At 54.3% G+C, this 57,671-nt stretch carries 54 protein-coding genes and 3 tRNA genes (1 of these 57 running past the window's edge); 23 read left to right on the top strand and 34 right to left on the bottom strand.

Going from position 1 to position 57,671, the window contains the following annotated elements:
* The 4 genes in view from FCN80_RS04420 to yceD are tightly spaced (at most 15 nt apart) and all read right to left on the bottom strand, a layout consistent with a single transcriptional unit that may run on beyond the window.
* Positions 1-634: the 5' portion of a beta-ketoacyl-ACP synthase III gene (locus FCN80_RS04420; RefSeq protein ID WP_136988692.1), read on the bottom strand. Its footprint begins 320 nt before the window's first position; only the first 634 of its 954 coding nucleotides appear in the window; it begins with the start codon at positions 632-634; its stop codon lies beyond the left edge, outside the window.
* Between the two features lie 6 nt (positions 635-640).
* Positions 641-1,675: a phosphate acyltransferase PlsX gene (gene plsX, locus FCN80_RS04415; RefSeq protein WP_136988691.1), complete on the bottom strand. Its 1,035-nt coding sequence runs from the start codon at positions 1,673-1,675 to the stop codon at positions 641-643.
* A gap of 15 nt (positions 1,676-1,690) precedes the next feature.
* Positions 1,691-1,861 (bottom strand): 50S ribosomal protein L32, encoded by a 171-nt coding sequence (gene rpmF / locus FCN80_RS04410; protein WP_136988690.1) that lies wholly within the window; start codon positions 1,859-1,861, stop codon positions 1,691-1,693.
* Positions 1,862-1,873: 12 nt separating this feature from the next.
* Complete coding sequence (yceD, locus tag FCN80_RS04405; RefSeq protein WP_136988689.1) at positions 1,874-2,398, bottom strand: 23S rRNA accumulation protein YceD; 525 nt, start codon at positions 2,396-2,398, stop codon at positions 1,874-1,876.
* 140 nt (positions 2,399-2,538) lie between these two features.
* Between yceD and FCN80_RS04400 the strand changes: the two genes are divergently transcribed.
* Complete coding sequence (locus FCN80_RS04400; protein ID WP_136988688.1) at positions 2,539-3,144, top strand: Maf family protein; 606 nt, start codon at positions 2,539-2,541, stop codon at positions 3,142-3,144.
* On the opposite strand, the gene rluC is transcribed toward FCN80_RS04400, so the two are convergent.
* Positions 3,104-4,087 (bottom strand): 23S rRNA pseudouridine(955/2504/2580) synthase RluC, encoded by a 984-nt coding sequence (gene rluC, locus FCN80_RS04395; RefSeq protein WP_136988687.1) that lies wholly within the window; start codon positions 4,085-4,087, stop codon positions 3,104-3,106. The two genes, FCN80_RS04400 and rluC, sit on opposite strands and share 41 nt — an antisense overlap.
* Positions 4,088-4,648: 561 nt before the next feature.
* Between rluC and rne the strand changes: the two genes are divergently transcribed.
* The 5 genes from rne to solA all read left to right on the top strand — a co-directional run bounded on the left by rne (position 4,649) and on the right by solA (position 11,655).
* Entirely contained in the window at positions 4,649-8,074 is a 3,426-nt protein-coding gene (rne, locus tag FCN80_RS04390; RefSeq protein ID WP_136988686.1) for a ribonuclease E, read from the top strand.
* Positions 8,075-8,378: 304 nt separating this feature from the next.
* Positions 8,379-9,425 carry a dihydroorotase gene (gene pyrC / locus FCN80_RS04385; RefSeq protein WP_136988685.1) on the top strand — a complete coding sequence of 349 codons (1,047 nt, stop codon included), beginning with the start codon at positions 8,379-8,381 and terminating at the stop codon, positions 9,423-9,425.
* A 207-nt stretch (positions 9,426-9,632) separates the two neighbouring features.
* Complete coding sequence (gene dinI / locus FCN80_RS04380; protein ID WP_136988684.1) at positions 9,633-9,872, top strand: DNA damage-inducible protein I; 240 nt, start codon at positions 9,633-9,635, stop codon at positions 9,870-9,872.
* Between the two features lie 262 nt (positions 9,873-10,134).
* Entirely contained in the window at positions 10,135-10,389 is a 255-nt protein-coding gene (gene bssS / locus FCN80_RS04375; protein ID WP_136988683.1) for a biofilm formation regulator BssS, read from the top strand.
* A 147-nt stretch (positions 10,390-10,536) separates the two neighbouring features.
* A complete protein-coding gene (gene solA / locus FCN80_RS04370) occupies positions 10,537-11,655 on the top strand; it encodes an N-methyl-L-tryptophan oxidase (RefSeq protein ID WP_136988682.1) in 1,119 nt (372 codons plus the stop codon).
* Between the two features lie 16 nt (positions 11,656-11,671).
* Here solA and trhO read toward each other — a convergent pair whose 3' ends face one another.
* Positions 11,672-12,736: an oxygen-dependent tRNA uridine(34) hydroxylase TrhO gene (trhO, locus tag FCN80_RS04365; RefSeq protein WP_136988681.1), complete on the bottom strand. Its 1,065-nt coding sequence runs from the start codon at positions 12,734-12,736 to the stop codon at positions 11,672-11,674.
* Between the two features lie 299 nt (positions 12,737-13,035).
* Between trhO and FCN80_RS04360 the strand changes: the two genes are divergently transcribed.
* The 3 genes from FCN80_RS04360 (at position 13,036) to mdtG (ending at position 16,609) form a co-directional block, all read left to right on the top strand.
* Positions 13,036-14,133, top strand: a complete 1,098-nt coding sequence (locus tag FCN80_RS04360) for an NADH:flavin oxidoreductase/NADH oxidase (RefSeq protein WP_136988680.1) — start codon at positions 13,036-13,038, stop codon at positions 14,131-14,133.
* A gap of 159 nt (positions 14,134-14,292) precedes the next feature.
* Complete coding sequence (locus FCN80_RS04355) at positions 14,293-15,213, top strand: Kdo(2)-lipid IV(A) acyltransferase (RefSeq protein ID WP_136988679.1); 921 nt, start codon at positions 14,293-14,295, stop codon at positions 15,211-15,213.
* Positions 15,214-15,382: 169 nt separating this feature from the next.
* A complete protein-coding gene (mdtG, locus tag FCN80_RS04350; RefSeq protein WP_136988678.1) occupies positions 15,383-16,609 on the top strand; it encodes a multidrug efflux MFS transporter MdtG in 1,227 nt (408 codons plus the stop codon).
* A 5-nt stretch (positions 16,610-16,614) separates the two neighbouring features.
* Here the strand turns inward: mdtG and FCN80_RS04345 are convergent, their stop codons facing one another.
* Positions 16,615-16,980 (bottom strand): hypothetical protein, encoded by a 366-nt coding sequence (locus FCN80_RS04345; protein ID WP_136988677.1) that lies wholly within the window; start codon positions 16,978-16,980, stop codon positions 16,615-16,617.
* A 277-nt stretch (positions 16,981-17,257) separates the two neighbouring features.
* Between FCN80_RS04345 and FCN80_RS04340 the strand changes: the two genes are divergently transcribed.
* Positions 17,258-17,638 (top strand): MysB family protein, encoded by a 381-nt coding sequence (locus FCN80_RS04340; RefSeq protein WP_136988676.1) that lies wholly within the window; start codon positions 17,258-17,260, stop codon positions 17,636-17,638.
* 50 nt (positions 17,639-17,688) lie between these two features.
* Here the strand turns inward: FCN80_RS04340 and FCN80_RS04335 are convergent, their stop codons facing one another.
* The 5 genes from FCN80_RS04335 to FCN80_RS04315 all read right to left on the bottom strand — a co-directional run bounded on the left by FCN80_RS04335 (position 17,689) and on the right by FCN80_RS04315 (position 23,974).
* Positions 17,689-17,928 (bottom strand): YceK/YidQ family lipoprotein, encoded by a 240-nt coding sequence (locus tag FCN80_RS04335; RefSeq protein ID WP_136988675.1) that lies wholly within the window; start codon positions 17,926-17,928, stop codon positions 17,689-17,691.
* Between the two features lie 34 nt (positions 17,929-17,962).
* A complete protein-coding gene (locus FCN80_RS04330) occupies positions 17,963-18,580 on the bottom strand; it encodes a hypothetical protein (RefSeq protein ID WP_136988674.1) in 618 nt (205 codons plus the stop codon).
* 244 nt (positions 18,581-18,824) lie between these two features.
* Positions 18,825-21,362 carry a glucans biosynthesis glucosyltransferase MdoH gene (gene mdoH / locus FCN80_RS04325; protein WP_136988673.1) on the bottom strand — a complete coding sequence of 846 codons (2,538 nt, stop codon included), beginning with the start codon at positions 21,360-21,362 and terminating at the stop codon, positions 18,825-18,827.
* The gene (locus tag FCN80_RS04320) at positions 21,355-22,896 is read right to left on the bottom strand and encodes a glucan biosynthesis protein G (protein ID WP_230492511.1); all 1,542 of its coding nucleotides are present in this window, start codon (positions 22,894-22,896) and stop codon (positions 21,355-21,357) included. The genes mdoH and FCN80_RS04320 overlap by 8 nt, the downstream gene beginning before the upstream one ends.
* A gap of 550 nt (positions 22,897-23,446) precedes the next feature.
* Positions 23,447-23,974: an O-acetyl-ADP-ribose deacetylase gene (locus FCN80_RS04315; RefSeq protein WP_136988671.1), complete on the bottom strand. Its 528-nt coding sequence runs from the start codon at positions 23,972-23,974 to the stop codon at positions 23,447-23,449.
* A gap of 215 nt (positions 23,975-24,189) precedes the next feature.
* On the opposite strand from FCN80_RS04315, the gene FCN80_RS04310 reads away from it, so the two are divergent.
* Positions 24,190-25,377, top strand: a complete 1,188-nt coding sequence (locus FCN80_RS04310; RefSeq protein WP_230492476.1) for a beta-glucosidase — start codon at positions 24,190-24,192, stop codon at positions 25,375-25,377.
* Positions 25,378-25,412: 35 nt separating this feature from the next.
* On the opposite strand, the gene FCN80_RS26380 is transcribed toward FCN80_RS04310, so the two are convergent.
* From FCN80_RS26380 to FCN80_RS04300, 3 genes are all read right to left on the bottom strand, one after another.
* Positions 25,413-25,580: a hypothetical protein gene (locus FCN80_RS26380; protein WP_170975316.1), complete on the bottom strand. Its 168-nt coding sequence runs from the start codon at positions 25,578-25,580 to the stop codon at positions 25,413-25,415.
* A 206-nt stretch (positions 25,581-25,786) separates the two neighbouring features.
* Positions 25,787-26,488, bottom strand: a complete 702-nt coding sequence (locus FCN80_RS04305; RefSeq protein ID WP_136988670.1) for a phosphohydrolase — start codon at positions 26,486-26,488, stop codon at positions 25,787-25,789.
* 45 nt (positions 26,489-26,533) lie between these two features.
* The gene (locus FCN80_RS04300; RefSeq protein WP_136988669.1) at positions 26,534-27,154 is read right to left on the bottom strand and encodes an alpha/beta hydrolase; all 621 of its coding nucleotides are present in this window, start codon (positions 27,152-27,154) and stop codon (positions 26,534-26,536) included.
* Positions 27,155-27,469: 315 nt separating this feature from the next.
* Between FCN80_RS04300 and FCN80_RS04295 the strand changes: the two genes are divergently transcribed.
* The 3 genes from FCN80_RS04295 to FCN80_RS04285 all read left to right on the top strand — a co-directional run bounded on the left by FCN80_RS04295 (position 27,470) and on the right by FCN80_RS04285 (position 31,308).
* Positions 27,470-28,504, top strand: a complete 1,035-nt coding sequence (locus tag FCN80_RS04295) for a L,D-transpeptidase family protein (RefSeq protein ID WP_230492475.1) — start codon at positions 27,470-27,472, stop codon at positions 28,502-28,504.
* Positions 28,505-28,873: 369 nt separating this feature from the next.
* Positions 28,874-29,839, top strand: coding sequence for a LysR substrate-binding domain-containing protein (locus FCN80_RS04290; protein ID WP_136988667.1), 966 nt, complete (start codon positions 28,874-28,876; stop codon positions 29,837-29,839).
* Between the two features lie 725 nt (positions 29,840-30,564).
* On the top strand, positions 30,565-31,308 hold the full coding sequence (locus FCN80_RS04285; RefSeq protein ID WP_136988666.1) for a carbonic anhydrase family protein: 744 nt from the start codon (positions 30,565-30,567) through the stop codon (positions 31,306-31,308).
* A gap of 283 nt (positions 31,309-31,591) precedes the next feature.
* On the opposite strand, the gene FCN80_RS04280 is transcribed toward FCN80_RS04285, so the two are convergent.
* A complete protein-coding gene (locus tag FCN80_RS04280) occupies positions 31,592-31,903 on the bottom strand; it encodes a hypothetical protein (protein WP_136988665.1) in 312 nt (103 codons plus the stop codon).
* A 569-nt stretch (positions 31,904-32,472) separates the two neighbouring features.
* On the opposite strand from FCN80_RS04280, the gene FCN80_RS04275 reads away from it, so the two are divergent.
* The gene (locus FCN80_RS04275) at positions 32,473-32,802 is read left to right on the top strand and encodes a FlxA-like family protein (protein WP_170975315.1); all 330 of its coding nucleotides are present in this window, start codon (positions 32,473-32,475) and stop codon (positions 32,800-32,802) included.
* A gap of 370 nt (positions 32,803-33,172) precedes the next feature.
* Here the strand turns inward: FCN80_RS04275 and FCN80_RS04270 are convergent, their stop codons facing one another.
* Positions 33,173-33,502, bottom strand: a complete 330-nt coding sequence (locus tag FCN80_RS04270; protein WP_136988663.1) for a hypothetical protein — start codon at positions 33,500-33,502, stop codon at positions 33,173-33,175.
* Positions 33,503-33,628: 126 nt separating this feature from the next.
* Here FCN80_RS04270 and gap point away from each other — a divergent pair, with 126 nt between their 5' ends.
* The 3 genes from gap (at position 33,629) to FCN80_RS04255 (ending at position 37,106) form a co-directional block, all read left to right on the top strand.
* Positions 33,629-34,630, top strand: coding sequence for a type I glyceraldehyde-3-phosphate dehydrogenase (gene gap / locus FCN80_RS04265; protein ID WP_136988662.1), 1,002 nt, complete (start codon positions 33,629-33,631; stop codon positions 34,628-34,630).
* 122 nt (positions 34,631-34,752) lie between these two features.
* A complete protein-coding gene (locus tag FCN80_RS04260; protein ID WP_136988661.1) occupies positions 34,753-35,349 on the top strand; it encodes a CGNR zinc finger domain-containing protein in 597 nt (198 codons plus the stop codon).
* A gap of 236 nt (positions 35,350-35,585) precedes the next feature.
* On the top strand, positions 35,586-37,106 hold the full coding sequence (locus tag FCN80_RS04255; RefSeq protein WP_136988660.1) for a glycoside hydrolase family 43 protein: 1,521 nt from the start codon (positions 35,586-35,588) through the stop codon (positions 37,104-37,106).
* A 217-nt stretch (positions 37,107-37,323) separates the two neighbouring features.
* On the opposite strand, the gene FCN80_RS04250 is transcribed toward FCN80_RS04255, so the two are convergent.
* The 9 genes from FCN80_RS04250 to FCN80_RS04210 all read right to left on the bottom strand — a co-directional run bounded on the left by FCN80_RS04250 (position 37,324) and on the right by FCN80_RS04210 (position 46,828).
* Positions 37,324-38,022 (bottom strand): oligogalacturonate-specific porin KdgM family protein, encoded by a 699-nt coding sequence (locus tag FCN80_RS04250; protein ID WP_136988659.1) that lies wholly within the window; start codon positions 38,020-38,022, stop codon positions 37,324-37,326.
* Between the two features lie 333 nt (positions 38,023-38,355).
* A complete protein-coding gene (locus FCN80_RS04245) occupies positions 38,356-39,222 on the bottom strand; it encodes a Cof-type HAD-IIB family hydrolase (protein WP_170975314.1) in 867 nt (288 codons plus the stop codon).
* Positions 39,198-40,160 carry an NAD(P)-dependent oxidoreductase gene (locus tag FCN80_RS04240; protein ID WP_136988657.1) on the bottom strand — a complete coding sequence of 321 codons (963 nt, stop codon included), beginning with the start codon at positions 40,158-40,160 and terminating at the stop codon, positions 39,198-39,200. The genes FCN80_RS04245 and FCN80_RS04240 overlap by 25 nt, the downstream gene beginning before the upstream one ends.
* Before the next feature lie 67 nt (positions 40,161-40,227).
* Positions 40,228-41,064, bottom strand: a complete 837-nt coding sequence (locus FCN80_RS04235; protein WP_136988656.1) for a PTS system mannose/fructose/sorbose family transporter subunit IID — start codon at positions 41,062-41,064, stop codon at positions 40,228-40,230.
* The gene (locus tag FCN80_RS04230) at positions 41,057-41,860 is read right to left on the bottom strand and encodes a PTS mannose/fructose/sorbose/N-acetylgalactosamine transporter subunit IIC (RefSeq protein ID WP_136988655.1); all 804 of its coding nucleotides are present in this window, start codon (positions 41,858-41,860) and stop codon (positions 41,057-41,059) included. The genes FCN80_RS04235 and FCN80_RS04230 overlap by 8 nt, the downstream gene beginning before the upstream one ends.
* Positions 41,861-41,871: 11 nt before the next feature.
* Positions 41,872-42,366, bottom strand: coding sequence for a PTS sugar transporter subunit IIB (locus FCN80_RS04225; RefSeq protein ID WP_136988654.1), 495 nt, complete (start codon positions 42,364-42,366; stop codon positions 41,872-41,874).
* Between the two features lie 21 nt (positions 42,367-42,387).
* A complete protein-coding gene (locus FCN80_RS04220) occupies positions 42,388-43,560 on the bottom strand; it encodes a glycoside hydrolase family 88 protein (RefSeq protein WP_136988653.1) in 1,173 nt (390 codons plus the stop codon).
* Positions 43,557-44,036, bottom strand: coding sequence for a PTS sugar transporter subunit IIA (locus FCN80_RS04215; protein WP_136988652.1), 480 nt, complete (start codon positions 44,034-44,036; stop codon positions 43,557-43,559). Before FCN80_RS04215 ends, FCN80_RS04220 begins: the two co-directional genes overlap by 4 nt.
* 185 nt (positions 44,037-44,221) lie before the next feature.
* On the bottom strand, positions 44,222-46,828 hold the full coding sequence (locus tag FCN80_RS04210; protein WP_136988651.1) for a sigma 54-interacting transcriptional regulator: 2,607 nt from the start codon (positions 46,826-46,828) through the stop codon (positions 44,222-44,224).
* A gap of 1,539 nt (positions 46,829-48,367) precedes the next feature.
* On the opposite strand from FCN80_RS04210, the gene FCN80_RS04205 reads away from it, so the two are divergent.
* From FCN80_RS04205 to FCN80_RS04195, 3 genes are all read left to right on the top strand, one after another.
* Complete coding sequence (locus FCN80_RS04205; protein WP_136988650.1) at positions 48,368-48,652, top strand: hypothetical protein; 285 nt, start codon at positions 48,368-48,370, stop codon at positions 48,650-48,652.
* 197 nt (positions 48,653-48,849) lie between these two features.
* Positions 48,850-49,131, top strand: a complete 282-nt coding sequence (locus tag FCN80_RS04200) for a type II toxin-antitoxin system RelE/ParE family toxin (protein WP_136988649.1) — start codon at positions 48,850-48,852, stop codon at positions 49,129-49,131.
* A 10-nt stretch (positions 49,132-49,141) separates the two neighbouring features.
* The gene (locus FCN80_RS04195) at positions 49,142-49,423 is read left to right on the top strand and encodes a HigA family addiction module antitoxin (protein ID WP_136988648.1); all 282 of its coding nucleotides are present in this window, start codon (positions 49,142-49,144) and stop codon (positions 49,421-49,423) included.
* A gap of 353 nt (positions 49,424-49,776) precedes the next feature.
* Here FCN80_RS04195 and FCN80_RS04190 read toward each other — a convergent pair.
* The 6 genes from FCN80_RS04190 to uvrY all read right to left on the bottom strand — a co-directional run bounded on the left by FCN80_RS04190 (position 49,777) and on the right by uvrY (position 53,358).
* Positions 49,777-49,862: transfer RNA gene (locus FCN80_RS04190), tRNA-Leu, on the bottom strand.
* Between the two features lie 17 nt (positions 49,863-49,879).
* A tRNA-Cys gene (locus FCN80_RS04185) sits at positions 49,880-49,953 on the bottom strand.
* Between the two features lie 34 nt (positions 49,954-49,987).
* Positions 49,988-50,062, bottom strand: a tRNA-Gly gene (locus tag FCN80_RS04180).
* Positions 50,063-50,268: 206 nt separating this feature from the next.
* On the bottom strand, positions 50,269-50,817 hold the full coding sequence (pgsA, locus tag FCN80_RS04175) for a CDP-diacylglycerol--glycerol-3-phosphate 3-phosphatidyltransferase (protein ID WP_136988647.1): 549 nt from the start codon (positions 50,815-50,817) through the stop codon (positions 50,269-50,271).
* Between the two features lie 59 nt (positions 50,818-50,876).
* Entirely contained in the window at positions 50,877-52,709 is a 1,833-nt protein-coding gene (gene uvrC / locus FCN80_RS04170) for an excinuclease ABC subunit UvrC (RefSeq protein WP_136988646.1), read from the bottom strand.
* Positions 52,702-53,358 (bottom strand): UvrY/SirA/GacA family response regulator transcription factor, encoded by a 657-nt coding sequence (gene uvrY / locus FCN80_RS04165; RefSeq protein WP_136988645.1) that lies wholly within the window; start codon positions 53,356-53,358, stop codon positions 52,702-52,704. The genes uvrC and uvrY overlap by 8 nt, the downstream gene beginning before the upstream one ends.
* Before the next feature lie 709 nt (positions 53,359-54,067).
* Between uvrY and FCN80_RS04160 the strand changes: the two genes are divergently transcribed.
* Entirely contained in the window at positions 54,068-54,292 is a 225-nt protein-coding gene (locus tag FCN80_RS04160) for a DUF2594 family protein (protein WP_136988644.1), read from the top strand.
* 123 nt (positions 54,293-54,415) lie between these two features.
* Complete coding sequence (locus tag FCN80_RS04155) at positions 54,416-54,760, top strand: GlpM family protein (RefSeq protein WP_136988643.1); 345 nt, start codon at positions 54,416-54,418, stop codon at positions 54,758-54,760.
* A 696-nt stretch (positions 54,761-55,456) separates the two neighbouring features.
* Here the strand turns inward: FCN80_RS04155 and FCN80_RS04150 are convergent.
* Positions 55,457-56,488: a helix-turn-helix domain-containing protein gene (locus tag FCN80_RS04150; RefSeq protein ID WP_136988642.1), complete on the bottom strand. Its 1,032-nt coding sequence runs from the start codon at positions 56,486-56,488 to the stop codon at positions 55,457-55,459.
* A gap of 307 nt (positions 56,489-56,795) precedes the next feature.
* Positions 56,796-57,137 carry a hypothetical protein gene (locus FCN80_RS04145; RefSeq protein WP_136988641.1) on the bottom strand — a complete coding sequence of 114 codons (342 nt, stop codon included), beginning with the start codon at positions 57,135-57,137 and terminating at the stop codon, positions 56,796-56,798.
* Positions 57,138-57,671: the final 534 nt, after the last annotated feature.

Genomic DNA, 57,671 nt, shown 5'->3' with positions numbered 1-57,671 from the left:
CCTCATTGCCAGACATGGTCAGATACGCCGGCTGGTTCAGGTCGAGGCGATTATGATAGGGCAATATCAATAACTGTCCGTAACGGCCATCGGCATGCAGATGAGTGGAGAGGATACCGGGTTGCTCGCTGCGCCCCAGCACAACGGCGCCGGCACCGTCGCCAAAGAGTATCAGGGTGCCGCGGTCATCGGGATTCAGCGTCCGGCTCAGCGTATCCGAGCCGACCACCAGCGCGTAATCCACCGCGCCGCCCTTGACATATTGGTCCGCCATGCCCAAAGCATAGGCGAAACCCGCGCAAGCCGCCGCCATATCAAAAGCGATGGTGTCGCGGATGCCCAACTCAAGCTGTATCTCACAGGCGGAACTGGGGAAAGCGTTGCTGGAGGATGTCGTGGCGACGATAATCAGGCCGACGCGATCAGCCGGAATATCGGCCATCGCCAGCGCCTGACGCGCGGCGGCGACGCCCATGGACGATACCGTTTCATCCGCAGCGGCGATACGGCGTTCACGTATACCGGTTCGCGTCACGATCCATTCGTCGGAAGTCTCCACCATTTTTTCCAGGTCCTGGTTAGACCTGACTTGCGCCGGAAGATAACTGCCGGTGCCGAGAATCTTAGTATACATGTACGCTTAGTGACTCTTGGGTAAAACCGCATCCAGGCGTGCGGCGATTCGCTCGGGAATTTGCCGCTCCACCGCAAGCATGGCCTGTTCGATCGCGACGGTAAACGCGCGCTGATTCGCCGCGCCGTGGCTTTTGATAACCGTACCGCGAAGACCTAATAGGCATGCGCCATTGTATTGATCAGGATTGAGATGGCCGAACTGGCGGGCGAGACGTTTTTTCATCCAGCTTTTCACCAACCGCATAAGCCAACTTTGTCCGCCGCCGTCTCCAGAAGATTTGAGCAAAGACAAAAAAAGTCTTATCACCCCTTCCATGGTCTTTAATGTGACATTACCGACAAACCCGTCACAAACCAGCACTTCGGTCTTGCCGGTGAGCAATTCGTTGGCTTCAAGGTATCCGATATAATTCATGGACGGAATACCGCGCAGGATCGCCGCCGCCTGATGGATGTAATCCAGCCCCTTGGTTTCTTCCTCGCCGATATTAAGCAAGGCCACCCGCGGGTTTTCCGCGCCGACGATATCCTCCGCCACCACCGCGCCCATCACCGCGAACTGCGCCAGCATCTCGCCGCTGCATTCCACATTGGCGCCCAGATCCAGCACGACGGTCTTGCCCCGCAGCCGATGCGGCAATACGGTCATCAACGCCGGCCGCTGGATGCCTTCTAGGGGCTTGATAAGCATTTTCGCCAGCCCCATCAACGCGCCGGTGTTGCCGGCGCTGACGCAGGCCTGGGCCCGTCCGGCCTTGATCAACTCCAGCATAACGCGCATGGAAGTACCGCGGCTGGCCCGGATGGCCGCTGACGGTTTGGCATCGCCGGCGATGACCAATTCTGCGCCGATGACAGTCGCGCGTCCGCGCAGAGCGGCATCGGTCCGGGTTAACAGTGGATTGATCGCGGCGGGGTCGCCGACCAGCAGCAATTCTAGCTGCGGATGAGAAGCCAGTGCCTGCAAAGCGGCAGGCACTGTGACGGCGGGACCGAAATCACCACCCATTGCATCTAACGCAAGGGTTAGACGTCTCAATCTATCGCCTGCGGATTACTTGGCGATAACTTTGCGACCGCGGTAATAACCGTCGGCAGTGACATGGTGACGTAGATGGGTTTCACCGGAAGCTTTGTCGACCGACAGGGTGGACGTGGTCAGCGCGTCGTGGGAACGGCGCATGCCACGGGTGGAACGGGACGGTTTGGTTTGTTGTACGGCCATGGACCTTACTCCTTATTGCTTACGCTTTAAACTGGCTAATACGGAAAACGGATTGGGTTTATCAGCCTCGGGCGGCAGTCTACCGAATACTTGTTCCGCTTCGGACACTTCACAGTGTTCAGGATCATGAGCCGGGGCGATTGGCAAGGAAAGAATAATTTCATCTTCAATCATCGCCAGCAAATCCACCTCGCCGAATTCATCGGGAAAGACCGCTTCATACGCTTCCGGCAAAGCCTCAGCCTGATCGTCGTCGACCACCGGGCTAAAGCTGAATGTCGTGCTCACCTGATACGCGAACGGCTGGTTGCAACGCTGGCATGTCAGCGTCACCGTCACGTCCGCATTGCCCCTGATAACCGTCAGGCGCTGATTATCCACATCGAAGGACAACGATGCCTGAACATCGCTATCCACGCTCACCACGGATTCAGCGACGCGACTGACCTGCTCAGGACCATAGACTCCGACGTAGTCCAGGCGCTTCTGAGCGGCGCGCGCCGCATCGATGGTCAGGGGTAATTTTACCTTTTGCATAGGGCGCGCATATTAACGTCGTAACGACCTAGAGTCAAAGGAAAAGGCGAATAAAGCATGCCTTTCGCCATTATTCGCTTACGAAGCGGCGAACAGTGTAAAATGCGTCGGGTCCATACGCCACCTTCGGATGCAAAATTATGTGCAAAATCGTATTAGCGTCGTCGTCGCCGTTTCGTCGCGCGCTGTTGGAGAAATTGCGTCTGCCCTTCGTCAGCGCCGCGCCGGAAATAAACGAAACGCCGCTGCCGGGCGAAACGGCGCCGGACATGGTGCGTCGACTGTCGGCCGCCAAAGCGCGGGCGCTTGATGCGGTTTTCGACCGGCACCTTATCATCGGCTCGGATCAGTGCTGCGTGCTGGAGGGGAAAATCACCGGCAAACCCCTTAATCGGGATGACGCCGTGGCGCAACTGCGCAGCGCCAGCGGCAGGAAAGTGATCTTTTATACCGGTCTGTCGCTGCTCAATAGCGCGACCGGACGACTGCAACAAACGGTCGAGCCGTATTCGGTAACGTTTCGCGTTTTGTCGGAACCGGAAATCGCGGCCTACATAGACGCGGAACAGCCCCTCGATTGCGCCGGCAGTTTCAAAAGCGAGGGGCTGGGAATAACGTTATTCGACGCGTTGGACGGCCGCGACCCCAACACGCTGATAGGCCTGCCGCTCATCGCGCTGGCGGCCATGCTGCGCAACGAAGGCGTCAATCCTCTGACCGGCGCGCGGCCGGTTGCTGCCGATTAGCCCGCAGGTAGCGGAGGCATCGGCGAAGCTCTTCATCCAGCGGCGCGTCGATCCGCAGGGTTTCGCCGGTGGCCGGATGTTCGAAACAAAGCGACGCCGCATGGAGAAACAGGCGGCGTAAGCCGGATCCGTTCAGCAGCCGATCAAATTCCCGATCGCCATAGCGGTCGTCAAACGCGATGGGATGCCCGGCATATTGCGCGTGTACGCGAATCTGGTGGGTACGGCCGGTGACCGGACTGGCCTTTACCAGCGAGGCCTGTGCGAAACGCTCTTCCACCTTGAAACGCGTTTCGGACGGTTTCCCTTCAACGCCAACCCGCACGATGCGCTCGCCGCTGGCCAGGATGTTCTTCACCAATGGCGCGGCCACCGTCTTATTATGGGAAGGCCATTCGCCCCGCACCAGCGCCAAGTAATCCTTTTGCATGCCCTTGGCGCGCAATTGCTCATGGAGCGCCCGCAGGGCCGAGCGTTTTTTAGCCACCAGCAGCACGCCTGACGTATCGCGATCAAGCCGATGCACCAGCTCGAGAAAACGCGCCTGCGGCCGCAATGCCCGCAATCCCTCAATCACCCCGAAACGCAATCCGCTGCCGCCATGCACCGCCGTGCCGGAAGGCTTATTCAGGACCAGCAGATGCTCATCCTCGTACAATATCGCCGCATCCAGCGCGGCGACTTTGTCCAGGTGCACCGAAACCGGCGCCTGTTCCTCCGAAGACTGGCGTACCGGCGGGATGCGCAGTTCATCGCCGCCCTCCAGTTTGTATTCCGGTTTGACGCGTTTTTTATTGACCCGCACTTCTCCTTTTCTCAAGATGCGATAAATCAGGCTTTTGGGCACGCCTTTTAAATGGGTACGCAAAAAATTGTCGATTCGCTGGCCGGCCTGCTCAGCGGAAATGGTGATAAATTGTACGCCGACGCTATTCTCATTCATGGTAGGCGATTCTAAATATAGCGCCGACATAGCGCCACTTCTTTTTCTGTGCTTAACTGTGCATTAATCGGCGAAAAGATGATGGGAGTTTCGGCCCGGCGCAACCGCCTGCCAGCGCAATATCTCCTTAAGTCCGAAACTTGTTGCCGAGAGGTAAAGTTGCCTTGCTATAAGTGTGTCAGCAGTGGAATAATGTCATAACTTTCCACGCGGATCCCTTAAAGGCGATGAAACGTGGAATTTTTTAAATTTGCCTGATAGGTCATACACGCGGCAATGGCGTAAGACGTATTGAACTATCAGTCAGTTAGCGGGCTGCGGATTGCAGCTTGGCCGGCAAAAGGAATTCGTTCTGGCGACAGATTTCAGACGCTATTCCCTCAGCAAAAGTGCTGTCTTTCTCTCTGAAAACAGGCTACCGAAATAATGCGCCCCTCTGCTAGCGACAACCGTGAGGTTGACGGTATTGCGACAAATCACGGGGCCGTCGGTGAAAATCCGGTCAGCGTCTTTTTTGCCCGCAGCTCTGATGCCAATGCATAAAAAATGAGTAAGTTGAAGATGAAGAGAATGTTAATAAACGCGACTCAACAGGAAGAGTTGCGTGTTGCCCTGGTAGACGGCCAGCGGCTCTACGATCTGGATATAGAAAGCCCCGGTCACGAGCAAAAAAAAGCCAATATTTACAAGGGTAAAATAACCCGTATTGAACCCAGTCTTGAAGCGGCGTTTGTGGATTATGGCGCCGAACGGCACGGATTCCTCCCTCTCAAAGAAATCGCCCGCGAATACTTCCCCCCGCAATATGCCGCGCACGGCCGTCCCAATATCAAGGATGTGCTGCGCGAAGGACAGGAGGTGATTGTTCAGGTCGATAAGGAGGAACGCGGCAACAAAGGCGCGGCGCTGACCACATTTATCAGCCTGGCCGGCAGTTATCTGGTCCTGATGCCGAATAATCCGCGGGCTGGCGGCATATCCCGCCGGATAGAAGGCGATGATCGCACCGAGCTGAAAGAAGCCCTGTCCTCGCTGGAATTGCCCGACGGTATGGGTCTTATCGTCCGCACCGCCGGCGTCGGCAAATCGGCCGATGCGCTGCAATGGGATTTGGCGTTTCGACTTAAGCACTGGGAAGCCATAAAAAAAGCGGCCGAAGGCCGTCCGGCGCCTTTTCTGATTCATCAGGAGAGCAACGTCATCGTGCGGGCTTTTCGCGATTATCTGCGTCCGGACATCGGAGAGATCCTTATCGATAATCCGACCGTGCTGGAGAAGGCCAAAGAGCATATCGCCTCCCTTGGCCGGCCGGATTTCACCAGCAAAATCAAGCTTTACAGCGGCGAAATCCCCCTTTTCAGCCATTACCAGATCGAATCGCAGATTGAATCGGCTTTTCAGCGCGAAGTCCGCCTCCCATCGGGCGGGTCCATTGTTATCGACACCACCGAAGCGTTGACGGCCATCGACATCAACTCCGCCCGTTCGACGCGCGGCGGCGATATCGAAGAAACCGCCTTTAATACCAATCTTGAGGCGGCCGACGAGATTGCCCGGCAACTGCGCCTGCGCGATCTCGGCGGGCTCATCGTGATCGATTTCATCGACATGACGCCGGTACGGCACCAGCGGGAAGTGGAAAATTGCCTGCGCGAGGCCGTTCGCCAGGATCGCGCCAGGATCCAGATCGGCCGTATCTCGCGGTTCGGCCTGCTGGAATTGTCCCGGCAACGGCTAAGTCCGTCCCTGGGAGAATCCAGTCATCATGTTTGCCCGCGCTGCGGCGGCACCGGCACGATCCGCGATAACGAATCGCTTTCTCTGTCCATTTTGCGGCTGATTGAAGAAGAAGCGCTGAAAGAAAACACCCATGAGGTGCATGCCATCGTGCCGGTGCCTATCGCGTCATATCTGCTCAACGAGAAGCGCGACGCGGTAAATGCCATCGAACGTCGCCAAGGCGGCGTGCGGGCCATTGTTGTTCCCAACGATCAGATGCAAACGCCCCATTACGCGGTATTGCGTGTGCGCAAGGGCGAAGAAGCCCCCACGCTGAGTTACCTGTTGCCGCAACTGCATGAAGCGGAAATGGCCCAGCCCTCCGAAGAGCCGGCCGCCGAGCGCCGATTGCCCGAACAACCCGCGCTGGCCGCCTTCGCGTTGCCGGATTCGCCGCCGCTTGTCACCAATGCGGGCAACCATGCCGCCGTTGCCGAACGGGAGACGGTAAAAGTCGACGCGCCAGCGGCGACCGCGCCGGTCGACGGCGGTTTGATGGGCCGGTTGTTCACCCGACTTAAAGGCTGGTTTGGCGCGTCGGCGCAAGAGGAATCCGCCGTCGTTCCGCCGGAGCGGGCCGTAGAGGAATCCGAAACGCCCCGCCGGCAAGACCGGCGCGCGCAGCGCCGCCAAAACGGCCGCCGCGATCGCAACGGCGATCGGGAGCCGCGCTCCACGCCGGAAAGCCGGCCTTCACGGGAACGGCGAGAGGATGTCCGTAAGGGCAAACGGCAGGCAGCGCCGGCCGAGATGGAAAATGCCGTCGACACGGCAACTGAAAAAACGCCAAATGATTCGCAACAGCCGGCGCAGCGCCGTGAACGCAATCGCCGCCGCCAGGAGGATAAGCGTCAGGCGTTGTCGGAAGAAAAAGCGTTGCCAACCGATATCGTCGCCGACGCTAGCGAGACAGTCAGCGATGAAGATCAGCCGACACCGATCGTACCTCGCCGCCAGCGCCGCCAGCTCACCCAGAAGGTCCGGATAACCGATAGCGCCGAAAGCGCGCAGCCGGACGCTGTGATTGAGTCGACGGCCGATACGCCGGCGCAACGGGAAAAACTGCTGCCGGCGCCGGTGGAAAACCAGGAAATCGCCGCCGCCGACATGGCCAACGACACGGCGCGCAATAATGGGGGCGAAACGGGCTTGCCGCGTCGTTCCCGCCGTTCTCCGCGCCATCTGCGGGTGAGCGGCCAGCGCCGTCGCCGCTATCGTGACGAACGCTATCTCGGCCAGTCGCCGGTTCCGTTGTCCGGCGCCGTAGCGTCGCCGGAAATGGCTTCGGGCAAGGTCTGGATCCGTTATCCGGTTGCCCCGGTGGAACAACCTGAAGCCGTCTTCCCGCACGAAACAGCCGGCGACGCGCTTCATGGAATCGCGCTGGGGCAGGAAAGCGATAATGCCTTTGATGAGGCGGCGGTGTCCGCCCCCCTATCGCCGGAGACACAGCCGGAAATAACGCCGGTACCCGAGCGGCCCACCCCGGCGCAGGAGGCTGGCGTCAATGACGTACCGTCGGTTATCGCGACCGAGGATCTGCCGACGTCATGGGCGATGCTGTCCGCTGCCAAGCCGGCGGAGATCGTTACCGATGAGCCTTACGGCAGCAAGAAAGCCGGCACATCATTCACGGCCGACGAGCCGGAAGATCGCCCCGCGGACGCCGCACCCGCGCATGACTCCGCCACGCGCGATGGGGGAGTTGACGGCCATGAGCCGGTCAGTGAGCCCGCCAGCGGGTCAGCCACGGCTGTCGCGCCGTCCGCCGTTGCGGCGCCGGCCGAATCCCCCGCCGCCGAAACGCCCTTGAGCCCCGTTGCCGAGCCTGTTGCGCCGAGCGAACAGGCCGAACCGCCCCGGCCAGTGGTCCACTACCTTTCCGATACGGTCATCGCCGCGCTGCACGTGTCGAGAAAGCCGGCATTTACCGAGGCGCCGCCGACCGCCGAGCCAAACGACAACGTCTCCCCCAGTGAGGCCGCCGCGCCGGCGGTCGTTGCCGACCCGCCATCGGCACGGCCCCATGTCAGCGCCCCCATGACCAAGGCGCCTGCGCCGGCTTATGTGGCCTCGGACGCCAAAGTCAGCCATTGGCAGCGCCCGGATTACGCCTTTAGCGGGCGCGGCGCGGCGGGCGGCCATGCCGCGGTCACCCACGCCGATGCCCCGGCGTCGAAACCCGCCCCGACGGAAAAAGACCAATAGGCGCCCGCATTTGCCCGCTCCTTTCAGACCCGCTCCGGCGGGTCTGACTTTATTTAAAGCAGGGGCCTAGGAAAATTTCAGCCGCCTCGCGGTAAAATATGCCGGAAAGACAGTCTGCATACGTCAAGTCACATCACGGCGGCTAATGCGCGATCGCCGCCAGCCAAGAGACGATGTGAAGTATGATGAGTATGGCGATAGTGTAAAAAACAGTACCACCGGTTGCGCGTGGGCTATCCCGGCGGCAGCGGACTTTGCATACTGTTTTTTACGATTTTCTTCACCGTTAGCCGGAGTAAACATCATGACCGCACCCCCTTCCATCCTGCGTATTCGCCGCCCCGACGACTGGCACTTGCACGTGCGCGATGACGATATGCTGCGCACCGTATTACCCTATTCCAGCCGAATCTTCGGCCGGGCCATCATTATGCCGAATTTAACCCCGCCCATTACCACGGTGGCGCAAGCCGTCGCCTATCGGGACCGCATCCTGGCGGCGCTGACCGCCGGCCATCGATTCCAGCCGCTGATGACCTGCTATCTCACCGATACCCTGGCGAAGGAAGAATTGATCGAAGGGTTTCGCCAACGGGTGTTTACCGCCGCCAAACTGTATCCGGCCAATGCGACCACCAATTCCAGTCGCGGCGTGACCGATATCGCTAACATCTATCCGCTGCTGGACGCCATGGAAGAACACGGAATGCCGCTCTTGGTGCATGGCGAGGTCACTGCGGCCGATGTGGATATTTTCGATCGCGAAGCGCGGTTTATCGAACAGGTACTTGAGCCCGTCCGCCGCCGCTACCCCCGGCTGAAAATCGTTATGGAGCACATTACCACGCGAGAGGCGGCCGAATACGTGCTTTCCGGCGATCGTTTCCTCGGCGCGACCCTGACCCCCCAGCATTTGATGTTCAACCGTAATCACATGCTGGCCGGCGGTATTCGCCCCCATTTGTATTGCCTGCCGATACTCAAGCGCAACATTCATCAGGAGGCATTGCGCCGATTGGTGGCCGGGGGGTGCGATCGGGTATTTCTGGGTACCGATTCCGCCCCGCACCCCCGTGATCATAAAGAAACGGATTGCGGTTGCGCCGGGGTTTTCAACGCGCCCTGCGCCCTGGGCGCCTATGCCGAAGTGTTCGAGGATATGGGCGCGCTGGCGCATTTCGAAGCTTTCTGTTCGCTGAATGGTCCCCGATTCTACGGTCTGCCGGCCAATGAGGATTTCATCGAACTTCATCGCCGCCTGGATACGCAGCCGGAGCGAATCGTTCAGGGAGATATCACCCTGGTGCCCTTTCTGGCCGGACGCGCGCTCAGGTGGTCGATGGCGATATGAGCCAGGCGGCTTACGCTTATCGCCGCCGCGCGCCCGCGATCTATGCGGCCGGGGACTTATCGGTCACTTCTCCGGCCGCTTGCCCCCGACGTCGCCGGCCATAAAGACGGAGGGCCGGGAATGTCTTATCCGGCATCCGCAATGCCCTTGCTTTTGTTTATTTAATACTGTATATATAAACAGGCACATTAACAATGAGCAAAAAAAATGCGTATTGAAATCACCCTCAATAAGGCCACACCGCTTCCCGCGGGGGCGCTGGAAGCCCTGACGCGGGAATTCACCACCCGTATCGATAAACATTTCGCCGATACCCAGGTTCAGGTCCGATACGCCGGCGCTAATGGTCTCAGTGTCCTGGGGGGCAGCAAGGAAGACAAGGCCCTGGTTACCGACATTTTGCAAGAAACCTGGGAAAGCGCTGATGACTGGTTCAATCCTCAATAAAAATGACTGTGTACTGTCGCTTCGCCGGGATACTGTCCCGGCTTTTTTTGCTAAATATTCTGTCCGCCCAGCCGTTGCGCCATGAATGTCGAGGAAATTCCGCATGTTGCCCGGCGGGTCCTTGTCCGCCAAAGAAATAAAAAAAGTCGCCTATTTAGCAAAAAAAGTGACAAAGACGGGTATACTTAAATTGCTCGCTAATAAGGAGCCGCATTGAACCTCGACGTTACTCATTACTAAACGAGTCATAAAAGGGGTATTTATGGACAGAAAAAACGAGATTATCCATACCCACCCGCTTGTAGGCTGGGACATCAGCACTGTCGATGCATATGATGCGATGATGATTCGCCTGCATTATATCAATTCAACCGACCAGGCCGAGGAAGACGCTGAAGTGGACAGAACATTGTGGCTGACCACCGACGTCGCCAAGCAACTTATTTCCATTCTGGAAGCCGGCATCGCCAAAATCGAGTCCAACGAGTATCAGGAACTGGACTATCGAAAGCATTAATCTCGACGCTACCCCTACGACATCCGTTGCAAGTCAACGGATGTTTTTTTATTTTTACCCCAAAATTCGGCTTAATCGCCATATCCCCTCTGTCATTCAAGAGACTATACTGGTCCCCCATAGCCCGTAAATTGGGGAATTGTCATTATGAATTATGACCTTATCATCGTTGGCAGCGGCTCGGTCGGTTCCGCGGCGGGATTTTATGCCACCGAAGCCGGATTAAATGTGCTCATGATCGACGCGGCTTTTCCTCCGCACCATAACGGCAGCCATCACGGCGGTCCCCGGATCATCCGCCATGCCTACGGCGAGGGAGAACAGTATGTGCCGCTGGTATTAAGAGCCCAGCAGCTTTGGGAGTCGCTGGCGGCCAGCAGCGGCTGTTCGGTGTTTCACCAGTGCGGCGTGCTCAATCTTGGCCCGCGGCACAGCACATTTATCCGTAACGCCATCGATAGCGCCCGACATTTTCATTTACCCTGTGAAATAGTGGAGACCGCGGCGATCGCCACCCGCTGGCCGGAATTCGATCTGCCGGAAGATTACCTGGGCGTTTATGAATCCCAGGCCGGCTATCTCAAAGCGGAGCAAGCGGTGGCCAGCTATATCCGGCTGGCTGAAAACGCCGGTTGCGCGCAATTATTCAATAGCGCCGTCACCGATATCCGTTCGCGATCCGGGGGATTCGAGGTCACCACCCGGGAAGGCAGTCGTTATCAGGGGGCAAAACTGCTGGTTTCAGCCGGCACCTGGGTCGGCAAACTGCTGCCTAACCTGCCGATAACGCCGGTTCGCAAAGTCTTTTCCTGGCACCAGGCCGACGGACGCTACAGCGAGGAGAACCACTTTCCGGCCTTTACGCTGGAATCCCTAGAGGGCGGGCAATTTTATGGCTTTCCGGCAATGAATAACGAGATGAAAATCGGCCGCCACGACGGCGGCCAAAACATGGATGAGCCCGAACAACGCACGCCGTTCGGTAGCCACGGCACCGATGGCAACGAAGTTTTCCGGTTTTTACGGCGTTTCCTGCCCGGCGTGGGCGTATGCCTGACCGGCGAAGCGTGCAGCTATGATTTGTCCCCCGACGAGGACTTTATCATTGATACGCCGCCGGACCACCAGGGTATGCTGGTGATTACCGGTTTGAGCGGTCATGGATTCAAGTTCGCCAGCGTGCTGGGCGAGATCGCCGCCGGTTTCGCCGCCGGCCGCAAGCCGGAATTCGATCTCTCGCCGTTTTCGCTGGCGCGATTCGGCTGACCGGCGCCGCTCGGGTTTATTTCTCCTCGGGGGCGTCGTTTATCACCGGCATGGTCTGATTAGCGACACACCGCCGGGATTTATTGAAAATATTTCCCACCCTTTCCCGACCGGCCCGACGGGCGCGCTGCGCTTTAAGCGGCAGATCTTTTTCCTCTTGGCAGGCGGGACTGCAACAACCCTGATACTTTTCGGCGCAGGCGCGGCACTGGATAAACAGTAAATGGCACCCCTGGTTGCGGCAATTGACATGGGTATCGCAGGGCTGTCCGCATTGGTGGCAACGGGCGATGATATCCGGCGTAACACGCTCGCCGAGACGCGCATCGAAGACGAAGTTTTTACCGGTGAACTTTAATGGCAACCCCTGTTCTTTGGCGCGTCGGACATACTCGATAATCCCGCCCTCGATATGATAAACACGTTTGAAGCCGTGATGGCGCAGATAAGCGCTGGCCTTTTCGCAGCGGATCCCGCCGGTACAATACATCACTATGGGTTTATCTTTGGCATCGGCCAGCATTTTTGCCGCCATCGGCAATTGCTCGCGAAAAGTATCGGAAGGGATTTCGATGGCGTTATCGAAATGCCCCACTTCATATTCGTAGTGGTTGCGCATATCCACAAACAGCGTATCGGGATCGCCGGCCATGGCGTTGACTTGCTCCGCATCCAGATAATCCCCGGTGGACGCGGGATCAAAAGTTGGATCGGAAATACCGTCGGCCACAAGGCGATCCCGGACTTTCATCCGCAATACCCAGAATGATTTGCCGTCATCGTCCAGCGCAATATTCAAACGCAACGGGTCCAGAGCCGGATGCGCAGCGTACAGTAAGCGGCGTAGCGCTTCCAACCGGCTTTGCGGTACGCTTGCCTGGCCATTGATTCCCTCGCCGGCGACATAAATCCGCCCAAAGACGTGCAGCGCGGCAAGTCCCTGGTAAAGTTGGTCGCGAAACGCCTGCGGATCGGCCAAATGAAAATATTTATAAAAGGACAACGTAACGCGCGGCTCGCTTTCGGCCAGCATCCGTCGTCTGAGTTCGTCATTTGCTACCCGGTTATGCAACACTGGCATGGTGTTCGTTCCTGTTGGCAGTTTTCTTGCGCATCGCCGCCGCATGGCGTCCACGCGGCGCGAAATCAGTGAGTACAAGCCGGATTAACGCCGGCCAACGAGAAAAGGCATGATAACCCAAACCCTGTTGACACGTCAGCCAGGTTCTTTTCGCCGGGTAAGGAAAAAAGGCATCAATAGCCGTAATCGCCCGCCAACAACTTGCTACCGTGCGTCATGATGAAACGGCGGCTTGTCGCGCGTATCATTTTATGAATAACTATTATACGGTTACCGGCGGCACCTAAAGAGGTTTTATTATGAGTCAACTGTTTTCGGCTTATTCCCTTGGAAGACTCTCTCTTCCCAATCGCATTGTCATTGCCCCCATGTGCCAGTATTCAGCCGAGGAAGGCCGCGCAACATCCTGGCATAGCATTCATTTGGGCCATTTGGCTTTGTCCGGCGCGGGCTTGCTGATTATCGAAGCCACGGCGGTCGCGCCGGAAGGCCGGATCTCGCCGCAGGATCTCGGCCTGTGGGACGACGATACCGAACAGGCCTTGGCGGCCGTGATAGACACGGTGAAAATGCACTCGCCCATCGCGCTGGGCATTCAACTTGGCCATGCGGGCCGTAAGGCGTCCACTCAACCCCCCTGGTCCGGCGGCGGATATATTCATCCCGAACAAGGGGGTTGGCAGACCCTGGCCCCCTCCAGTATCCCCTTCGCCGAAACGGACTTGTCCCCCCACGCCATGACGCTCGCGCAAATCGACAAACTCAAAAACGATTTCGCCGATGCCGCCCGGCGCGCGGCGCGGATCGGTGTTAATCTGATCGAAATACACGCGGCCCACGGCTATCTGCTGCATCAATTCCTCTCGCCTCTGTCCAATCAGCGGCAAGATCAATACGGCGGTAGCCTGGAAAATCGTATGCGGCTGACGTTGGAGATTTTTCGCGCGATACGCGACGCGGCGCCGGCGGACATGGCGATTGGCGTGAGAATCTCCGGCACGGATTGGGTGGCGGGCGGATGGGATGTTGAACAATCAGTCGTGTTGACTAAAGCGCTCAAAACACTGGGATGCGATTACATCCATGTTTCCAGCGGCGGCCTGTCTACTCGGCAAAAAATCCTGGTGGGTCCGGGTTATCAGGTGCCTTTCGCCCGACGTATTAAAGGGGAAACCGGCATGAGTACCATCGCGGTGGGGCTGATTACCGAAGCCGAACAAGCGGAAACCATTATCACCGCCGGCGATGCCGATATGGTGGCCTTGGCGCGCGCGGTGCTTTACGATCCCCGCTGGCCCTGGCATGCCGCGGCCAAACTGGGTGCGCAGGTCCATGGTCCCAAACAGTACTGGCGCAGCGAGCCGCGCCAGGTCAGAGATTTGTTCGTTAAAGAATAACGGCGTGATCGCCGCGATTATTACTTGATAATCGCGCTAATGCATGTCCAACTGGCGTTTTGCGCCCCCAAGGACTGTTTATTTCAGCAAAAAATGCCAAAATAACATAGGGCGCCGCGCCAGCGGTTTGCCATGACTGTTCTATGGTAATGAGATTTCATGACACAACTTCCCACATTCAACCACTCTTTGCTGCATCCACGCTATTGGCCCACCTGGATGGGTATCGGTCTGCTCTATCTTATCGTGCTTTTGCCTTACCCATTGCTTTATCGGCTGGGCACCGGCCTCGGCCGCCTGTCGATGCGCTTTTTACCCCGGCGGGTCAAAATCGCCCGGCGCAATCTGGAACTTTGCTTTCCCAAAAGCAGTCCAGCCGAACGAGAGGCCCTGCTTATCGCTAATTTTCATTCGGTGGGCATGGGTTTGCTGGAAACGGGCATCGCCTGGTTCTGGCCAGACTGGCGGGTAAAACGCTGGTTTCATGTATCAGGGTTGGAACATATCGCCCAAGCGCGGGAAAGCAAACGGGGTATTCTACTGATCGGCTTGCATTTTCTCACCCTTGAGCTGGGCGCCCGGGTATTTGGTATGTTCAACCCCGGTATCGGCGTCTACCGGCCCAACGATAATAAGCTCCTGGATTGGCTGCAAACCTGGGGGCGCATGCGTTCCAACAAATCCATGCTCAACCGTTCGGATATCAAAGGCATGATCCGCGCCTTGAAAAATGGCGAGATAATCTGGTATGCCCCTGATCATGACTACGGACCGAAAAGCAGTGTTTTCGCGCCCCTGTTTTCGGTGGCGCAGGCGGCCACCACCTCGGGGACTTACATGCTGGCCCGTATGGCGAAACCGGCGGTCATTCCCTTTGTGCCCCGGCGGCTGTCTGGCGGCAGGGGTTATGAATTGATCATATTGCCGGATGAGAAGGACCTGCCGCTGGATAACGAAATCGCCACTGCGACATATATGAACCAGGTCGTGGAACGCGCCATTCTGCTGGCGCCGGATCAATATATGTGGCTACACCGCCGCTTTAAAACCCGTCCGCCCGGCCAACCTTCGCTGTATTAATTCCGGCTTTTTTCCCGGCGGCGCCAGAACTTGTGGCATTTGATGCCGCGCAAATTGCCCGCCGCCGGGTTTAAGCGCATAATTATTGACTTAGTTATCATTCCGGCGAGAATCAACCCCGGTGCTTCGTCACTTTTTTTGACCGCCGTTGCCTATTTATTGAGATGTCATGACCTCGGTGTCAAAACCCATCAATTGGAAACGCAATCTGTACATCGCCTGGCTCGGTTGTTTCCTTACCGGTGCCGCTTTCAGCCTGGTCATGCCTTTTTTGCCACTGTATGTGGAATTGCTCGGCGTGACCGATCCACAGGCGCTGAATATGTGGTCGGGAGCGGTATTCAGCATTACCTTTCTGTTTTCGGCCACCGCCTCGCCTTTTTGGGGGGCGCTGGCAGACCGCCGTGGCCGGAAAATCATGCTGTTACGCTCCGCCCTTGGCATGGCCATCGTTATGGCGCTGATGGGCATGGCGCAAAACGTCGTCCAGTTCCTGATACTGCGCGCCCTGCTGGGCCTGCTCGGCGGTTTCGTCCCTAACGCCAACGCGTTGATAGCCACTCAGGTGCCGCGCAGCAAAAGCGGTTGGGCGCTGGGCACCCTGTCCACCGGCGCGGTGGGCGGCGCGCTGATAGGACCGCTGATCGGCGGGTTGCTGGCGGACCATTACGGCTTGCGGCTGGTGTTTTACATTACCGCCCTGGTATTGTTCGCGTGTTTTGTCACCACGGTGATTTTCGTCGAGGAACGCTTCGTGCCGGTACAGAAAAAAGACATGCTGTCCGCCCGCCAGGTGTTCGCCTCTCTCGCAAAACCCCGGCTGGTGTTGAGCCTGTTTATCACCACCATGATCATTCAGGTCGCCACCGGTTCCGTTGCGCCGATTCTCACGCTCTATGTCCGCGAGCTTTCCGGCGATATACAAAACCTGGCTTTTGTCAGCGGAGCGATCGCCGCCGTGCCTGGAATGGCGGCATTGCTCAGTGCGCCGCGTCTGGGGCGCCTGGGGGATAAAATCGGTCCGGAGCGGATTTTGATCACCATGCTGGGGGTATCGGTCATTCTGCTTATCCCCATGGCTTTCGTCCAGACCCCCTGGCAATTGGGCCTGTTGCGTTTCCTGTTGGGCGCCGCCGATGGCGCGTTGCTGCCCGCGGTCCAGACCTTGCTCATCTATAATTGCACCAATCAGGTGGCTGGGCGGATCTTCAGCTATAACCAATCTTTCCGCGATGTGGGGAATGTCAGCGGACCCTTAATTGGCGCCTTCGTTTCCGCTCAATATGGTTTTCGCGCGGTATTCGCCGTTACCGCGCTGGTGGTGCTGTTCAATATGGTTTATTCCTGGCGAAGCCTACAGCAGGGTCCATCCAGGATCCGTTTGTCCATGAAATAGCCGGCCTACCGTTCCGTCGCGACACCATGTTCCGATCCGGCGCCATGGGCGGGATGATCGGGTATCTTCACGACGGACACCACGACTTCATAATGCTCGCCGCTGACGGCGGGCGGCAATATACCGTTGAGTTTCTGTACGGTCTCGCCGGGGTTGTCGCTGCGTACCGCGGCGCAAAAGACTTCTTCACCCTGGCATGCGCCGGGATGATGCGGCATAAATATCGGTCCCGGATGCGGCGGCATAATCGGCCAGCCCCGTTGTTCCACAGGCGGATTGGACGGCGCCTGTGGCCCTTCAGCAGCGCTATAAAGACTGACGGTGCCGAGCGCCGCGGCCAGCAATAATAATGAATAACGTACTGCACGCATGATAACGTCCTCCAATGAATGTCACAAAGCAACTTTAGTCTTTCCGCCCGTTTCGGAAAGTCGATTTGCGAAACATTTACCCGCCGCTGACCCCGCCTTTGCAATGATGATCTTTTTGCAAAAGAGGGACTATGTCCGGATGGCGAACAGGTTATTGCCCATCCAGCCGTGAAGATCGCCCATGACTTGCAACTTTCCAGACACCGGCAACACTTACAGGTAAGCCCGCCATGGGCGCGATGATGACAAAACATCCCTAAGTAGCAGGAGAGCCCCAATGAGCATGTACGCAACTCTGGAAGAAGCCATAGACACCGCCCGCGAGGAATTTATCGAAACGTCCGATGACGGTGACAACGAGGATCAGGAGTGGATGGTCAATCAGTTCAGTTTGCAAAAATACGTCATGCAGGATGGCGAAATCCTATGGGAAGCGGAGTTTCTCGCCGATGAAAATGAAGCGGCCGATGCCCTGCCTTTCCGAACCGGCGAGGCGGCCCAGGCGATTTTTGACGGCGATTATGATGAATCCGAACTACGCCGGGAATGGCTGGAAGAAAATACCCTGCATGAATGGGACGAGGGCGATTTTCAATATGAACCACCGCTGGATACCGAGGAAGGACAGACCGCAGCGGACGAATGGCAAGAACGCTGACCGCTGGGCGCAAAATGACGGATCTTGTCCCGGCTGCCGTACCGCGGTGGTTAGCGATAAGGTCCGTGCCGCATATCCACCGGCAACAGGATGGTATCCACCACCAGTGATAACGGCAAATCCAATACGGTGAGGAAACGCCAGGGGGAATCACGCAGATCCCACTGTACGCCGGGATAATACTGTTTGCCATGCCCTTGGCCCGGAATGGTCCGGCTGATGATGCTGCCGCACCCGCAGAGCGCCAGAAGGGTCAATGCCAACAAAAAAACGCGCAGTGTTTTTACCATACCAAGACCTGAGGCACATAGCGGCGGGAACGATTCACTTGCGGCGATAATACCTGAGTTTACCGAACACATAAATTACCGTGCCCAGCAGGCAAAGTACATAACCGAATAACTCGCTGCCCTCTTCCACCGCATTTTTAACGGTACGCAAAAATGCCTCCTGCAGCAAGGTACGCCAAAGCACCCCCATCCCCATCAATCGGGAAAATATCAGGACATTGAGCAAGCCGGCGCAAATCAGGCCATAACTGGGATAGGTGAAAAATTCCCGCAATCCCGATATAACCCCACGAAAATCCCTGGCCGCCACGATGATACTGATGCCGGTAACCGCCAGCGCGACCCAAACCCAGGATCCTTGGCGAATGACGTCGAAAACAAAATCCAACTCACGTATCAGCATACAGGCGAAAAAACCGCAAAGCAGCACGCTGCTGGCGCGCAATTCCGGGACTTTCGTCAGCCGGGCGTAGAGTAACACTATCCCCAGCAAGATAAGCTCCTGGGTGATTTCGGTCAGCGATGTCTCCTTAACAGAATCATGCAAAGCATGGATATCAAGAAACAGTAACGATTGAAACGCCGCAGCAATTACGGCAAACAGTACAAAAAAACCCATTTTTTTAAGGACAAATCGTACATCATCCTGCATAACGACACCCGTTGACGCCAGAAAAGTAAAAAATTCTAACCATCCCCGCCTGGCGCTAAGTGACATTTAATGCTGACTCGTCGATATCGATGAATAAAACCTTAAAAAATCCTTAAGAAATGACGATGAGAATCGATTAGCTGCCTTGGCTCGCGAAAGAATTCAGCGGAAATGCTGTTTGGATGGCGCAAAAAAACCGCCCTAACGGACGGTTCAAACCTACTTGATGACCTGGGAGACGCCTCTAACTGGGGGTCGTCCCGACCGTGTCGTTTCGCCAGGCGGACCGAACCTCCCGGTTCGACCATAACCGCAAGTGCAGACGGGATAAAATCACCGGATCGCTGATGATTGACAGGCGTTCCGCCGCGCTTATGCCGCCCGGACCCTTTTTGAGGGCCGACTGAATATGCTCTTCACGGGCGAGCTCGATATATTGGCTGATACGGTGGCGCGCCGTGGCCATCCCTGTGGCCAAAGCATTATAGGCCGGATCAATTACGGCAAGACGAAAACCATTCTTCAGCGCGCGCGATTGATTCACTCTCAGATACTTTTCGGTATCGACCAGTTCCCTGGGCGGAGAATATTCTTCCGGTATCATGAAAAGCTTAACCCGCTGACAGGCCAGTCCGATATTGGCCCGGCTGGAAAACACCGAGACGATGGGCGAAAGGATCAGTGAAAAAACAATAGGCGACAGCCACCAGAGAAAACGCAAGTCCAGCCACGCCACCCCGCCGGCCCATACCAACCCCAGCAGCATTTGCGATCCGTGGCGGACGAAAGCCTCGCTCCAGGGCGTCGCATCGTCATCCCGTTGCGGCGAATTCCATTGCACCGACCAACCGAGAAAAGCGCTGACCACGAATTTGGTGTGGAACAGCATGCGCACCGGCGCCAGCAACACGGAAAACAGCATTTCGAGCAACATGGAGCAAAACAGGATAACCGGCCCGCCGTATTGTTTGGCGCCTTTGGCGATGATCAGTATGACGCTGAGCAGCTTGGGTAAAAACAACAGCACCATGGTAGTGGAAAACAATGCAATGGCCAGCTCCGGCCGCCATTGGGGCCAGACCGGGAACAATTGCCGCGGCTGAAGAAAGTACTGCGGCTCCATAAGGGTATGCACGACCTGTAAGGCGGTGGACAACGCCAGGAACATGAACCACAGCGGCGCCGACAAATAGGACATCACCCCGGTAAGAAAGACCGCCCGGTGTACCGGATGCATACCCTTGACCAGAAAAAGCCGAAAATTCATCAAATTACCGTGGCACCAGCGCCGATCGCGCTTTAATTCGTCCAGCAGATTGGGCGGTAATTCCTCGTAACTGCCGGGCAGATCGTAGGCAATCCATACCCCCCATCCGGCCCGACGCATTAACGCCGCTTCCACAAAGTCGTGGGACAGGATGGAGCCGGCGAACGCCCCTTCCCCCGGAAGCGGGGCCAGGGCGCAGTGCTTAATGAACGGCTCGACGCGGATGATCGCGTTATGGCCCCAATAATGGGATTCGCCCAACTGCCAGTAATGCAAACCCGCGGTAAACAGCGGGCCATAGACCCGCGTGGCGAATTGCTGGCAGCGGGCATACAGGGTGTCCATTCCGGAGGCTTTCGGCGCAGTCTGGATAATGCCGGCGGTGGGGTTGGCTTCCATCAGCCTGACCAGGTTGGTCAGACATTGACCGCTCATCACGCTGTCGGCATCCAAAATAACCATATAACGATATTGTTTGCCCCAGCGGCGGCAAAAATCATCGATATTGCCGCTCTTGCGCTTGACCCGGCGGCGGCGACGTCGGTAGAAAATCCGACCGCAACCGTGGGTTTCCTGGCAAAGCTCCATCCAGGCCTTCTGCTCGGCGATGCAGATATCGGCATTGTAGCTGTCGCTTAGGATATATACATCGAAATGCTCAAGCTGGCCGGTGGCCGCCACCGACTCGTAAGTCGCGCGCAAGCCGGCGAAAACCCGTTCCACGTCTTCGTTGCATATAGGCATAATAAGCGCGGTGCGATGGCGGGGATCGATAGGCTCGTCTCCCACGGTGCTGGCGGAAATACTGTATTTGTCGCGGCCGATAAGCAACTGGAGAAACCCCATCAGGGCGGTCCAAAAGCCGGCCGATACCCAGCAAAACAGGATGGCGAACAAAATCAGGATGCCGCTTTGCAACACATAGGGCAACAATTGCAACACCGATTGCCGCCAGTCCTGATGCAGCATGTCCATGGGATCAATAAGCGCCCATCCCTGGTAGGGAAGAATGGTTTTCATATACCAGGTGGCGACGGCTGTCTGAAACAGCGTCAGCAGCAGCAAAATGTAGCGACGCAAGGTCCCCACCCGGCGCCAGTTGCCCTCGTCACGGGCAATAGCCTCAAGTTTATGGCGCGGCGGCCGCGTGCGCCCGCGCAATTGGTTCCAGAATCGCGAAACAGGATTGGTCAACCAGGGTTCGGGGAACATCGTGGTGCGGGTCACGGTCCGCATCGCCTTGATGGCGGTACGGCCCATACTGTCCTCGGTCAGCATGTCCCGGCACGTTTCCGTGACCGGCCAGGCCATATTCAAACGCGACTTGACCGAGTCCAGCGCGGCATTGTCCTCCTGCGGACCGCTGGCGGGCGGCAAGCCTCCGATATCGGCATGCAGCGCCGACATCGGCAAGTCGCCATGGGCCGGCAGCCTGGCGCGCAGGGTACGCTTTTGCTCGTTGGAAAGCGGTAAAGCCTCGATATAATCGAGGCTGGGTTCGGTTGATTTATTCATTGGCAGGTAGCAAATAGCTCCAGGTTTCGGTCAATGTCTTATCGCCGTCTACCAACGCGGCCCGCATTTCGGTCGGTTGTTTTTCGTCTTTGACGCGCAAGCGCAGGGTCAAGCGCCAACCGTGCGAAACGGGATTATAGCGGACAGTGTTTTCAACCACATCGGCGTTATTGCCCACGCTCAACTGGGACGCCACCGGCGCGTTCGGATCAAGGGCCTTTAGCGAGGGGCCGGAGAAATCCACCAGAAAAGCAATGGTGCCGTCCGGTTGGCGGACCAGGTTCGACTGACGGACGTCGCCGAGGGATCGTAAAGTCTGGATGACATAAGCCTGATCCGGGGAATGAAGTTTGTCCTCGTCGCGGGTAAAAGTCAGTCGATAAGACAGGTCGAAAGGCTTACCGACATCCGGCAATTTTTCCGGCGTCCAGAAAGCGACGATGTTGTCATTGGTCTCGTCGGCGGTGGGGATTTCAACCAGTTCCACATGGCCCTTGCCCCAGTTGCCATGCGGCTCCACCCAGGCGCTGGGCCGCAAGTCGTAGCGGTCCTCCAGGTCCTGGTACTGCCAGAAGGAACGGCCGCGCTGCAACAATCCGAAGCCAAGGGGATTTTCAATCTGGTAGGTGCTGACCGACAAATGTTTGGGATTATTCAGCGGACGCCAAATCCATTCGCCATTGCCGGCATGAATCGACAATCCATCCGAGTCATGCAGGGCGGGACGGAAATTCATGGTCGGCGACGGCTGATTGGGACCAAACAGGAACATGCTGGTCAAGGGCGCCAGCCCCAGCTTGCCGACTTTGTCGCGCAGGAAAATCCTGGCCTGCACTTCCACGCTGGTGTCCCGTCCCGGGTAAATGACGAAGCGATAGGCGCCGGTGGCGCGGGGCGAATCCAATAATGCGTACAAGACCAGATGTTTTTCGTTAGGCTTGGGACGTTCAATCCAGAATTCGCGAAAACGCGGGAACTCTTCGCCGGAAGGCAGCGCGGTATCGATAGCCAGGCCGCGAGCCGACAAACCGTAAACCTGCCCCTTGCCGATCACCCGGAAATAGCTGGCTCCCAGCATGCTGACGATCTCATCTTCCTTATCCGGTTTGTTGATGGGGTAGAGGATCTTAAAGCCGGCGAAACCGAGATTTTTGACCAGATCGGGATCGTGTTTAACCGTGCCGAAATTGAACATGTCAGGCGAGTATTTGATTTCAGTGACCTTGTCCGCCGTCACTTCATTGATTTTCACCGGCGTGTCGAAATACATCCCCTGATGATAAAATTCCAGTTTGAAAGGGGTCGGCAGGTCATGCCAGTAGGCTTTATCATGGTTGAACTGGATCTGCTGATAATCAGCGAACTTCATTTCGCGAAATTGCGAAGGCAAATTGCTTTTCGGCGCCTCATAACCTTTGCTGGCCAGTTCCTGCGCCTGTTTAGCCACATCGTCAATTGAAAAGGCCCATGCGGGCAACGCGTATAACGATAACAATACCGCTGCTCCCAGCCAACCGAGACCCGCTCCGGGCAACTTGACGAAAAATTTATTAGTTGGCACATCCCCCCCTATGCGTGTGCTCTTAATCATTTAAAGCAATTTTAATTGACAAATCACTTTTCCGACAGCGTGATACAGCTAAGGTTCCTCACATTTGCCTTACCGGCCCGATGTTTGATCAACACCCGGAAAACACGCGCATCCACCGGTAAAAGATAGTCTAAAACAGCCTATTCCAACAATCAGAACCGCTCGCTGATTTTACCTGAGCCGCGAGCGGGAGGTTAATCATTTTTAACACCAAGCAGCAAGTTATTATAAAAGCCACGTTAAAGCGGTCCCCGATAGGCGGATCGGCATGTCTGCGCCGCTTTCGCCCGGGAGAGGATTATCGGCGCCAGCGCCGCGCGGTATTAATTTAACAGTGATTATAGGAAAATTCTTATTACATTATCGCAGAGCACATCCGCTTTTTCGGGGGGGAACAAAATAATGAGCTGAACGCGAAAACGCCAACAACGCCAATTACTCCGACCAGGAAAATACCGCCGGCCAATACTGAGATGTATCTCCGGAATAACATTCAGTTAACGGCCGGTAATTTTGCCTGATACAAGGCGGCGTTTTGTTGATCAAAACAAACAAAAATGACCTTTTCCGGCCAACGATGCCGCGCCAGAAATTCGTTCACCGCCGCAATGGCGATTTCCGCGGCCTGGTCTTTGGGGAAGCCATATACGCCGGTGCTGATATTGGGAAATGCAATGCGGCCCATTCGTTGCCGTTCGGCGATGGACAAACAGCTGAGGTAGGCACGGCGCAAATTCTCGGTCTCGCCGTATCCGCCGCCGCGCCATACCGGCCCAACCGTGTGGATCACCGCCGAGGCGGGCAGGTCGCCCGCCTCGGTCAGCACCGCCTCGCCCACCGGGCATCCCCCCCGCCGTCGACGGATACCCTCGCACGCGCGCGCCAGAGCGGGTCCGGCTGCCCGGTGGATGGCGCCATCCACCCCGCCGCCGCCCGCCAGCGCGCTGTTGGCGGCGTTGACGATGGCATCGACGGCCAGTTTGGTGATATCGCCCACTTGCACGGTGACTCTGGCTGACATGTTTTTTTCCTCCTGCGTTTTATGACCGTGACGGCGTCGTGGCGGCCTGTCCGGTTGACTTACCGGCCTTTTTACGGTTTTCTAATCAATCGGATTTGCTAGCCAGATCGCAAAGCGTATTTCATCCGGCATCTTTCTGTAAATTGACTGTCTAAAGTAGAAGAATAAACATTCCATCCCGGACAGGCAAAACACGCCGGGAAAAGGGGGATCCAATGCAAGATCAAATCGAACATGGGATGACGCCCATGCACCACCCGACACTCTGCAAAAGTTTCTTCCAGGCCGGATTTGCCTGCTCCACCGAGGTACGCGGTGACGGACGCCGTCTGGATCTCATCCATGCCAGCGGTCATGAACACCTGGCCGGCAGGGATTACGCGCAGTTGGCCGAGCAGAACATCTTTACCCTGCGGGATGGTTTGCGCTGGCATACCATCGAGGCCGAACCGGGACATTACGACTGGTCCGGCTTTCTACCCATGCTGCATGCCGCGCAAGCCAACAAAATGCAGGTGATCTGGGATCTTTGCCATTTTGGCTGGCCGGATCATCTGGATATCTGGCAACCGGCATTTGTTACCGAATTCGCCCGGTTCGCCGCCGCCGTCGCCGCCCTGGTGCGGGATGAAGGCATTGCCCAGCCGATTTACACACCGATTAACGCCATCTCTTTCCTGGCATGGGCCGGCGGGGATATGGCACATATCCGCCCCATGGCCACAGCCAAGGGAAAGGCGTTGAAAATGCAATTGATCCGCGCCTCTCTGGCCGCGATGGACGCGATCCGCGCGGCCGATCGCTCGGCGCGGTTTCTCCAGCCAGAGCCGGTAGTGCATATCAACGCGCCGACCAACAATCCGGATTTGGTCAAAGAGGCGGAGTCTTTGCGACTGGCGCAATTTGAGGTCTGGGATATGCTGAGCGGCCGCGCCAGTCCGGAATTGGGCGGCGCCGCCGAATACCTGGACATTATCGGCGTCGGCTATCGGCCGGCCAGCCAATGGTTTCACCGCGGCGCGGTGATCACCATGGACGACAGCCATTACCGGCCTTTCGCCACGATATTGGCGGAGATTCATCACCGTTACGGCAGACCCATCATCATAGCCGAAACCGGCGCGGAAAATGAGATGCGGGTACCCTGGATACGTTATGTTTTTGAACAGGCCGTGCTGGCGATGCAATCTTCCGTCGCCATTGAGGGCTTGTGCGTTTATCCGGTGGCGGATTACCGCAGTTGGAGCGGCGATCGCCATTTGCCGCTGGGTCTGCTTGGCATGCAGGATGTGAACGGATGCCGTTCGCTGTTCGAGCCGCTGGCGCTGGAATTGCGCAGCCAGCAAATAAGACTCAAGGGGTTATTGAACAATTTGCCCAAACAGCACGCCATGCCCGCCTGAGCAGGGGAACCAGATGGCGGCCCGGCGGCGGCGGCCTAAGAACCACCGACTTTATCGTAACAGGACTTGGTATCTATACCGGCGTTATGCCTGACGTCATAGAAATAGGCAATGCCGAAAAGAACCGATACGGCAATCAGGACGGAAATTAACAAACCAATGATCGCCAGCAGTTTCGTCTCGTCAAATCTGCCGTTTTCCATGTCCAATCCTTCCTTATTGTCGACGGGTTCCACAGATAAACCGCAGCGCCGCCGGGACAAGATTCCGGCGGCGTTTCCAAGCGACAAGATCATGCACTCCGGCATGCGCCTGATTGCTTATAAATTATGCGAATCGATCGGGCTTTGCAAGCATCGTTGCGCCACAATCCCCTCGCGACGTAGAAACCCGGCCCGCCCGCCGTCGGCTAGCCTTGGCGTGGAGCCCGGAACCGTTCCAGGGTTTCGCTATCCAACCGATGGTAGTCTCCTTTGAGTTCGGCGCAAAGCTTACTCATGAAAATGATCAGATAATCGATACTGTAGGCCGCCAACTGTCGGCCCACCTCGGTTTGCATGGTATCGGCGAGGGTCAGTAGCTTGGTTTGAAAATGATCGACGGTATATTTGATGTCATCCAGGGGGCGGCGCAAGGCCAGCGGATCGTTTGCATCAAACAATCCCCGTCCCAACTGACCGGAGACATGGAAAACACGGGCCAAACCGATGGCCCCTAGCGACTCGAGCCTGTCGGCGTCCTGCACGATCTTCGCCTCCAGCGTCTCGGGCGCAATACCGGCGCTAAAACTGTGGGCGGCAATGGCATGGGCCACGGCCGGATATTTATCCGTGGGAAAATCCGGAAACGCTTCAGCCAGGATACGCAAGGTCTTTGCGGCCGCCTGCGTCGAGGCGAGATGGCGTTCGGGATGGTTTTTCGGCAGATTCACCACATCGTGAAAATAACACGCGGCAAGCACAGTCAATTCATCGGCCTGGGTAAGATGCATGATTTTTCTGGCGGATTGCCAGACACGGCTGAAATGAGCAAGATCATGCGCTTTATCACCCTCGGGAAAATGTTGCTGCAGATAATCTTTAAAACGGCGTTCCCATTCCTCAGTTCCCATGTGTACCTCTCGCCTGCGATGCCCATTTTATGAACCCTACCTACTTCAGACCGCCCCGTCGCGCCGAGTGAGCGCGCTGGCGATGAACTGGCCCGCAAGCGCGGCGCCCGCGGAAGAAATGCCATGTCCCAACCGCGGCGAAATCACGCTTTGCGTCGGGAATCCGAGCCCTTGTAGAGCATGAGCGGCCCGCTCCGTTTCCTGACAAGGAATGACCGGATCATCCGCGCCATGAACCAACAACAGCGGGGTATCGCCGGCAGACGCCAGCGGCAGGGGAGACGAGAGACGGCCCGAAAAGGCCACCACCGCGGCGAACCGCCAGCGTCCCGAAGCAACGGCGTCCAGCGCCATAATCGCGCCTTGGGAAAATCCCGCCAGCGCCACGTTTTCAGGTTGACCGGATAAACCATGACGGGCCAACAACGCCGAGATTTGACGATCAAAAGCTTCCCGTGCGGCCATAACCCGTTGCGGTCGATTTTCTTCGGTGACGTTTTTAACGCTGAACCATTGGAAACCCGGCCCCATATCGAAAGGCGATGGCGCATTCGGCGATTCGAAACGGGTTTGCGGCAAAATACCGCGCCACCCCGCCCCCAAAGAGATCAGGTCATCGCCATTGCTGCCAACACCGTGTAACAAAATAACCAAATTTTGTTGCATAGATATTTCTCTCCCTCGCCACCCATAACACGTTTTTTATCTATATTAATCAGCATAACATGCTCTGGCGACATCAAGTGAGCGAGGGCCGCCAACGCGGCCGCGGCGCGAAAGATGAAGGGTATGGAGCGGTATCGCGAGCTTCCTTTATACCCCAGGTTACACATATTATTTTCAAATTTGGTCAATGAGCACCTATAATGCCCATCCGGTCATAAACGAACCGGGTTTTACCATCAATTACTGCCTGTGTGGCGATTACATCTGACAATTATGAAAATGAATATGCGCGTTCTTCATGCGGCAATCCTGGCTGTGGCAGCTTTCAGTCACTCCGCTTTCGCCGTGGTATATCCCTTGCCGGCCGGCAACAGCCGTCTGGTGGGGCAGAATTTTGCAATTGAGATTCCCAAGGACAGCAAGTTGCCGCTGGAGCATTTTGCCGCGCAGTACCAAATGGGTCTGAGCAATATGCTGGAGGCCAACCCTGGGGTGGATCCTTATCTGCCTACTCCCGGGAGTAAGCTGATTATCCCGCAGCAACTGATTTTGCCCGATACGCCCCATGAAGGTATTATCGTCAACAGCGCCGAAATGCGGCTTTATTATTATCCGAAAGGGTCCAAAACCGTGGTGGTGCTGCCGATTGGTATTGGCCAGTTGGGCAAGGATACGCCTATCAACTGGGTAACGTCGGTACAGCGCAAGAAAGCCGGCCCGACCTGGACGCCGACCAAGGCCATGCACGCAGAATATGCCGCCCATGGCGAAACCTTGCCGGACGTTTTCCCCGCGGGTCCGGATAATCCGATGGGGTTGTATGCGATGTATGTGGGGCGGCTGTATGCCATACATGGCACTAACGCCAATTTCGGTATCGGATTGCGCGTGAGTCATGGGTGCGTGCGCCTGCGCGCCGACGACATCAAATACTTGTTTGATCATGTTCCGGTCGGCACCCGCGTCCAGTTCATTGATGAACCGGTCAAGGCAACCCTAGAGCCGGATGGCACCCGCTATTTGGAAGTACACAATCCCTTGTCGGTTACCGAGGAACAATTCAATTCCTCCGCGCCGGTGCCGATTACGCTGCCGACCAGCGTCGGTAAGATCCTGGTCGATCCGTCCGTTAATCAGAATGCGGTAAACATGGCGTTGCAAAATCGTTCCGGTATGCCCGTGAATGTGACCGCGCCCGATGCCAATGCCGCGCCGGCGGTGGTTCCGGTCAATGCTTCGAGCGCGGCGCAGGATGCGCCGGCCACCGAGCAACCGGCCGCACCGATAACCGACCTTAATGAACAGGCAACCGACGCGAATAACCCACCGCCCGCGCAACCGGCGCAATAAGCCGCGGCTGTTGTCACTTTTGCGCTTTTGCGGCGGGTTAACGCCGGCCCGCGGCATGGCAATCCAGCAAGGATTGCCATGCCGGATTGCTTACCGGACTCGAGCTTTTTCCTAACACGCCCTTCCCTGCTGACCCGCACGGATTCTTTCTTCGCCTTCTCCCACACAGGAATGTTCAGGCAAATCGTTCAGGTTGCGTCGCGACAGCCCCTGTGAGCGACACCTGTTCCGGAAATGACGTTAACCGCAGGCAGCCTCGGGTAAGTGCGGGATGTCTGTTACCCCCCCGGGCGCAGCGGCAAGGGGGGATTGAGGCGAGCTAAATAAAAAAAACTTCCCTTGGCATGGATGAATCGGCAATATGATTGCATGAAACTCAAGCTGAATACTGTCACCCGTCTCCCCTCGCTTACCGCCTTGCGCACGTTTGAGGTAGCCGCACGATATGCTAGTTTTACCGAGGCCGCCGACGAATTGCATGTCACACTGGGGGCCGTAAGTCGCCAGATACGCTTTCTGGAAAACGAATTGGGCGTGGCATTGTTCGATCGTACTGGAAATGCGGTATCTCTCAATGCCAAAGGCCGTGAATTGTCCAAAGAAGTTTCCCGCGCGTTCAGCCTGATCAATACCGCCGTGGAACGTATTCGGCCGATGCCGCGGCGGACATTAACCTTAACCTGCACGCTGGGCATCGCCAGCCACTGGTTATCGTCGCGTCTGCCGGCGCTACTGGCCCGGGAAGACAACTTGTCCCTGGTGGTGGATGCCGCCGAACAAGTCAGAAATCTCAATGCAGGCGAAGCCGACATCGCCATCCGTTACAGCCCGCAGTCGGCGCCGCCGGTTCACTCGCGGCTTTTGCTGGATGACGCTTTTTTGCCCCTGGCCAGCCCCGCCTATTTATCGCGCTTGGCGCCGCTAAAAACGCCGGCGGATATCCAGGCGTTGCGGCTTATACATTCACCGTGGAAGAACCGGCAGGGTCAGGGCATCGCTGGTTGGCCGGACTGGTTCGCGGCATTCGGCGTCCGCGGCGCTTCCTCCCCAGGCGCGTTTACCGTCAACAGTACGGGGTATGCGTTACAAGATGCCATTGACAATGGCGGCGTTGTCCTGGGCAGCCTGGCTGTTTGTCGCGATGCCATGGCCGACGGCCGGCTGTCGCCGGTATTTGGCGATCATTATCGTCTGGCATCCGCTTACGAATACCGTCTGGTTTGGAACCCGGAAATCCAGGTATCCCGCGCCGTTTGTCATTGGATAAATCTGCTCCTGGAAGCCGCCGGCCGTCAGAACGAGTTTGACTTGTCCAGCCCGATTGCCGGGGAATAAATGGGCGCATCCGGCCTCTCGTCGGTCACTTACCATAGGCGGCTCACAGGCGTTACCGGCGTAAGCGCCCGTCGCCCGTGTCGTCAACGGTGAGACAACCTGAAGTAGGTTATGGATATTCAGTTTCACCCTGCTTATCCTATAACGCCGGTCAATCTATTTCCGAGATGACACATAGGCTTGTTTTAAGGCCGACGTCGGCAAAGAGACGGAATTCGGCGGCCTTTTATTTAAACACACTACACAATTAAAATAATAAGCGTTAGCCGGTTATTTAAAATACTTAATATGATACTGGTTGTTACCAGACTATTTTTCAGAAAATCATCAAATCATTTTATCTACAGTGTAAAACGCTTGACAGGATAACCGAATTTATCACATCCTCAGGTTATCGCTATTTTATCTAATCAAGCGATATCCATAATTACCTTGAATAATTCGAGTTGTGAAAAGGCGCAACGGCAGCAAGCAGTTATATACTCCACATACGTCGAGTTGTATCGCGGCCGCAAGCAAGAGCGTTGCCAGGAGCATGGATAACTCTGCGACTGGGGCGAGCCAGCGTCGCCAACAAAGAGGCAACGTGAAGTATGACGAGTATATATTCCAAATACGTCAAGTTGCAGTAGGGCGTCAACGATCTGATTGGAAAATTCGAACGCCGCTATTAAATGGGCAACTTGCAAGAAACAGGGATAACATCATTCTAACCAGTGGAGTTCATGATGTATAAAGAATCGTTGCCAACACCGGAACCGGCCCGACGCGCATTAATAAAACGCGCGGCCGGACTCTCGATATTGGGTATCGCCGGCGTGATAAGTACCGGCATACCCTCGCTAACTTACGCTGCATCGCTTACCCGGGAAGCCAGGGACAGCATGACCCCGGATCAGATTATTGAAGGACTAAAAGAAGGTAATATCCGTTTTCGTACCGGTAAAGCCCACCAGCATGATTACCTGGCGCAGAAACGCAGTAGCGCCGAGGGGCAATTCCCGTCTGCGGCCATTCTCAGTTGCATCGATTCGCGGGCGCCGGCGGAAATCCTGCTGGATACCGGTATTGGTGAAGCCTTCAACAGCCGCATCGCGGGTAATATCGCCAATGACGACATTCTCGGCAGCCTGGAGTTCGCCTGCGCAGCCGCCGGCGCCAAGGTCATCCTGGTTATGGGACATACGGCGTGCGGCGCAGTGAAAGGCGCAATTGATAATGTCAAACTGGGTTATCTGACCGGTTTGCTGGCCAAAATCAAGCCGGCCATCGATAAAACTGAATACAAAAAAGAACGTAGCGGCAGCAATCCGGAATTTGTCGACGCGGTGGCAAAAACCAACGTCATGCTGACCATGGATGACATCAGGAAAAGCGAGATTCTGAGCAAACTGGAAAACGATGGCAAAATAAAAATCGTCGGCGCCATGTATAATCTGGTTGGCGGCAAAGTGGAATTTTTCTCCTGACGGCTAGCGCCAAGTAGTTATATGTTAAATACGTCGAGTTGCATCGCGGCGGCAAGCAAGAGACAAATTCATCGGGAACGAATTTGAACCGGCAACGGCGGACCTCCAGTGAGAGGCAGGATGTCTCTCACTGTCCCCAAGAGCATAGCCCACTGTGTGATTGAGGTAAGCGATAGCAGCCGACAAAGAGGCAAATTGAAGTATAACGAGTGTGAATAACGTTGCGACTGGGCGAGCGAGCGCAGCCAACAAACGGGCAACCTAAAGTAGGACGGTAAATAGGTTAATCCGTTCGGATAACATCCTTAAGCGCGTCTTCCTGCCATTGAATCAAAGACATCAATTCGGTGGCGTCACGCTGAAACATACGTAATTTCCACAGCGGGACGCTACTTTTTTTGGCGCAACATTTTATTTCAACCAGAGCTTCGCCTTCTGTCTTAGGCAATTCACGGCACGCCAACTCGTCGGCATAGGCCCGTAGTTGGCATGGCAGGCCAACAAATTCAAAAAAAATAAAACCGGCGGCGAAGACCGTGATTTTAACGGTAGTACCGCCACTATCCGGCATATTATAAACTTTTTCAGTTTTCACCGCTGTCGCCTCCATAAGGAAATTGCCCAAATTCTCAGGCATTCGCGAGGAAATTAAAAGTGGCAATCCGCCATGATAACCACACAAAACAGTAAAGGTATGTTAGTAATGGCTTCATTTGTCCGCTACAGAATCGGCCATGCCGACCACGATGCTTTAACCTGACAACGCGATACAGGCTCGGGTTTTTAGCTAAAAAAGCTAAACGCCACAGCATTTGTATGATAAATGAATTAAATTGTGATTCAAGTCACACTTTCAATGCATTTTTAGGCTTTAGAATCGTGACACAAATCACATTTAATGGAACATTCTTATGGAAACTGTTTCTCAATCCAATGCGCTTATTCTTAAATTTTGTTGGCTGCTGGCCGTGGCCGGCGTGGTCTTTTGTGCCGTGTTGTTCAAAATGTACTGGTAACGCGGTCTAGAACCCCGTTAGGCAATCCGCTGTTTCCCCTTCCGCTGGTTACCGATGCCGGTTTTATGCCGGCAATTTTCCCTTCAAGTTCGGTCCGACGTTGCCGATAACAGGTTATGGATTCACGGCCTACTTGAGGAGAATGACCATGTCCAATACGGTATCCACCGTTATGCCGTCGGTATCGACAAACAGCGGGGCAAATATTTCCTCGCAGATCAGTAATATTGAAAAACAGATCACCAGTCTGACCAAGCAATTGAAAACCGTGGCGGATTCCAGCTTGCCCGACGATCAAAAGCAGCAGCAGACAGAAATGATCCAAGCCCAGATCCAAATGCTGGAAGCGCAATTGAGCGCGTTGCGCCAACAACAGACCCAGCAGTCCGCCAGTAAAGAAAGCGCAACGTCAACGGTGAACGCCGCCGACAATGATAAATCACGCGATAGCGTCGGCCACGTCGACGTGTACATCTGATTTAACGGCTATTACAACCTTACCCGCACCGCCAACATGTTCCCTGCCCGTCATGTTTCAGTTCACCTTTTTGCTGCTGGCGGCGTTTGATTACCGCCGTTGCGCCGCCGCTTGACCTATTGCAGATCCAGTCAAATGGAATGTCGGACAAATACGTTATAAGAGCGCCCCTGAGGCCTGTTGTCCGCAGTTTCTCTCGTGAGACTATTCTCATTCGTTGTGACCAGACGCCAATTGACAAACAAGGATCCGTGGCGTAATTTAACCATTAAAACATCATTTCAATGGTTAAAAAGGCATGTATGATGATTCTCCTGCCTGCTTCATCCGTGATTTATCAGGCTAGCGCGGCTGATGGCGTTGAGGGGTTTTATAGGCGAACCGGGGCCACGGAAGCCGCCGGATGTTTCTTGTTGTTAGCCGCGATGCAACTTGAATTATTTAGAGTATATACTTTATGGGTTCGATTACGATGCGCCGACCGGCCTGCGTCCGGTGTGCTTTGCCCAAGCGCGACGGCAATCGGGACATCCAGTTGGATCTCTTCCTGGATGATGCCAATAATCTTGAACTTTACCCGGATTTTCAGGCTTACTTCCGCCAGCGGCACCCGACAATGCTGGTTATCTGGGGCAGTCATGATGGATTCTTCATTCCAGCGGAGGGCAAAAGCCCATCGAGGCAATACTCCGGATGTCATCGTGGAGTTTCTGAATACCGGCTACTTTGCTTTGGAAACCCATGGAGACTCTATCGGCCGGCGTATTCTCGACATCTTTGCCCCACCCGAGACTTTGATCGTTAATCCTGCAACAGAGGTATGGAAATGAAAAAGATCGGTATCAATGGTTTCGGCCGTATCGGCCGCCTGGTTTTGCGCCGGTTGTTGGACACCGGCAGTCAGTTGGACGTGGTTGCCGTCAACGACCTCACCCAACCCAAGGTCCTGGCTTACCTGTTAAAGCATGATTCCAGTTATCGCGATTTCAAAGGGACGGTGGGGTACGATGAAAACGCGATCATTGTCAATGGGAAAAGGATTGCCGTGTTTGCGGAAAAAGACGCCCGCAATATCCCCTGGCAAAGCCAGGGCGTGGATATCGTCGTGGAGAGTACCGGTTTTTACACTTCCCGGGAAAAATCCCAGGCGCACCTTGACGCCGGCGCCGCCAAGGTGTTGATTTCCGCCCCGGCCGGCGACCTAAAAACCATCGTGTTCAATGTCAATGACGAGACAATGAGCGCCGGCGACGATATCATTTCCGTCGCGTCCTGCACCACCAACTGCCTGGCGCCGATGGCCAAGGCTCTGCAAGACGGTTTCGGCATCAAAGCGGGCACCATGACCACCATCCACGCCTATACCGGCACCCAGTCGCTGGTGGATGGACCGCGCGGTAAGGATCTGCGGGCATCCCGCGCCGCCGCGCAGAACATCATCCCCCACACGACGGGCGCAGCTAAAGCCATCGGACTGGTGATACCGGCGTTAAACGGCAAACTGAAAGGGCATGCGCAACGTATCCCCGTTCTGACCGGTTCGGTGACTGAACTGGTTTCGGTTCTGGAGAAAAAAGTCACCGCCGACGAAGTCAATCACTACATTAAACAGGCCACGACCAATAATCCTTCGTTCGGTTATACCGATGAAGAAATCGTCTCATCGGATATCGTCGGCATGGAATTCGGCTCGCTGTTTGATGCCACTCAAACCGAAGTGGTTGAACATGGCGATTTGCAATTGGTAAAAACCGTCTCTTGGTATGACAACGAATACGGTTTCGTCACGCAATTAGTCAGAACGCTGGAAAAATTCGCCAAGCTCTGACAGGATGGCGCGCCATACACGGGGGCCGGCTGACAAGCGGCCCCCGCTTATATCCGTCTAACCATTGAGCCGGTTGCGGCCTAAACCGCCGGACCGACGTCTACGCGAGGTTCAGTCGTTTTATGAAAATACCCCAAACGACATCCGCCCTGGTTGATGAGCCGCCGCTTATCGCCGATTGCCTCGCCCTTGATATGCTCAACACCGGCGGTCGGGATGCGCGCGGCGAACCGCGGGAATTCTGGCGCGACGCGCAGGCGGTCGTCAGGTGGCTGACCAGGACGAATCTTATCGACGCCCAACTGATAGCGCAGGCCGATCTTGACGGACTGGTGCAAAAAGCGGTGGCGCTGCGCGAACATGCGCGAACGTTAATAATGTGCCGCAAAGCGGACCGGCAAGCCGATGCAACGTTGCTTAACGATTACCTGCGGCTGGCGCCCGCCCGTCTCCAGCTTGTTTGGGATACGCCTTCGGCCCCGTTCGCCTTCCGGGCACCGGCGGATATGTCCGTTTATCAGATATTGCGTCCGCTGTGCGAGGCGACGGTAGACTTGCTCGTCAACGGCGATTTCAAACTCGTGCGCCAGTGCGAGCATCCGGGATGCGTCCTGTGGTTTTACGACCGAACCAAAGGGCATCACCGCCGCTGGTGCAGCATGGCGGTATGCGGTAATCGCCATAAGGCGGCCCGATACAAAGCGCGGCAATCTTTTTAGCGCCCTCATCCGGGAGCCCCTCGCGGTCTTCTCCGATAAGAAGACATAAACGGTGCGGCGAGCCCGCCACCCGGTAGGGTTCGGCGAGAGTTACAGGCCCGCCAAGTGGCGACACCCTGTCGACGGAAAGGGCCAGTGTCCAAACCGGAAAATAAAAAATTTAAAAACAATAAGTTAACCAACTGGCGCGACAATTGCAACACAAGGCGGGATGAGACACAACAGAGAATCATGCCATGCCGCTATTTTACCGCAACCCCATTATCCATGCCGATTACGCCGACCCGGATATCCTCCGCCACCAGGACGCGTTTTGGATGGTGGCATCCAGTTTCAGCCATGTTCCCGGCTTGCCAATACTGCACTCGCGTGATCTGGTGCATTGGCGGCTGGTTAATTATGCCGTTCCCCGTCTACCGGCGGAAAGCTATGACACCGTACAGCCCGGCAAGGGGATTTGGGCGCCCAGTATCCGTTTTCATGGCGGCCGTTTCTGGATATTTTTCAGTATGCCCGATGAAGGTATCTTTGTCTGTCACAGTACCGATCCATTAGGGGAATGGAGCAAGCCGCACTGCCTGATACAGGCCGCCGGCTGGATCGATCCTTGTCCGCTGTGGGACGATGACGGCCGCGCCTGGCTTGTGCATGCATTCGCCTATAGCCGCAGCGGTATCAAGAACAAACTGCAGCTTATCGAAATGGCCCCTGATGCCTCGCGGTTGCTGGACGGCGGCCGGATCATTTTCGATGGCACCTTGTCGCATCCCACGCTGGAGGGGCCGAAACTCTATAAACGATCCGGGGAATATTGGATTTTCGCGCCGGCCGGCGGCGTGAAACGGGGCTGGCAAACCGTGTTGCGGGCCAAAAATCTGGCAGGTCCCTGGCAAAGCCGCGATGTGCTGCATCAGAGCGACACGCCAATAAATGGTCCGCACCAAGGCGGTTGGGTGGCGCTGGAAAATGGCGAGCAGTGGTTCGTGCATTTTCAGGATAAGGGCGTTTACGGCCGCGTCGTACATCTTCAGCCGCTACGCTGGCTGGAAGACGGTTGGCCGTTGCCCGGCGAGGTATCGGACGAACCGGGTAAAGGTCGGCCCGTGTTATACCATGCGCTACCGGCGTTGCCCTGTTCCCCCTGCGCGATACAAACCAGCGACGATTTTAACGACGGCCATCCGGGGTTACAGTGGCAATGGCAGGCCAATCCCCATGATGACTGGATAATCCCAGGCCATGAAAGCTTGACATTGTGTTGTAAGCCATTGGGAACATACCAAGGGAAAGGCGTATTGTATGCCACCCCGCAATTATTGTTGCAGAAATTTCCCGCTGCCCGGTTTACGGTGTGCTGTGAGGCCCGGGCGGATTTCCGCCGACCGGGAGACGAAGGCGGGCTGGTGGTGTTCGGCGAGCGCTATGCGGCGCTGACGATACGGCAAAACGCCCACCGCGGCGCGCTGATATTCCGTTCGGGCTGGATGAGCGACAACGGCACTTTGTGTGAACAGGAAAGACTTGTCGGCGAAATGGATGAACCGATGACATTGGCGCTGGCTTGCGATGTGGGCGACGACGGTATCTGCCGTTTTCGTTACCGCGCGCCTCATGAGGACTGGCGGTGGCTCGCCCCGTCTTTCGCCGCCGGCGCCGGGAAATGGGTTGGCGCTAAAATCGGCCTTTATGGGGCCTCGCCGATTTCCGACTCACCCGGCGCCATCCAGTTCGGCCCTTTCACCGTGACCATTTTATAACGGCGCGGGGCAAACGGCTTGCCCCGCACGGATTAAAACGACACCGCCAGCCTATGCCGGATATGCGCAGCCCACCGTGGCAACGGTAACATCGAGGCGGCGTAAGATATCCGTTATGATTACCGCCTCCGCCTCTTCGAATCCGGGAGCGAGTAATAACGCGACCTGTTTTGTCATAGTCTTCTCAGGCAGGCGTCAGGCCTGCCCTCCTCTTCAATCAGAACAAATAGTAACGGATGCCCAGACGGATGCGCACCTGGTTATCATGATTCGCATCGCGATCCAACCAGGCGACTTCCGTATAAGGCATCCAATGCGGGTTCATACGATAACGGGCGACTATACTGGGTTCCCAATGGGTTCGATTACCGTTGGCGGCGTGATAATCGTTGGTATTGATGAAAAATTCCGGATTAAATTGCAACCAGAGTTTTTTGGTGGCCTGATAATTCACAAACAGGTCTATTTGATGGCTGTCGTTATAATCCATATCATTAGACAAATCCCTTGTTTTGTGGGTCTGATGATTATATCGATAACGGGTAGATACACTTAAAATTGGATTGAACTTATAATCCAGACTAATATACGGCGAAAGCGTTGTTCCCGAGCTATTGATATCCGTTAAGCCACCGGGTGTGATACTCCATCCGCCACTTAACGGCACAGGGATACCGCCTTCATATTCCTGGAAGGAACTTTTAAATTGATCGCCCCCTTGCCCTAAATCGTACAATGATGAAACCAAGAGGTAGGCGCCATTATCGAAAATATGCCCGGCACCGATTTTATACTGATTCTTTTCAGCGGCATAGGTATGCGCATAACGGTTATCAATCCAGGTGGCGGACGCCACAGCATTTAATGTATAGCAGGCCAGCGGCAAACCCACGGCCAGCAGAGCGATTTTTCTCATGATGTATTCCGCTATATTTTCAATTTATTTAGCATGATCACGGATCCACAGAAATTGATAATTCCGTGTCATCGTTGATAAAGTACGAAGGATATTTAATTAATCAGTCAATCCAGTATTCCTTATTTTATCGATAGGGAGGATGTATCAGCCAAGCGCGTAATGGCATCATTTTTATAAAGCAAGGTTTGTGCCAACAAATAAAATTCATTATTTACAGCAGGTTAGATGAGGGCGCGTCTATTTCCTTAGACACTGACGACAACATGATGGCGTCATTTATTACTGTTTAAAAAAATGATATAAATTAACGAACACTAATTTTGAACTTAATCACACGCCAATTCGCCATTGTCTATCAAGCAGGAATTCCAGCACTTTCGCCGCGCCATCGTTCTCATTGCTATCAGTCACCCAATCAGCCAGCGATTTGATCGCCACGGACGCATTGCCCATCGCGACACCCATACCGGCGAATTTTAGCATTTCACGGTCATTATCCGCATCGCCGACAGCAATGATTCCCTCGGCCGGAATACCCAATAACCTGGACAGCCCCCGTAAAGCAGAGCCTTTATGCACGCCTTTCTTCATGACTTCATAATAGTTGGGCTCACTGCGCACAAAATGATAGGCTTCGGCGAGATGCGCCGGAATAAGCCCCGGCAGCGCATCAATCCTTTCCGCCGTATCAATAAACATCATTTTCGGCGGCCGGCGAGGCGCACGTTGCCATCCTTCAGGCAATCCCACCACCGGCAGGCTGGCGAAACGGTATCCGCCGGCGCCGGGCGTGACGGGAAACCCCGTCAGCAGGCGATTTTCCTCCAGGAGATAACAGGCGTAACCCAGTTGTCGGCCAAGTTCATTGAGAATCAGCACGTCTCGGTGCTCCAGGCAGTCGCTGACCAGGAGCTTTTCCGGTCGGCTACGCCACAACAGAGCGCCGTTACAGGCAATGGCATATCCCGTCCCCCGTCCCAATGGCAACTGCGCCATCACCCCCTGTACGCTCAAAAGCGAGCGTCCGGAGGCCAAGGCGATGACGACGTCCTGACTGACGGCCCGCCGTACCGCATCCTTAAAGCGGGGAGTGACGGTTTTCTCCGGCGTCAACACCGTCCCGTCCAAATCAAATACCAGTAGACGACCGCGCCTGGTGAGACACGGCGCGGTTAGCGGTTGACGACGCGATGACACAGGGGTTTTCCTTCCCGCCAACGGACAAACTCATCCAACACACAATCGGCCAGACGCTGGGTTTCATCGTTCAAGGCGCCGGCGATATGACTGCTCAGATGAATATTAGACAATGAGTACAATGGCGAAGCAGCGCAAGGCGGCTCCGGTTTAGTCACATCCAATAGGGCGGTAAGATCCGGCCGCTCGCGCAATACGCCGATCAGTTCACTTTCGTTGACCTGCATCCCGCGGCCGGTATTGATGAACACCGCGCCCGGACGCATACGTCGAAATAATTGGCCGTTCAGCACGCCGATGTTATCGGGCCGGTTCGGCAAATGATTGCTTATCACAAACGCGGTTGAGAAGGCGTCTTCCAGAGACAGGGTTCGTCGTTCTACCCGGGAGGGAACTCCCACCACATCCAACGTGAAGGGACGCAGCAATTCCGTTAGCGCGCGGGCAATGGCGCCTTGGCCCAGCAATGCCACCCGTTCGCCATAAGCGCCGGGAGCGGGATGACAGCGATGAAGCATGTCGAATGACGCAGGTGTTCGGTACTCGCGTTGATTGCGAAAATACCCTTTACAGGCCAGCAAAATCTGCGCCAGGCAAAACTCCGCCACTGAAATCGCATTGGCGCGCCAGGCACTGACCAGCGTGATCCCACGCGCCAAGAACGGCGCGGCGAAGGCTTCGGTCGCGCCGGCGGCATAAAACACCGCCTTAAGGTTCGGCAAGCTGTCGAGTTGACGCGGACTCAAAGGGAACATGCCCCAACTGGAGAAAATCGCCTCAACCGGCGCCAGAAGCGGCAATTCCCGATCCAGCATGGCCTGGGTCAGGATACGTGGATGCAGCCGGCATAGGGAAGATAAGCGTTCAAAACGGCCCCGACCGAATACCTGATGGAGGGTATCCGGTCGATTGGACAAGCAAACGGCATAGCAGGCCATAACGGTCATCCTTCGGGGCGGCCCCTTTCCGTATGGCGAAGGGGCCGCGGACAAAATGGGGAACGGCCTAGACCAGACCGGCCCATGCGGAGGCAAAGCCCAAAACAATCAATAAAATAAGCACTTTGTTGGGGCTGATTTTTTTATTCAGCAAATGCAGACTGCCCAGCACCAGTAATAATGGCACGAGACCAACGCAAATCTTATCCAGAATGTCTTGCAAGACAAACGGCTGTCCGGCGATGGTGGTCTTGAACGTAGTGGTAAAGCTCACCATGGTGGCACTCATTGCCCCCACCATCATCAGGCCCATAATGGATGACGCTTTTGTGATGCAGCCCAATAATCCCGATTGCGTCGCCTCGGCGATATATTTCGAACCGAGACGGTACCCCATGACACCGCCGTAATAACGGATCAAATAGCTGGGGATATTGTAGACCAGCAAGTACAGCAACGGTCCGAGCGGATTGCCTTGCGACGCCAGGCCAATGGCGATGCCGGTGGCGATGATCCGCAATACACCGTAGAAAAACGAATCGCCCACGCCGGCGAACGGCCCCATTAGCGCCACTTTGATACCCGAGATACTTGAGGTGTCAAAATCCGGATTGGCGGCGTTCTCTTTTTCCATCGACAGCGTCAGCCCCAGAATAAAAGGCGCCAGATGCTGATTGGTATTGAAGAATTGGCTGTTGCGCTTTAACGCCTCCAGGTAACGGTGCGGTTCCGGGTAAATCCGGCGCAACATGGGCGCAAGCGTCCATCCGTAGCTCAATCCTTCCATTCGGGTAAAATTCATGGAACCCAGCAAGGGAAATTGACGAAAGAACAATTGGCGGAACATTTTCTTTTCATTTTTTCCATCGCTATAGGCGACGCCTTTCATTTGCATATCAGTCATTGAAAAATCCATCCTTATCGTCAATCGATACGCTGTCCGCGACGCTGGCGTTTCGTTTATAGAATTTAAGTTGATTGAATTCGCTAAAACATAAGTACACCGCGACGGAGGCCGCGATTATGGCGATGCCCATAATAGGCAGATGCAAATAAGCGGACAACGCGAAGCCGATAAAGAAGAATGCGGCGATAGCCCGATTCCATAACGCCTTGAGCAGGATAGCAAAACCCAGCGCCGGCAATATCCCCCCCACCACGGTCATGCCGCGCATGACGGTATGAGGAATACTGTCCACCAGACTACGTATGACATCGGTACCGAACAGCACGCCGAAGAACGCGATAACCGCAAAGGGGATGCCGTAAAATAAAATCATACCGGTGACCAGTCCCAACGCCGCGCGATCACGTCCTTCTTCCAGCAAGGCGTCGTATTTCTCCACCAATGCGGTATACACCAGTTTAAGTACTTGATAGACAAATACCGCCAATAGGCTGATGGGCAGCGCCAGCGCCACGGCCACCGCCGGCTCGGCTTTGGTCAGCAGGGTGAACGCCGTGGCCAATACCGAACCTACCGCGAGGTCGGCCGGCACAGAACCGCCGATAGTGATAGTGCCGAGAAAAATAAGCTCCAGACTGGCGCCGATAATGATCCCCTGCTGGAAATCCCCCAGCACCAATCCCACCATAGCGCCACAGACCAGTGGCCGTTCAATGAGCGGCTGTCCGAGAGCATGATCGCAGAACTTGGCGATATACATCACCAACGCGACGAGTAAAGCGGAAGTTAACATGCTGGCCTCACTTATTTGGCGTTGTCTAACATGTCGATGAGATTTTTCACCGGATGGGAAGGCAGTACCTGATACTCCACCCGCACGCCGCGTTGCGCGACGACATGAAAATCCGCCACATCTTCCGGCGTGACATAAACCGTGTCGCTGATCCGCACCTTCGCGGCCAGATTATCGGTAATACGCCCGAAATTGGCGACATTCAGCCGATCGATGGCCGGTACTTGTTCAATGAGCCGGCGCGCATCAGCCACCGCATTGACGATAACCAGAATTTTCATGTCTGCCGAGCGCGGATCGTTAAGAGTCTGCGCGGCGGCATCCACTGTCATGATGGCGCATTTTGCGGTATCCGGCGCGGCCATGCGCAGCGACATTTTCTGTACTTCATTGGCGACAATCTGATCATTGGCCACCAGAATGCGATTAACGCCTAAGTGCTTGGTCCATACCACGGCAACCTGACCATGGATTAAACGGTCGTCAATTCGAACTAACGAAATCATGTTTTCTCCTGTTATGTTTTTTTACCAGTAGGGTGCCCAGATTCGCGATAAGCGCACCAGCGCTTCGAAATAAAAGTAGTCGCCCCAAAGATTCGGCACATTGATGCCCATGTCGCGGCCAAAGTTATAAAGACCCTCGCGCAGGAGTCCATCCTGGCCATGGGCGAAATAACGCTGCCGTAAGTTGCGCATCATCAGACCGACCGCATTCAGGTAGGCCGGGCGAAGTTCATCGCTGAGCGGCAATTGTTTTAAGAGCTCGGCCAGGCCGCATACGGCGATGGCGGTAGCGGAGGTGTCGCGCAACGCATGATCCTCCTCCTTGAAAATCAAATCCCAGTAGCAGACAAAATCGTCCGGTAGGCGATTAAGGAAATAATGGGCCAGTTTACGTGCCAATGCCGGCAATGCCGCGTCGCCCGTATGATTAAAACCCAGTGCAAAGCCGTAGATTCCCCAGGCCTGCCCGCGAGACCAGCACGAGTCATCGCTGAACCCCTGATGGGTATCGCCGCGTAGCGGGCGCCCGCTGCCGACGTCAATATAATAAGTATGAAAAGTGGAGGCGTCGGCCCGTACCAGATAGCGCGCGGCTTGCGCCAGATGCTGCCGTGCCGCTTCCCGCCATGTCCGGTTGCCGGTCTGATCCGCGCCCCAGAACAACAATGGCAAATTGAGATTGCAGTCGATAATCATCCGTCCCTGCCGCGCCGGATCACTTAAATCCCCCCATGCCTGGATAACCCCCGCGACGGGATTAAAGCGACGGTACAATAATTCCGCCGCGCGCAACGCCAGTTCGCGGGCACGGATATTTCCAGTGAGTTTCCAGGCGTTAACGCAGGAAAGTTGATATAAAAAACCCAGATCATGGGTATCGACGTTAATGTGCTCTTCAAGGCGTTTGGCGAAATCGTCCAGTCGCCGCTGCGCAACAAGACGGAACTTCTCGTCGCCGGTGACTTCCCACGCCAGCCACAACATCCCGGTCCAGAAACCCTCGGTCCAGTCCGGCTTCATCGCCTTGGCATAATATCCCGCCTCGGCGCTGGCCGATGGAAAAGCATCGCAAAAACGCGGCAACATCCTCTCGAGGTTCGTGATAACCTCGTCTAACGCCGAACGCAGCCATTCCGGCGTCAATGGCGGCTGAGACCCGCCATATCTTGGATCCAGCGTCTCAAGCATGGTCATCGCGTCTCCTCCCCGGCAAAAAAGTCGTCATCACCCCGCATGGGGTCGAACAGGTTGCGACGCGCGGCGGCGATTTCCGGCACCTGATTCATGTATTGCATAGCCTGGGTCGCCATGGGTATGGCATCAAGGATGCGCGCCCCGGTCTCACGCTGTTCCGACAAACAAAATTCCATCAGCATGATCAGATTCGCTCCGCTCACCACATGCATATGGGGGTATTCCACCATGACCTGAATCGCCGTATTATTGACGCTACCGCCTTGCATATCGGTAAACATCACCAGTTCGTTGCCTCGGCCCGCCGCCGCCAGGGCCAATCCATGAAAATGTTGCGCCAGCTCGGCTGTTGAACCGATACCGCCGCAATAGACGCAAATGGGGGTAACCCCGTGATCGTTACCGATCAGTAAATCGAGCCCCGAAACAATGCCTGCGGCATACTGACCGTGGCTCGCGATAAAGACTTCTCGCATTCCCCTTTCCTTGAATGATGTAAATAACCTGCTCGCTTATTTTGCAATAGCTGTGCCATATTAATTTTATTCATATAAAACAATAAGTTATAAAATAAATTCGACGCTTCCCGCTGTGTTGAAACAAAGAAAAAACCTAGCGTCTAAACGGCGGCGGCCTGCTTCAGGCCGCCTTGGGAAAGTGGTCAATTTGCCGGCGCGACGATCCAAGGCTCCAGAATCTCGTAGATCATCAACACTTCGGTGAGGGGTAATGTGATGCGGTATTTGCGATTGAGGGCCTGGAAAAAGGTGTCGTGCGTATCGACAAAGGCACGCTGCTCCTGCGTTAATACCACCTCATCGCGATTTCGCATACCCGCGTTAACCATAACGCGCTCAATCATTAGCGCGATATGGGCGAACAAATTAATACGCAGGTAGCTTTCAAAATGTATTTTATAGAAAGATTCATATTGCTTGATAACCGACTCGACCTCATCGATAATTACCACCGGGTTGAGGAAATTCAGCCTACCGGCGACCCCCTCAATGGTAAAGAGTTTCACTACTTCTTCGATCATTGGCTCCAGACCACCTTCGATGAGCAAATCAGCGAAATAATCCCGGCGCAGTACCGCGGTTTTTTCTTTGATTAATTGCTCCACATTCAATAACGGAATATAAACCCCCTCAATGTCGGTGGTGGTAATGATAAGCCGTGTTCCATTAAGTGCCGGATCCGCATGGGTGACTTTCCATTTCACGTCGTCATATTCCATGGTAACGATATCGATTTCATCCCGCGCCAGATAACGCTGGACGATATCTTTAAGCTTGCGGGAAATGCCCTCGCCGGAGATACAAGAAATGATAATCTTGTTACCCGGCAATATGCCGGCATAGTATCGTGTTTCTACTTCATAAGCGCCCTTGGCGCTTGCAATTATCTCCTCCATCGACAGACGTTGCTGTATTTTCGACGCTATATCCAGCGCCATGGCGGTACTGACATTATTAATGACCAACAGCTCCCCATGGACATGGAGCTTTATCTCCTCATAAATTTCCTTAAGCGAACCCATATCGACCAAGATGATAAGCCCGGCGCTTTGCTTAATGATATCGAGATGTTCAATAAGCATATCGATCATATCGCGTGTAGAGGTGGCATTGGGCATATCGAACGCCTTGAATATATAGCCCCCCGTCAGCTGATTGGCGATACTGGCCAAGCTTGAGGCCGTCGAACGGCCATGGGAAACAATCACCGCCTGGATCAAATCATCGTCTCCGGCCAGGGCGTTGAATGCGCTGCACAGCAGTGGGAAAAGCAGCGACAACGGCGCATCGGCTGCATATTGTCGCAATAGGGCCAGGCATTCGCCGGCCAGCAGGCGCGCTTTACCGGAAACATAATCGGTAATCGCGCCGAATTCCGCGGATTGCGCTTTTTCCTCATGGCAATACAACGCGTAATTAAGACAAAGCCAAATCCCTTTACGTTGGTCCTGGTCAAAGACCAATCCGGTCAGACTCTCCAGTTCGTCAACGGCACACAGGGTATTGCGCCAAAGATAGCCGCTGTAAAGGGATTGCGCATCCAGGATCCCATAAACCGACGTCAGCAGTTGTTCCAGTTTGCGATTGAGCAAAAGTACGTTACCGCTATGACAAAACTCCCGAAAAATAACATCGTCGCGCATGGCTTTCGGCAACAAGTCCGCCACATCCATAGCCGATGGGCCATCGGCGTGCGAAATCAGCATGGCCTTTTCATCGTCCGAATGGCGATATGATGAAGACAGCGTCAAGTCACGGGGATTGTCGCTTTTGCTCCAGGCGCTGGCGCACATCACTTTGATCTGGTTTTTAAGTTCGCCGATGTTGCCCCTGACCGGCGACATCACCAGTTGGTGCAGCAACTCCGCGTCCAAGCGGATATCCCGCGCCAGATTGCGCGCTTCGCTACGCAGAAAATGTTCTACCTGAGCCACCCGCTCCGTCAGAGGCCGGGAAATAAAATTAGGCAATGTGACACGTACCGGGATCCGACGGCGAAAGGTATTCAACAATGTAGTATCAATATTTTCGGTGGTGGCGAAGATAAATCGGATAACGGCGGGATGGCGGGTACGGTTATCCCCCAAACGATAGAAATAGCCTTTATCCATAAACAGGAACAGTTTTTCCTGGTTCTCCGCCGATAGCCTATGTACTTCATCAAGAAACAGGAATCCGCCATCCGCATCGTCGAACGCGCCGCGTTTTTCGCGGTCGGCGCCGGTAAAGGCCCCTTTGATATAGCCAAATAGCGTACCGGACAACAACTCGGGATTATTGGCGTAATCGGCGCAATTCAATTCGATAAACGGTTTATCCGCCGCGATAACACCGCGTTCAAGAGCATAGTGGTATAGCAGATTGGCAAGATGGCTTTTACCGACGCCACTTTCTCCCGCCAGTAACACGGGCAATCCTTCGGTGGGATAATCCACCGCTGAACGGCACAATGACACGGCCTGCGCCAGGCTACCCTCGGCGCCAATCAGGCGGGAAAAGACGTCCGCCGTTTTTTTATTAACATGAGTGTTGACAACCGGCGCACTGGGAGTGCGGACATAAAAACGCACCGGACGGGTATTCTCCTTGGCGAGCTTTCCGTCTTCACACAGGCGATTGAGATAATGGCTTATCACGCTACGGTTAACCGCAACAAAATCCGCACAATCCTGCGCGGTGAATCCGCCTTGTTTACCGGCGTAATGCCGCAGGATATCCTGAAATAGTTTTTCTTTTGCTGATGTGGTCATGATGACGATCCATAAACAGTATCGAAGATGGCAAAAATTTTTTCGACACTAGACACTAAGATTATTCATTCGACACTTGCTACTGTGTCGCGGTTTTCTTATAAATGAAACCTTGTTTCAAATGGTTTATGATCTTTGTCACATCTCAAAGACAATCCGCGGTCACCCACGCTTTGCATGAATACCATGCCATCCACACGCGGGCGTACAGATAAGTTTTATGACTCAAGATTTATAATACTCTGTTTTATAGATAAAAATTATCCAATAAACGTGCCTTTCAGCTTACGTTTTTTCCGGTCGGGTCGAATTTGATAAAGCGATTTCAGGTAGCCTGGGGCTGTCCAGCTCGGGAGCGGACAGTGTCGAAGTCGCAACGAAAAAGAAATATGAGGGACCGGGTTTTGTGCTATTGGCGATCTTTTTTTCGCTTTTTTGCCGGCTCGCGCTTCAGGCTAAGCATGACAGGTGTTGGGCGCTGTTTCGGGCCAGCCAGTGTCATGCGCCAGAATATCCCTGTCAGACAGTAATAGTTCATGTCCACGACGTTCTGATATTCAAGTAAAATCGGCGGGCAAAACAAACCAGGCCGCCAATAGGCCATCTCTATGGATAGATGTCCGTTGATTGCTTTACATGCAATCGCCGCTTCGCTATGGTGTACTCGGCTCTCTAGAGCCTCACCGTATTTGTGCGAGTAGTAAGCTCGTATTTTCTTTGCAGTGGCTTGCGATTCCTATGCATTGACTTGCCAGCTTTATGCTGGCTTTTTTTTCGTCTTCATCAGCAACCTCAATCAGGACATAAGCACGCCTGCCATGAAGGTGACTTTTAATTCATCCCCTGGGATTTTTCGACTAAAACCGGATCACGCGCTGTGATGGGTAAAAATTTGCATATTCATTAAACGAAAAAGCGTGTTAGGCCGTTTCGCAAAGGTTTTCAGACTGTTTCCTGTTATACTCGCCATACTTCAAGCTGCCTCTTTGTTGGCTGCGCTTGCTCGCCCCAGTCACATCGTGATCTATGCTCCTGGGGACTGACTCCCTTGCCGCCGCGATGCAACTTGAATTATTTAGAGTATAAAATAATATATATTCCTCAATTTTGGGTAATGGAATCTTCAAGTCTAGAGGATAACTCACAAGTTAGTTTCCCCACCAGATCATGTGGCACTATTATTTTGCAAAATAGCCTTCATCATAGTTGGGTTAACATAAATTTTGAGGTCTATACGTATTCATGCCATGGGGCGCGGGTACATCATCGAACACATTGATAATCTGAAAAGGTATTTTCAGGCATTCATGGGCTGGACAGCACACAGTCAAGCCGACGCCTTGCAGGAGCAGACAGGTGGAGCCCCACAATATGGATGCCGGCAACGGTTGCCCAGGCATGCCGTGCGGCTTACCGCTCGACGGGCGAGGTAGCGATAGCGTTAACTCCACGTATTTAATTTATTTCGAGTCCCGTCACACTGAACCACCTGAAACTTCTGATAAATTATTATCATGATATGTTACTGGAGGTAAAATCATGGCCGAAAATTTTCAAGAAGCGCCACTGCCTTTGTGTGGGGAATTTCATATCAATGACTGTGTCGCCCTGATTTCCTTTCCGTTGGGAGACCCCCCTGAACGTTATAAATTGAGTGTTAAAATAACCACCATCGATGATGATATCTATCAAGGGGTTATTTCTGTTGTTGAAAATGCCGACAATTGCAATAAGCCTGGGAATGTGTTCCGGAGAGGAAGCCCAATCCATTTTAGGCGCGGTAACATTCAGGGGATGGCATCTGGTCGGGTCGAGCGATTCTAAAATAGGCAATTGGCCGATTCCGGAGATGTGTCGGTGGTGTTCATGCAGGGATAAAAATGGCCTGCCATAACTGGTACTGGGGAAATCCGAGGCAGGCTGGAAAAAGAAAGGCCGTGTTATGCAAGCCGCTAAATAAGCGGTTGACTAATTCGCCCATAGATGTATAGTGTAACTATACAGCGCACAGGGCGACAGCAATGATTAAGAGCTTTCGGCACAAAGGGATTGAAAAATTTTTTGCGACCGGTTCAACGGCCGGCATCCAAGCAAAACATGCCATAAAGCTGCAAATACAACTGACCGCTTTGAATACCGCCAAACGCCCAGAAGATATGAGCGCCCCGGGATGGAAATTGCACCCACTAAAGGGCTCTGCTCTCGCCGGACATTGGGCTATATCAGTAAACGGGAATTGGCGATTAACATTTAAATTTGAAGGCGAAGACGCGATCCTCGTCGATTATCAGGATTATCACTGAGGGCTATATCATGACCAGAATGCATAACCCGGCCCATCCAGGGGCTGTATTACGGGAATACCTTGGCGATATCTCTGTAACGGAGGCTGCCCAGGCATTAGGCGTCACGCGTACCTCGCTGTCCCGCATTTTGAATGGCAGTACGGGGATTAGTGCCGATATGGCGCTACGTTTAGAGTCTGCACTCGGCACCAGTGCGGAAATGTGGACGGGAATGCAGTCACAATATGAGTTATGGATTGCATCCCAGACGACGCGTCCCGCTGTTAAACCTATCGTCGCACATTCGTAGTATACGTTCACATTTTGTGGGTCATCCAGAATGCAAAAACCCGCGCTATGGCGGGTTATTTTGTTTTGTCGCTTGCGAACATAGCTTTGCGAAGCAAAATCGAATTATGCATTTTCAAAACTCGTTTGCAACTCTTTTTTGCTTTTTTTTGAATTTTCGCGACAGAGTTCATCAATTAGCGTGAAATAGACGGCAGAGTTGAACAACTCTATGCACCAGCGTACCCGGTCATTCAACACGCAAAAATGATTTTAGGAAGGATATTAGGAACGGTGTATTTTGGTCATAAAAAAACCGCCTTTTGGCGGTATCAATTTATTCGCACTGCTTTGTTTTGATTGTGAATTCTGGCTTGGTACCCGGGACGGGACTTGAACCCGTACAGCCAAAGGCCGAGGGATTTTAAATCCCTTGTGTCTACCGATTCCACCACCCGGGCGTTGGGAAATGCCAAAATGGAGGCGCGTCCCGGAGTCGAACCGAGGTGGACGGATTTGCAATCCGCTGCATGGCCACTCTGCCAACGCGCCTTTGCTGCCTTGTTAACAAGGCTCGTTAGTCATTTGGAGCGGGAAACGAGGCTCGAACTCGCGACCCCAACCTTGGCAAGGTTGTGCTCTACCACTGAGCTATTCCCGCATCAATGAAAACGGCTTGACAAATCAGCGACCACTGCCACTGCTTTTGTCTCTATCTATCAGATAATCATGAAGATAATCTTTAAGAATAACTTTCAGCAACTTGCCCCGTTGCTTTCGATGCGATGCATTCTACTGACCTGACGTTGTGAGTCAACACAATTATGACGTCACGGTACCCGATTGTTGCTTTTTACGGCGCTTCGATCAGTGTTCAAACAAATCGTCGCGAGCCGCCCGCAGATAGTGGAACATTGACCAAAACGTCAGCACCGCCGCAACATACAGGGCAACAATGCCGATACCGGCCACCCACTGATCCGGACGCCACAATAAGGCCACCAGCGCCAACATTTGCGCGGTCGTCTTCACTTTGCCTATCCAGGACACCGCGACACTGCTGCGCTTACCGATTTCCGCCATCCATTCACGCAAGGCGGAGATGATAATTTCCCGCGCAATCATTGTCGCCGCCGGCAAGGTGATCCACCAGGCGTGAAAATGCTCGGCCACCAGAACCAAGGCTATCGCCACCATGACCTTGTCCGCCACGGGATCAAGAAAGGCGCCGAAACGCGTGGTCTGCTTCCAGCGGCGGGCAAGAAACCCATCGAACCAGTCCGTGACCGCCGCCAGGATAAAAATCAAGGCGCAGACCAGCGGCGCCCAATGGAAAGGCAGATAAAACGCCAGCACGAAAAAAGGTATCATCACGACACGCAACAACGTAAGCCAAGTCGGTATATTAAATTGCATAGCACTTTGGTTAACTGTCTGGCTGGAGTGAAATTAACGAGTATGTTGCTACATTACCGCTAGTGTTTCAACGCATTAAATATTTTTTCTGCCAAGGCGCTCGAAATGCCCGGTACTCTGGCGATTTCCTCAAGGCTGGCGTTCTTCAATGGCTGCAAACCGCCCATGTATTTCAATAGGGTCTGACGACGCTTAGGCCCCACGCCTTCGATGGATTCCAACGCGCTGGTGTTTTTGACCTTGGCGCGTTTATTGCGATGCCCGGTAATGGCATGGTTGTGCGAATCATCGCGAATATGCTGTATCACATGCAACGCGGGAGAATCCGGCGGCAATGCAATCCCTTCCCCGTGCGGTTTTAAAAATAACGTCTCCAAACCGGCCTTGCGATCCGTCCCTTTCGCCACGCCAAGCAGGATCACCCGGGATTTGTCCCAGGGAACATCAAGGCTTGCGAAAACCTCAGTCGCCATGCCCAACTGGCCCTTACCGCCATCGATAATCACCACGTCCGGTATTTTGTCGACCTCCAACGCCTTTCCATAACGGCGACGCAGCACCTGGGTCATGGCGGCATAATCATCCCCAGGGGTGATGCCCTCGATGTTAAAACGCCGGTATTCGGCCCGCATGGGGCCATTGGAATCAAATACCACGCAGGACGCGATGGTCTGCTCACCCATGGTATGGCTGATATCAAAGCATTCCATTCGATTCACCGCCTCGATGCCCAGCAGTTCCGCCAGAGCCTGCAATCGTTGATGGATGGTGGACTGCTGCGACAACTTCGTCACCAGAGCGGTACCCGCGTTGGTCCGCGCCAATTTTAGGTAACGGGCCCGGTCGCCGCGTGGGTGCGTTTGTATATGAATCCGCCGCCCCGCCAGTTCGCTGAGCGAATCGGCCAGGATGTCCTTTTCCGGCAGGGAGAAGTCTAGCAGGATTTCACCGGGCAGGGTCCGCATCTGGCTACCTTGCAAATAAAATTGGCCGACGAATGTCTGAACCACCTCGGCAAGTTCGGTGCCAACCGGTACTTTGGGAAAGTAACTGCGGCTACCCAGCACTTTGCCCTGCCGGATAAATAAGACGTGAACACAAGCCATACCGGCTTCGAACGCCACGCCAATCACATCCAGATCTTCATGACTGCCCGTCACGAACTGTTTTTCCGTCACGCGCCTAACCGCTTGGATCTGATCGCGCGCGCGCGCCGCCTCTTCGAAATTCAGCGCCCGACTGGCGATTTCCATACGCTCGACCAGTCGTTCAAGCACTTGCTGATCCTTGCCGGAGAGAAACAGACGCACATAATCGACTTGCCGGCGATATTCTTCGTCGCTTACCAACCCATTGACGCAAGGTCCAAGGCACCGGCCAATCTGGAACTGCAGGCACGGTCGTGACCGGTTGCGGTATACGCTGTCCTCGCATTGCCGTATCGGGAACAGCTTTTGTAGCAACGCCAGGGTTTCCCTGACGGCATAGCCATTGGGAAACGGGCCGAAATATTCGCCCTTGGCATGTTTGGCACCACGGTGAAACGCCAGGCGAGGATGCGTATCGGCGCTCAGGAAAATCAGCGGATAAGACTTATCGTCCCGCAGCAACACATTATAACGGGGCTGATATAGCTTTATGTAGTTATGCTCAAGCAACAACGCTTCCGTCTCGGTATGCGTGATAGTGACATCAATTTGCGCGATGCTTTTTACCAGCGCTTCGGTTTTCCGGCTGCCCACCTGTTGACGAAAATAGCTGGCAAGGCGTTTTTTCAAATCCTTGGCCTTGCCAACGTAGATAACGGTTTCATTAGCGTCATACATGCGGTAGACGCCGGGCTGGCTGGTGACGGTTTTTAAAAATTGCTTGGCGTTAAAACGTTCAATCACTACTTGTCAGTGTCTCCGCGTTGAACAGCCCGTGGCGTATGGCCAGATGGGTCAGTTCCACATCGCCGCCAATATTGAGTTTATTAAACATGCGATAGCGGTAACTGTTCACCGTCTTCGGACTCAAATTGAGTTGTTCGGAAATTTCGTTGACCTTTTGCCCTTTGGTGATCATCAGCATAATCTGCAACTCACGCTCGGACAGGCATTCAAAGGGCGTTTCGGCTTGCGGCTCAAGCTGGCTCAAAGCCATCTGCTGGGCGATATCCGAGGCGATGTAACGTTTTCCGGCATTGACGGAGCGGATGGCGCAGATGACTTCCTGCGGGGCGGCGGCTTTGCTCAGATAGCCGGACGCGCCCGCTTGCATGACTTTTGCGGGCAATGGATTTTCGGTATGTATCGTGAGCATGATAACTTTGGTATCGGGAGAAAAACGGATGATTTTGCGTGTCGCCTCAAGTCCGCCGATTCCCGGCATATTCATATCCATCAACACAACGTTTACGCAGTTGTTCCGGCACCATTTTACCGCGTCTTCACCACACTGCGCTTCTCCAACGACTTTGAAGCCTTTGATATCCTCAAGAATGCGTCGTATCCCTGCACGCACCAATTCGTGATCATCAACAAGAAAAACGCTTATCAAAGAAAAATCTCCAAAAAAAGGGGCGTGGTGTAAAAGCGAGTCGGATATTTATAGCCCTATATTACTGCTTTTCGGAGGAAAAATGAATATGAATTATCCGCCAATACATTAAAAATATCGCCCTAGTGCTTTGGTGGCCGCCATTTCAGGCGGGCAGCGCGCCGAGCCGCAAGAAATTCAGGCGAAATCGATTGACCGCCAGACCTGATTGTGTATGTATCTGCCCGGTCGGTAAGACGTTTCGACTTACAGCGGATATAATTTTGCCTGAAAAATCATCAATATATTAATAGTAAAAATATAATTAATACAATGAGTTATTAAAAGAATCATCTTTTACAGATTATTACGCATTTAATGTTAAAGCTTTTTTGTTAATAAATAATGCTTTTCAATACGTTATTCGTTTTAATCACCCTTTTGTCGCCAAATCGGAATAAACGGCGGCGCCGTTTCGCCGGTCTTGATATGCCGCCGGTATAAATCCAACGAAGGTATTTATCCCCTCTTTCGTCAATTTCGCCGCGGCATAACGCAACGCTGCGATAGGTTAAAATTTTCTGGCAAAACCTGATATACTCGCCTCACTTCATGTGTGAAAAATCGCTAGTGGTAGCCGCCGGCCCCGAAACCGCGCCGATGGCTACCGCCCAACAACATACCGGCACTGATTAAGCGCACAGTTAAGCATAACAACGAGGAGACCCCGATGGGGAATGTAGAGTTTACCACCGACAGCAACACCGATACCCTGGCGCAGGAAGTCAATTGTCTTAAGGGGATGCTGACCCTGATCCTCAAAGCCATGGGCCAGGCCGATGCCGGCAAGGTTATCATTAAAATGGAAAAATACATCGCCTCTCTCGACGATCCCGCCCAAGCCGAGGTGTTCGATAATACCGTCAAGCAGATCAAACACGCCTATCGGCAGTAATCCGTCCATCGCCCGCCTTGCCGCTGCCCACTCCTGCCGCGCCTACAGCCGGCGGCAGGGTGAAACCTGAACTTTTTCATGTTACAGTGCCGTCATAACCAGATATTTTAGCAGGTCGATGGAATGAGTCTGTTGCTTAAAGCATTAGTGGGCGCGGCAGTAGTCTGTCTCATCGCGGTGATGTCCAAAACGCGAAATTACTATCTCGCCGGACTGATACCGCTCTTTCCCACCTTTGCACTCATCACCCATTATATCGTGGGCGCCGAGCGCGGCATTGAGGCGCTCAGAACAACCATTGTCTTCGGCTTGTGGGCGGTCATCCCTTATCTGTTCTACCTCGCGTCGCTATATCTGTTCGTCGGTACGCTTCGGTTGCCCTATGCATTGGCAAGCGCGGTCGTTTGCTGGTCGCTCACGGCCTGGATACTGATTGTGGTATGGCGCCGCTGGTACGGGCTGGCGTGATCCCCCCATTCCGCCATCCTATTTTCTTATCGAAAATCCAATAAGATAGTTGCCGTAAAATTCGCCAGCTCATCTATACTCTTCTAGCGAGTATTACGCGCGGTAACCCCCGCAATCCAGCAAACCGTCTGTCTACTTGCCGCGCGCTCAAGTCTGGTCCCCTGGAATCTGCACCACAGCACTACCAGCGATCTCCCGGTTTACCGTCTTCGCGCAACGCGAAGGAGTTTTAGAATAGCGGCCTTGATAAGGCAAAATGTCAGGCGACACGAATACATCTCGTTCACCGGAAAAGGAATTCCGCCCGCCGTTGGCGGTCCGCTGTCGTCCCAGGCGGATCTGTTATTCATTTGCCGCGGCAATGCCGCTTGAATTATCTGGAGCCAATATCCAATAAAAACACAGGAGTGAAGTATGTATAGGATAATTTTTTACATTTCTCTGGCGCTCAGCGGCATGGTTTTATCCGGCTGTGTCGAGCCGAGGCAGACCACAGCACCGGTACCTCAGGGCAGCCCGCAAAAAGTCGGCACGTGCACGTGCAGCAGTTTGATCAATTGTACTTGCGGTCCAACCGCCGCGCCTTAGGCGGCTTGGGATATTGCCCGGCGAACAGCATCGGCGGATAAGCCCGGCGGCCCCGCCAACCAAGGGAAAAGTCCCCTTTGCATCGCCGGCCGATATCGGCAAGGGAATCTACAACGAGCTGAGCCAGATCACTTGAGACTCATTCATGCTTTCCAGGGCCCAAAGATCAAGCTGATCCTTGCGGGCCTGGTTAGGCGTGATATCGTAAGCCGCCAAAAACAACCGGTTGAAAGTGGAAGGCTCGAACTGCCAATAGTAGGCAATTTCAGCGATTTTCCACGCACGATAATGCGGGTTAAGCAACATTCGGGTTGCCGCCACTATCCTTTTTTTGCGGATATGAGCCACGATACCACCGAACGGCTCGAATAATCGATACAGCGAAGAACGCGAAAGGCCGAATTTCTGGCAGATCAATTCCGGGGCCAAGGCCGGCAAGCGCAGGTTTTCCTGGATGAAATCGCAAATGCGGGTGATAAGATGCAACCGGACATCCATAACCAGCGGCTGGAGCGGTGCGTACGAAGCTCTGATGGCGCTAATGATAAAATCGATGACCGGTCGGGCGGTTTTATTGATTTCGCTGTTGGGCAAGCTGGCGCTGTGACTCATCAGCGCCGTGACATTTGAGGCGATAAGCCGACTGAGAAACTCTTTCTGGCGGATGATCTTGCCATGTAATTGGCTGCTATTATCCAGTTCAACCAGTAAGGTCCGGGGGAATACCACATACAGCACATTGATGTAACGGGAATGCTTGCCGGCTTTGAATTGCAGTTTGATCGGCTGCAGCAAATCCAAGAGGATAATGTCACCTGCCTCAATTTCTACGGATGACCGGCCGACCGAACCCGCCATGCCGCCTTCCAGCATTATCATCAAAATAAAATGATCATTTAAGTTATCATATTTATGCGGGAGATTGACCAGTTGCTGCTCACTGGACTTGATCTGGCCGCAGATGAAAACATCAAAATGATGGGCCTCGACACTCCAAGTGAACAACTCCGCCTGTGATCGAGTAAAATCTGATTCGAGCAACGCCGCGTTTATACCTGAACGCCAGCGTTCGACTTTCGACGTTATCCCTTCCGTGGACAAAGATTGGTCATAGATGATGCGACCATTGCGATTAGTCATAGGTGATTTTTCGGATAACCATTTTGATTTTCTATAGTAATAGGCTATCTAAGAAACTTGTATGACTTAAATCCACTTTAAGAAATTTCTTATGGAAATGAACTTTATCAACTTTCAAAATTATGATTTTCAAGAAAAAATTATATCATACTCTTTAGTTATTACCTCGTGCGGCAGGCGGTAAGAAAAAAGCGAAGCCCTAGATTTCATAAGAAAGAGAGAATATTAGACAATATAACAAATTTATACACAGCATCATAAACTACATTATTGACCCTTACTTTTATTATCCACTGTTTTCCCCATTCTATTGATATTCAGCGCGCGTGACGAAGCGTGAACCCTCGGAGCGAGAACAGGTCACCACTTTCATACCATCGACCTGCCAGATCTTGAGAATATAGAGCACCCCGGAATCGACCACGATTCGGGCAGGCAAACGGGAAGCGTAGCCAGCATACTGCTTATTGGCCTGGGCGCGGCACTCACCGAAATCCATGGTTGAATGCTTTTCCATGACCACCGGCCCGGTTTTAGGCAACCGCCCTTTCGCATACATGGCGTTTAGCGCATCCGGCGTGTAAGTGATATGGGCGAAACACCCCGCCGAGAATGCCGCCAGCAACAGTCCGCACATCAGTCTCTTCATAGACCCGCCCCTAATGAGTTCGCATCCGGTATATTAGCCTTGCAAAACTGCAAAAACAGTGAGGATGCCGGTTTTATGCGTTAAAACCGCAACGACTGCCACGATACAACACAGCATGTTCGCAGTATATACCCTTAATACTTCAAGTGGCATCGCGGCGGCAAGTGAGCAAGTCCCCAGGAGCATAGATCACGATGTGACTGGGGTGAGAGAACACAGCCAACAAAGAGGCAACTTGAAGTATGACGAGTATAAAGGCAAATCGGCTAGAATCACCCGTCCATACCATCAACGATGATGCTGGAATTTATTAATATTATGCTGATTGATGGAATTAGACTGAATGTGAAAGCAGGAGAGGTATTAACGCAAAGAATTGTTGGTGGGTCGTGTAGAATCCTGATTCGGACTATAACTTCCTGAAAAACAAGATAAAATCACACAACACTCTATCACTGTGGGCCTTATTGTAGGCCCATTTTGAAAAACTGCAAGGGGGGAATTAATGATCACAGTTCAAGTGAGTGATTTTTA

The organism is Martelella alba, from assembly GCF_005217455.1.
Lineage (GTDB): Bacteria > Pseudomonadota > Gammaproteobacteria > Enterobacterales > Enterobacteriaceae > Acerihabitans.
Note: the sequence above shows the minus strand (reverse complement) of the source record. Positions and strands in the feature narration are given on the sequence as shown.

Coding starts and splice junctions, on each gene's coding strand:
- rpmF (WP_136988690.1), bottom strand. CDS start 1,861: ATGGCCGTACAACAAACCAAACCGTCCCGTTCCACCCGTGGCATGCGC.
- gap (WP_136988662.1), top strand. CDS start 33,629: ATGAAAAAGATCGGTATCAATGGTTTCGGCCGTATCGGCCGCCTGGTT.
- FCN80_RS04230 (WP_136988655.1), bottom strand. CDS start 41,860: ATGTTAACTTCCGCTTTACTCGTCGCGTTGGTGATGTATATCGCCAAG.
- FCN80_RS04260 (WP_136988661.1), top strand. CDS start 34,753: ATGAAAATACCCCAAACGACATCCGCCCTGGTTGATGAGCCGCCGCTT.
- FCN80_RS04255 (WP_136988660.1), top strand. CDS start 35,586: ATGCCGCTATTTTACCGCAACCCCATTATCCATGCCGATTACGCCGAC.
- FCN80_RS04210 (WP_136988651.1), bottom strand. CDS start 46,828: ATGACCACATCAGCAAAAGAAAAACTATTTCAGGATATCCTGCGGCAT.
- FCN80_RS04225 (WP_136988654.1), bottom strand. CDS start 42,366: ATGATTTCGTTAGTTCGAATTGACGACCGTTTAATCCATGGTCAGGTT.
- pgsA (WP_136988647.1), bottom strand. CDS start 50,817: ATGCAATTTAATATACCGACTTGGCTTACGTTGTTGCGTGTCGTGATG.
- pyrC (WP_136988685.1), top strand. CDS start 8,379: ATGACCGCACCCCCTTCCATCCTGCGTATTCGCCGCCCCGACGACTGG.
- FCN80_RS04145 (WP_136988641.1), bottom strand. CDS start 57,137: ATGAAGAGACTGATGTGCGGACTGTTGCTGGCGGCATTCTCGGCGGGG.
- FCN80_RS04345 (WP_136988677.1), bottom strand. CDS start 16,980: ATGCGTGCAGTACGTTATTCATTATTATTGCTGGCCGCGGCGCTCGGC.
- rluC (WP_136988687.1), bottom strand. CDS start 4,087: ATGAATGAGAATAGCGTCGGCGTACAATTTATCACCATTTCCGCTGAG.
- FCN80_RS04340 (WP_136988676.1), top strand. CDS start 17,258: ATGAGCATGTACGCAACTCTGGAAGAAGCCATAGACACCGCCCGCGAG.
- FCN80_RS04400 (WP_136988688.1), top strand. CDS start 2,539: ATGTGCAAAATCGTATTAGCGTCGTCGTCGCCGTTTCGTCGCGCGCTG.
- FCN80_RS04235 (WP_136988656.1), bottom strand. CDS start 41,064: ATGACTGATATGCAAATGAAAGGCGTCGCCTATAGCGATGGAAAAAAT.
- FCN80_RS04240 (WP_136988657.1), bottom strand. CDS start 40,160: ATGGCCTGCTATGCCGTTTGCTTGTCCAATCGACCGGATACCCTCCAT.
- FCN80_RS04300 (WP_136988669.1), bottom strand. CDS start 27,154: ATGCAACAAAATTTGGTTATTTTGTTACACGGTGTTGGCAGCAATGGC.
- FCN80_RS04275 (WP_170975315.1), top strand. CDS start 32,473: ATGTCCAATACGGTATCCACCGTTATGCCGTCGGTATCGACAAACAGC.
- FCN80_RS04155 (WP_136988643.1), top strand. CDS start 54,416: ATGAGTCTGTTGCTTAAAGCATTAGTGGGCGCGGCAGTAGTCTGTCTC.
- bssS (WP_136988683.1), top strand. CDS start 10,135: ATGGACAGAAAAAACGAGATTATCCATACCCACCCGCTTGTAGGCTGG.
- mdtG (WP_136988678.1), top strand. CDS start 15,383: ATGACCTCGGTGTCAAAACCCATCAATTGGAAACGCAATCTGTACATC.
- rne (WP_136988686.1), top strand. CDS start 4,649: ATGAAGAGAATGTTAATAAACGCGACTCAACAGGAAGAGTTGCGTGTT.
- FCN80_RS04360 (WP_136988680.1), top strand. CDS start 13,036: ATGAGTCAACTGTTTTCGGCTTATTCCCTTGGAAGACTCTCTCTTCCC.
- FCN80_RS04220 (WP_136988653.1), bottom strand. CDS start 43,560: ATGACCATGCTTGAGACGCTGGATCCAAGATATGGCGGGTCTCAGCCG.
- yceD (WP_136988689.1), bottom strand. CDS start 2,398: ATGCAAAAGGTAAAATTACCCCTGACCATCGATGCGGCGCGCGCCGCT.
- FCN80_RS26380 (WP_170975316.1), bottom strand. CDS start 25,580: ATGGAAAACGGCAGATTTGACGAGACGAAACTGCTGGCGATCATTGGT.
- FCN80_RS04205 (WP_136988650.1), top strand. CDS start 48,368: ATGGCCGAAAATTTTCAAGAAGCGCCACTGCCTTTGTGTGGGGAATTT.
- FCN80_RS04195 (WP_136988648.1), top strand. CDS start 49,142: ATGACCAGAATGCATAACCCGGCCCATCCAGGGGCTGTATTACGGGAA.
- FCN80_RS04330 (WP_136988674.1), bottom strand. CDS start 18,580: ATGCAGGATGATGTACGATTTGTCCTTAAAAAAATGGGTTTTTTTGTA.
- mdoH (WP_136988673.1), bottom strand. CDS start 21,362: ATGAATAAATCAACCGAACCCAGCCTCGATTATATCGAGGCTTTACCG.
- FCN80_RS04285 (WP_136988666.1), top strand. CDS start 30,565: ATGATGTATAAAGAATCGTTGCCAACACCGGAACCGGCCCGACGCGCA.
- FCN80_RS04215 (WP_136988652.1), bottom strand. CDS start 44,036: ATGCGAGAAGTCTTTATCGCGAGCCACGGTCAGTATGCCGCAGGCATT.
- FCN80_RS04290 (WP_136988667.1), top strand. CDS start 28,874: ATGAAACTCAAGCTGAATACTGTCACCCGTCTCCCCTCGCTTACCGCC.
- trhO (WP_136988681.1), bottom strand. CDS start 12,736: ATGCCAGTGTTGCATAACCGGGTAGCAAATGACGAACTCAGACGACGG.
- FCN80_RS04315 (WP_136988671.1), bottom strand. CDS start 23,974: ATGTCAGCCAGAGTCACCGTGCAAGTGGGCGATATCACCAAACTGGCC.
- FCN80_RS04355 (WP_136988679.1), top strand. CDS start 14,293: ATGACACAACTTCCCACATTCAACCACTCTTTGCTGCATCCACGCTAT.
- dinI (WP_136988684.1), top strand. CDS start 9,633: ATGCGTATTGAAATCACCCTCAATAAGGCCACACCGCTTCCCGCGGGG.
- solA (WP_136988682.1), top strand. CDS start 10,537: ATGAATTATGACCTTATCATCGTTGGCAGCGGCTCGGTCGGTTCCGCG.
- FCN80_RS04310 (WP_230492476.1), top strand. CDS start 24,190: ATGCAAGATCAAATCGAACATGGGATGACGCCCATGCACCACCCGACA.
- FCN80_RS04200 (WP_136988649.1), top strand. CDS start 48,850: ATGATTAAGAGCTTTCGGCACAAAGGGATTGAAAAATTTTTTGCGACC.
- FCN80_RS04335 (WP_136988675.1), bottom strand. CDS start 17,928: ATGGTAAAAACACTGCGCGTTTTTTTGTTGGCATTGACCCTTCTGGCG.
- FCN80_RS04160 (WP_136988644.1), top strand. CDS start 54,068: ATGGGGAATGTAGAGTTTACCACCGACAGCAACACCGATACCCTGGCG.
- FCN80_RS04305 (WP_136988670.1), bottom strand. CDS start 26,488: ATGGGAACTGAGGAATGGGAACGCCGTTTTAAAGATTATCTGCAGCAA.
- FCN80_RS04250 (WP_136988659.1), bottom strand. CDS start 38,022: ATGAGAAAAATCGCTCTGCTGGCCGTGGGTTTGCCGCTGGCCTGCTAT.
- FCN80_RS04150 (WP_136988642.1), bottom strand. CDS start 56,488: ATGACTAATCGCAATGGTCGCATCATCTATGACCAATCTTTGTCCACG.
- FCN80_RS04270 (WP_136988663.1), bottom strand. CDS start 33,502: ATGACATCCGGAGTATTGCCTCGATGGGCTTTTGCCCTCCGCTGGAAT.